This window comes from Tigheibacillus halophilus (assembly GCF_042683165.1).
GTDB classification, from domain to species: Bacteria; Bacillota; Bacilli; order Bacillales; family Amphibacillaceae; genus Tigheibacillus; species Tigheibacillus halophilus.
Genome location: NZ_JBHUIZ010000016.1, coordinates 57,672 through 115,342 on the forward strand (window position 1 = coordinate 57,672; position 57,671 = coordinate 115,342).

At 42.8% G+C, this 57,671-nt stretch carries 52 protein-coding genes, 2 pseudogenes and 5 riboswitches (2 of these 59 cut by a window edge); of the genes and pseudogenes, 34 read left to right on the plus strand and 20 right to left on the minus strand.

Annotation, left to right across the window (positions count from 1 at the left end; translation table 11 throughout):
• Window positions 1-543 carry the 3' portion of a TetR/AcrR family transcriptional regulator gene (locus tag ACFSMW_RS18190; RefSeq protein WP_390357729.1) on the plus strand. 42 nt of this gene lie to the left of the window's left edge, so only the last 543 of its 585 coding nucleotides appear in the window; its start codon lies beyond the left edge, outside the window; its stop codon occupies window positions 541-543.
• Window positions 544-1,402: 859 nt separating this feature from the next.
• On the plus strand, window positions 1,403-2,482 hold the full coding sequence (locus ACFSMW_RS18195; RefSeq protein ID WP_390357730.1) for an AI-2E family transporter: 1,080 nt from the start codon (window positions 1,403-1,405) through the stop codon (window positions 2,480-2,482).
• A 434-nt stretch (window positions 2,483-2,916) separates the two neighbouring features.
• On the opposite strand, the gene ACFSMW_RS18200 is transcribed toward ACFSMW_RS18195, so the two are convergent.
• Entirely contained in the window at window positions 2,917-4,449 is a 1,533-nt protein-coding gene (locus ACFSMW_RS18200; protein ID WP_390357731.1) for a BCCT family transporter, read from the minus strand.
• An 811-nt stretch (window positions 4,450-5,260) separates the two neighbouring features.
• Here ACFSMW_RS18200 and ACFSMW_RS18205 point away from each other — a divergent pair.
• The 3 genes from ACFSMW_RS18205 (at window position 5,261) to ACFSMW_RS18215 (ending at window position 8,584) form a co-directional block, all read left to right on the plus strand.
• Window positions 5,261-5,422 (plus strand): hypothetical protein, encoded by a 162-nt coding sequence (locus ACFSMW_RS18205; RefSeq protein ID WP_390357732.1) that lies wholly within the window; start codon window positions 5,261-5,263, stop codon window positions 5,420-5,422.
• A gap of 513 nt (window positions 5,423-5,935) precedes the next feature.
• The gene (locus tag ACFSMW_RS18210; RefSeq protein ID WP_390357733.1) at window positions 5,936-7,024 is read left to right on the plus strand and encodes a DUF917 domain-containing protein; all 1,089 of its coding nucleotides are present in this window, start codon (window positions 5,936-5,938) and stop codon (window positions 7,022-7,024) included.
• Between the two features lie 3 nt (window positions 7,025-7,027).
• Window positions 7,028-8,584: a hydantoinase/oxoprolinase N-terminal domain-containing protein gene (locus ACFSMW_RS18215; protein ID WP_390357787.1), complete on the plus strand. Its 1,557-nt coding sequence runs from the start codon at window positions 7,028-7,030 to the stop codon at window positions 8,582-8,584.
• A gap of 104 nt (window positions 8,585-8,688) precedes the next feature.
• Here ACFSMW_RS18215 and ACFSMW_RS18220 read toward each other — a convergent pair whose 3' ends face one another.
• Both ACFSMW_RS18220 and ACFSMW_RS18225 read right to left on the minus strand, forming a co-directional pair.
• Window positions 8,689-9,930: a CynX/NimT family MFS transporter gene (locus tag ACFSMW_RS18220; protein ID WP_390357734.1), complete on the minus strand. Its 1,242-nt coding sequence runs from the start codon at window positions 9,928-9,930 to the stop codon at window positions 8,689-8,691.
• 155 nt (window positions 9,931-10,085) lie between these two features.
• Window positions 10,086-10,763, minus strand: a complete 678-nt coding sequence (locus ACFSMW_RS18225) for a FadR/GntR family transcriptional regulator (RefSeq protein WP_390357788.1) — start codon at window positions 10,761-10,763, stop codon at window positions 10,086-10,088.
• Window positions 10,764-11,248: 485 nt separating this feature from the next.
• Here ACFSMW_RS18225 and ACFSMW_RS18230 point away from each other — a divergent pair, with 485 nt between their 5' ends.
• From ACFSMW_RS18230 to ACFSMW_RS18245, 4 genes and pseudogenes are all read left to right on the plus strand, one after another.
• Window positions 11,249-11,788, plus strand: a complete 540-nt coding sequence (locus tag ACFSMW_RS18230; protein ID WP_390357735.1) for a GNAT family N-acetyltransferase — start codon at window positions 11,249-11,251, stop codon at window positions 11,786-11,788.
• A gap of 93 nt (window positions 11,789-11,881) precedes the next feature.
• Window positions 11,882-12,391: a helicase gene (locus ACFSMW_RS18235; RefSeq protein ID WP_390357789.1), complete on the plus strand. Its 510-nt coding sequence runs from the start codon at window positions 11,882-11,884 to the stop codon at window positions 12,389-12,391.
• 104 nt (window positions 12,392-12,495) lie between these two features.
• Window positions 12,496-13,087: pseudogene (locus ACFSMW_RS18240) on the plus strand (LysE/ArgO family amino acid transporter).
• Window positions 13,088-13,114: 27 nt separating this feature from the next.
• A complete protein-coding gene (locus ACFSMW_RS18245) occupies window positions 13,115-13,522 on the plus strand; it encodes a VOC family protein (RefSeq protein ID WP_390357736.1) in 408 nt (135 codons plus the stop codon).
• A 98-nt stretch (window positions 13,523-13,620) separates the two neighbouring features.
• Here ACFSMW_RS18245 and ACFSMW_RS18250 read toward each other — a convergent pair whose 3' ends face one another.
• From ACFSMW_RS18250 to ACFSMW_RS18275, 6 genes are all read right to left on the minus strand, one after another.
• A complete protein-coding gene (locus ACFSMW_RS18250; protein ID WP_390357737.1) occupies window positions 13,621-14,385 on the minus strand; it encodes an energy-coupling factor transporter transmembrane component T family protein in 765 nt (254 codons plus the stop codon).
• The gene (locus ACFSMW_RS18255) at window positions 14,366-16,036 is read right to left on the minus strand and encodes an ABC transporter ATP-binding protein (protein WP_390357738.1); all 1,671 of its coding nucleotides are present in this window, start codon (window positions 16,034-16,036) and stop codon (window positions 14,366-14,368) included. The genes ACFSMW_RS18250 and ACFSMW_RS18255 overlap by 20 nt, the downstream gene beginning before the upstream one ends.
• Window positions 16,033-16,611, minus strand: coding sequence for an ECF transporter S component (locus tag ACFSMW_RS18260; RefSeq protein WP_390357739.1), 579 nt, complete (start codon window positions 16,609-16,611; stop codon window positions 16,033-16,035). The genes ACFSMW_RS18255 and ACFSMW_RS18260 overlap by 4 nt, the downstream gene beginning before the upstream one ends.
• Window positions 16,592-17,212, minus strand: a complete 621-nt coding sequence (locus ACFSMW_RS18265; protein ID WP_390357740.1) for a YkoF family thiamine/hydroxymethylpyrimidine-binding protein — start codon at window positions 17,210-17,212, stop codon at window positions 16,592-16,594. Before ACFSMW_RS18265 ends, ACFSMW_RS18260 begins: the two co-directional genes overlap by 20 nt.
• A gap of 105 nt (window positions 17,213-17,317) precedes the next feature.
• Window positions 17,318-17,425, minus strand: a riboswitch (TPP riboswitch).
• A gap of 30 nt (window positions 17,426-17,455) precedes the next feature.
• Window positions 17,456-18,409: a lipoyl synthase gene (gene lipA, locus ACFSMW_RS18270; RefSeq protein WP_390357790.1), complete on the minus strand. Its 954-nt coding sequence runs from the start codon at window positions 18,407-18,409 to the stop codon at window positions 17,456-17,458.
• Between the two features lie 10 nt (window positions 18,410-18,419).
• On the minus strand, window positions 18,420-19,235 hold the full coding sequence (locus tag ACFSMW_RS18275) for a lipoate--protein ligase family protein (RefSeq protein WP_390357741.1): 816 nt from the start codon (window positions 19,233-19,235) through the stop codon (window positions 18,420-18,422).
• 108 nt (window positions 19,236-19,343) lie between these two features.
• Window positions 19,344-19,451, minus strand: a riboswitch (TPP riboswitch).
• A 423-nt stretch (window positions 19,452-19,874) separates the two neighbouring features.
• On the opposite strand from ACFSMW_RS18275, the gene ACFSMW_RS18280 reads away from it, so the two are divergent.
• From ACFSMW_RS18280 to ACFSMW_RS18315, 8 genes are all read left to right on the plus strand, one after another.
• The gene (locus ACFSMW_RS18280) at window positions 19,875-20,546 is read left to right on the plus strand and encodes a response regulator transcription factor (protein WP_390357742.1); all 672 of its coding nucleotides are present in this window, start codon (window positions 19,875-19,877) and stop codon (window positions 20,544-20,546) included.
• A complete protein-coding gene (locus ACFSMW_RS18285) occupies window positions 20,543-21,625 on the plus strand; it encodes a sensor histidine kinase (RefSeq protein WP_390357743.1) in 1,083 nt (360 codons plus the stop codon). Before ACFSMW_RS18280 ends, ACFSMW_RS18285 begins: the two co-directional genes overlap by 4 nt.
• Window positions 21,626-21,670: 45 nt before the next feature.
• The gene (locus tag ACFSMW_RS18290) at window positions 21,671-23,431 is read left to right on the plus strand and encodes an ABC transporter ATP-binding protein (RefSeq protein ID WP_390357744.1); all 1,761 of its coding nucleotides are present in this window, start codon (window positions 21,671-21,673) and stop codon (window positions 23,429-23,431) included.
• A gap of 178 nt (window positions 23,432-23,609) precedes the next feature.
• Window positions 23,610-24,455, plus strand: a complete 846-nt coding sequence (locus tag ACFSMW_RS18295) for a class I SAM-dependent methyltransferase (protein WP_390357745.1) — start codon at window positions 23,610-23,612, stop codon at window positions 24,453-24,455.
• Window positions 24,456-24,777: 322 nt separating this feature from the next.
• A complete protein-coding gene (locus ACFSMW_RS18300; protein ID WP_390357791.1) occupies window positions 24,778-25,380 on the plus strand; it encodes a trimeric intracellular cation channel family protein in 603 nt (200 codons plus the stop codon).
• A gap of 272 nt (window positions 25,381-25,652) precedes the next feature.
• Complete coding sequence (locus tag ACFSMW_RS18305; RefSeq protein ID WP_390357746.1) at window positions 25,653-26,063, plus strand: hypothetical protein; 411 nt, start codon at window positions 25,653-25,655, stop codon at window positions 26,061-26,063.
• Window positions 26,064-26,073: 10 nt separating this feature from the next.
• Window positions 26,074-26,832 (plus strand): hypothetical protein, encoded by a 759-nt coding sequence (locus tag ACFSMW_RS18310; protein WP_390357747.1) that lies wholly within the window; start codon window positions 26,074-26,076, stop codon window positions 26,830-26,832.
• Window positions 26,833-26,950: 118 nt separating this feature from the next.
• Window positions 26,951-28,996 (plus strand): catalase, encoded by a 2,046-nt coding sequence (locus ACFSMW_RS18315; RefSeq protein WP_390357748.1) that lies wholly within the window; start codon window positions 26,951-26,953, stop codon window positions 28,994-28,996.
• Between the two features lie 154 nt (window positions 28,997-29,150).
• On the opposite strand, the gene ACFSMW_RS18320 is transcribed toward ACFSMW_RS18315, so the two are convergent.
• The 4 genes from ACFSMW_RS18320 to ACFSMW_RS18335 all read right to left on the minus strand — a co-directional run bounded on the left by ACFSMW_RS18320 (window position 29,151) and on the right by ACFSMW_RS18335 (window position 31,019).
• Window positions 29,151-29,465, minus strand: a complete 315-nt coding sequence (locus ACFSMW_RS18320; protein ID WP_390357749.1) for a DMT family transporter — start codon at window positions 29,463-29,465, stop codon at window positions 29,151-29,153.
• Window positions 29,465-29,806, minus strand: a complete 342-nt coding sequence (locus ACFSMW_RS18325; RefSeq protein ID WP_390357750.1) for a DMT family transporter — start codon at window positions 29,804-29,806, stop codon at window positions 29,465-29,467. Before ACFSMW_RS18325 ends, ACFSMW_RS18320 begins: the two co-directional genes overlap by 1 nt.
• 57 nt (window positions 29,807-29,863) lie before the next feature.
• Window positions 29,864-29,965, minus strand: a riboswitch (guanidine-I (ykkC/yxkD leader).
• A gap of 63 nt (window positions 29,966-30,028) precedes the next feature.
• A complete protein-coding gene (paiA, locus tag ACFSMW_RS18330) occupies window positions 30,029-30,547 on the minus strand; it encodes a spermidine/spermine N(1)-acetyltransferase (protein ID WP_390357751.1) in 519 nt (172 codons plus the stop codon).
• A 19-nt stretch (window positions 30,548-30,566) separates the two neighbouring features.
• Window positions 30,567-31,019, minus strand: coding sequence for a MarR family winged helix-turn-helix transcriptional regulator (locus ACFSMW_RS18335; protein WP_390357792.1), 453 nt, complete (start codon window positions 31,017-31,019; stop codon window positions 30,567-30,569).
• 115 nt (window positions 31,020-31,134) lie between these two features.
• On the opposite strand from ACFSMW_RS18335, the gene ACFSMW_RS18340 reads away from it, so the two are divergent.
• Window positions 31,135-31,779: a YczE/YyaS/YitT family protein gene (locus ACFSMW_RS18340; RefSeq protein ID WP_390357752.1), complete on the plus strand. Its 645-nt coding sequence runs from the start codon at window positions 31,135-31,137 to the stop codon at window positions 31,777-31,779.
• Between the two features lie 255 nt (window positions 31,780-32,034).
• Window positions 32,035-32,294 (plus strand): annotated as a pseudogene (locus tag ACFSMW_RS18345) (transposase); the annotation flags it as partial.
• 115 nt (window positions 32,295-32,409) lie between these two features.
• Here the strand turns inward: ACFSMW_RS18345 and ACFSMW_RS18350 are convergent.
• Window positions 32,410-33,522 (minus strand): 5-methyltetrahydropteroyltriglutamate--homocysteine S-methyltransferase, encoded by a 1,113-nt coding sequence (locus ACFSMW_RS18350; RefSeq protein WP_390357753.1) that lies wholly within the window; start codon window positions 33,520-33,522, stop codon window positions 32,410-32,412.
• Window positions 33,523-33,688: 166 nt separating this feature from the next.
• Window positions 33,689-33,789: riboswitch (SAM riboswitch) on the minus strand.
• A 251-nt stretch (window positions 33,790-34,040) separates the two neighbouring features.
• A riboswitch (SAM riboswitch) is annotated at window positions 34,041-34,147 on the plus strand.
• 138 nt (window positions 34,148-34,285) lie between these two features.
• Here ACFSMW_RS18350 and ssuE point away from each other — a divergent pair.
• From ssuE to ACFSMW_RS18390, 8 genes are all read left to right on the plus strand, one after another.
• Window positions 34,286-34,840 (plus strand): NADPH-dependent FMN reductase, encoded by a 555-nt coding sequence (ssuE, locus tag ACFSMW_RS18355; protein WP_390357754.1) that lies wholly within the window; start codon window positions 34,286-34,288, stop codon window positions 34,838-34,840.
• Window positions 34,841-34,864: 24 nt separating this feature from the next.
• A complete protein-coding gene (locus tag ACFSMW_RS18360; RefSeq protein WP_390357755.1) occupies window positions 34,865-36,250 on the plus strand; it encodes an LLM class flavin-dependent oxidoreductase in 1,386 nt (461 codons plus the stop codon).
• Between the two features lie 33 nt (window positions 36,251-36,283).
• On the plus strand, window positions 36,284-37,345 hold the full coding sequence (locus tag ACFSMW_RS18365; protein WP_390357756.1) for an LLM class flavin-dependent oxidoreductase: 1,062 nt from the start codon (window positions 36,284-36,286) through the stop codon (window positions 37,343-37,345).
• Window positions 37,342-38,295 (plus strand): ATP-grasp domain-containing protein, encoded by a 954-nt coding sequence (locus ACFSMW_RS18370; RefSeq protein ID WP_390357757.1) that lies wholly within the window; start codon window positions 37,342-37,344, stop codon window positions 38,293-38,295. Before ACFSMW_RS18365 ends, ACFSMW_RS18370 begins: the two co-directional genes overlap by 4 nt.
• Window positions 38,296-38,566: 271 nt before the next feature.
• Window positions 38,567-39,247 carry a PspA/IM30 family protein gene (locus ACFSMW_RS18375; RefSeq protein WP_390357758.1) on the plus strand — a complete coding sequence of 227 codons (681 nt, stop codon included), beginning with the start codon at window positions 38,567-38,569 and terminating at the stop codon, window positions 39,245-39,247.
• A gap of 130 nt (window positions 39,248-39,377) precedes the next feature.
• Window positions 39,378-40,409: a TFIIB-type zinc ribbon-containing protein gene (locus ACFSMW_RS18380; RefSeq protein WP_390357759.1), complete on the plus strand. Its 1,032-nt coding sequence runs from the start codon at window positions 39,378-39,380 to the stop codon at window positions 40,407-40,409.
• Window positions 40,403-41,200: a TPM domain-containing protein gene (locus ACFSMW_RS18385; protein ID WP_390357760.1), complete on the plus strand. Its 798-nt coding sequence runs from the start codon at window positions 40,403-40,405 to the stop codon at window positions 41,198-41,200. Before ACFSMW_RS18380 ends, ACFSMW_RS18385 begins: the two co-directional genes overlap by 7 nt.
• A gap of 33 nt (window positions 41,201-41,233) precedes the next feature.
• On the plus strand, window positions 41,234-42,271 hold the full coding sequence (locus ACFSMW_RS18390; protein ID WP_390357761.1) for an SPFH domain-containing protein: 1,038 nt from the start codon (window positions 41,234-41,236) through the stop codon (window positions 42,269-42,271).
• A gap of 88 nt (window positions 42,272-42,359) precedes the next feature.
• Here ACFSMW_RS18390 and ACFSMW_RS18395 read toward each other — a convergent pair whose 3' ends face one another.
• Window positions 42,360-43,715, minus strand: coding sequence for a uracil/xanthine transporter (locus tag ACFSMW_RS18395; RefSeq protein WP_390357762.1), 1,356 nt, complete (start codon window positions 43,713-43,715; stop codon window positions 42,360-42,362).
• 216 nt (window positions 43,716-43,931) lie between these two features.
• Here ACFSMW_RS18395 and ACFSMW_RS18400 point away from each other — a divergent pair, with 216 nt between their 5' ends.
• Window positions 43,932-45,578 (plus strand): PucR family transcriptional regulator, encoded by a 1,647-nt coding sequence (locus ACFSMW_RS18400; RefSeq protein ID WP_390357763.1) that lies wholly within the window; start codon window positions 43,932-43,934, stop codon window positions 45,576-45,578.
• A gap of 106 nt (window positions 45,579-45,684) precedes the next feature.
• On the opposite strand, the gene allD is transcribed toward ACFSMW_RS18400, so the two are convergent.
• Window positions 45,685-46,734: an ureidoglycolate dehydrogenase gene (gene allD / locus ACFSMW_RS18405; RefSeq protein WP_390357764.1), complete on the minus strand. Its 1,050-nt coding sequence runs from the start codon at window positions 46,732-46,734 to the stop codon at window positions 45,685-45,687.
• Between the two features lie 265 nt (window positions 46,735-46,999).
• Between allD and ACFSMW_RS18410 the strand changes: the two genes are divergently transcribed.
• Together ACFSMW_RS18410 and ACFSMW_RS18415 are read left to right on the plus strand one after the other, a co-directional pair.
• Entirely contained in the window at window positions 47,000-47,269 is a 270-nt protein-coding gene (locus tag ACFSMW_RS18410; protein WP_390357765.1) for a hypothetical protein, read from the plus strand.
• A 5-nt stretch (window positions 47,270-47,274) separates the two neighbouring features.
• On the plus strand, window positions 47,275-48,021 hold the full coding sequence (locus ACFSMW_RS18415) for an N-acetylmuramoyl-L-alanine amidase (protein ID WP_390357793.1): 747 nt from the start codon (window positions 47,275-47,277) through the stop codon (window positions 48,019-48,021).
• Window positions 48,022-48,238: 217 nt separating this feature from the next.
• On the opposite strand, the gene ACFSMW_RS18420 is transcribed toward ACFSMW_RS18415, so the two are convergent.
• The 4 genes from ACFSMW_RS18420 to ACFSMW_RS18435 form a co-directional block, all read right to left on the minus strand.
• Window positions 48,239-49,987, minus strand: a complete 1,749-nt coding sequence (locus tag ACFSMW_RS18420) for an ABC transporter substrate-binding protein (protein WP_390357766.1) — start codon at window positions 49,985-49,987, stop codon at window positions 48,239-48,241.
• A 218-nt stretch (window positions 49,988-50,205) separates the two neighbouring features.
• On the minus strand, window positions 50,206-50,685 hold the full coding sequence (locus tag ACFSMW_RS18425; protein WP_390357767.1) for a hypothetical protein: 480 nt from the start codon (window positions 50,683-50,685) through the stop codon (window positions 50,206-50,208).
• A 12-nt stretch (window positions 50,686-50,697) separates the two neighbouring features.
• Entirely contained in the window at window positions 50,698-51,015 is a 318-nt protein-coding gene (locus tag ACFSMW_RS18430) for a hypothetical protein (RefSeq protein WP_390357768.1), read from the minus strand.
• Between the two features lie 103 nt (window positions 51,016-51,118).
• Window positions 51,119-52,129, minus strand: a complete 1,011-nt coding sequence (locus ACFSMW_RS18435; protein ID WP_390357769.1) for a DUF3231 family protein — start codon at window positions 52,127-52,129, stop codon at window positions 51,119-51,121.
• Between the two features lie 223 nt (window positions 52,130-52,352).
• Between ACFSMW_RS18435 and ACFSMW_RS18440 the strand changes: the two genes are divergently transcribed.
• The 4 genes from ACFSMW_RS18440 to ACFSMW_RS18455 form a co-directional block, all read left to right on the plus strand.
• Window positions 52,353-53,891: a spore germination protein gene (locus ACFSMW_RS18440; RefSeq protein ID WP_390357770.1), complete on the plus strand. Its 1,539-nt coding sequence runs from the start codon at window positions 52,353-52,355 to the stop codon at window positions 53,889-53,891.
• 7 nt (window positions 53,892-53,898) lie between these two features.
• Entirely contained in the window at window positions 53,899-55,005 is a 1,107-nt protein-coding gene (locus ACFSMW_RS18445) for a GerAB/ArcD/ProY family transporter (RefSeq protein WP_390357771.1), read from the plus strand.
• Window positions 54,998-56,200 (plus strand): Ger(x)C family spore germination protein, encoded by a 1,203-nt coding sequence (locus ACFSMW_RS18450; RefSeq protein WP_390357772.1) that lies wholly within the window; start codon window positions 54,998-55,000, stop codon window positions 56,198-56,200. Before ACFSMW_RS18445 ends, ACFSMW_RS18450 begins: the two co-directional genes overlap by 8 nt.
• 395 nt (window positions 56,201-56,595) lie before the next feature.
• A protein-coding gene (locus ACFSMW_RS18455) for an amidase (RefSeq protein ID WP_390357773.1) crosses the window boundary here: on the plus strand, window positions 56,596-57,671 show its 5' portion. Its footprint extends 424 nt past the window's final position; the window shows 1,076 of its 1,500 coding nt (coding positions 1-1,076); the start codon lies at window positions 56,596-56,598; its stop codon lies off the right edge, out of view.

Here is a 57,671-nt window from a genome sequence, read left to right on the forward strand (position 1 = left end):
GCTGCTTATGGTTATCAAGGTGCGACAATGAGCAGGATTGCGAAAGACGTCGGGATAAAACCGGCATCCATTTATTATTTTTTTGCGAATAAGGAGGCGCTTTTTCAAGAAGCAGTCCATCTTATACTCTCCCATCATTTCTCCATGATGAAAAAGACTTTTGAACAATACAGAGAAGGGGAGGTTCATCAACTTTTTTCTGAGTTATTGCGCAGTATCGTGGCTTACCATACTGGCTATATGGATGAGACAAAAGCTTATATCACGATGGTCAACTCTCCCATCCCCAATATTAAGAAAGATGTCGGCGATTATTTGCAAGAGTATAATCAGTGGTTAGTAGAACAACTAATGCTGACCATCCAAGAAAAATATCCGGGGTTGGAGGAGCAGGCTGTCAACAGGCTGATAGAATACTTTATCTTTATTGGCAATGGATTGTTTTGGGCGGTGGTCATTTATGAAGCAGAGACGTTGCAAAATAATTTGGAAATGGCAATGGAGTTAATGGACCAATGTTTGTATCAAATAATGGGGGAGTGAAAAATGTCCCCCATTTAGCATATTTCCTTAGACAACGTATGGAATCATTTCACATGGAGGAAGTATACATTTTATATTGTAACTCAGCCTCCAATATAAAATGTATATAACAAAAGTAAGTTTCACTATATTGGAAATAACCCCCAAAACGTTCCTTAAAAAGTCCAGTCTTCACATATTAGAAGAATGACCAACGCGAATAGTGATGCCATCACCAATTGGCCATCACGTATAGCACAGCTTCTCGCCAGAGTGTACAACACCACTTGCAGTATGTACCATTCCCCTTAAGGTCGCCTTGAAGGAATTTCTCATTAGAATGCAGCAGAGCGGCAGTTATCTTTTATAAATCATACTGCAGCGGTTTTGGTGATACCACATTGGAGCACTGTTATTTTCGACTATCAACAAAAATTATTGTATCCTTATAAAAAACCTCCTAAGAATACGTGTTAGAAAGACCTGCGGTGATATGTCAAGAGAAAAATGATTGGATATTTGATTGTCGAGGTTCCGTTTGTTTAGACTAGTAAGTAAGTGGAAAATCCTGAGGGTCCTAAGACCATTATCTAGGAACATCACGAAACGTCCAATTGATTGACATATGATGCAGATGATAAACTCATTGATGAAAAATGCACAAACCGAGTTACTTGGAACGAAAGGCGGCGACTCCTGAAGGAAAAGCATGAGCCTTGAGACACACAGTGAACGTTTTTTCTGAGCGAGGAGGCTTAAGCCATGCCCACAGAAAAATCCGCTTGTAAGTGAAAGATAACGGAGATACAACAGCTTGTATATATCAGAATGGATAGGCTGAAAATCAATGCCTAAATATACTATACGAGGAGTATGGCATGTGACAAAAAAAGTATGGTTTCAAGCAGGTGTGGGGATCTTGCTTGTATTGGTTATCGTTAAATTTTTCATGGAAATCAAAGGCGTATTTGCTCCTTTTTTCATCATTGCTAAAACAATTCTTGTACCATTATTACTCGGTGTGGTGCTTTTTTATATCACTGAACCGATGCAGCGATTTTTGGAAAAAAGAAAAATGCCGCGTTGGGGAAGTATCTTAACCATTCTCCTCAGTGTGGTGGCGTTGGTATGGATTTTCGTTGCGATTGTTGGACCGCCAGTGATGAAGCAAGTGGACAACCTGGTAAAGAATGCGCCGTACTTTGCAAAGGAAACGCAGAATACTGTCGCGTATCTACTACAGCATCGGGATGCAGTTCCGCAGCAATTGGATGATGCGATAGAAAAAGCGATCAATTCAGTCCAAACTATTGCTGTCGTTTTCGGGAAACTGATTATTCAATTTTTCCAATCTGCTGTACAGACAGCGTTCATACTCATTCTTGTACCTTTTTTCTTCATTTACTTGCTGAAGGATCATGAGAAGCTGGCTCCGTTTATTCTTAAATTCTTTTCGGGAAAAAAGAAAACCTGGCTGCAGAAGACATTGCATGATATCAACACCGTGTTACGTTCTTACATACAAGGACAGCTGTTAATCAGTTTTCTTTTGGCTCTCATCATGTACATCGGCTATTTGATTATCGGGTTGGATTATGCATTGTTGCTCGTCATTTTTGCGTTTTTCATGAACGTTATTCCTTTCATCGGGCCCTGGATCGCTTTCACGCCGGCACTGATCATTGGGTTCTTGCAGGATCCGCAGCTGGCCATTTGGGTGAGTGTGGTGACATTGATTGCCCAACAAACCGATAGTAATTTCATTACGCCAAATGTCATGGGAAAAACATTGGATATTCATCCGTTGACGGTTATCACGCTTATCCTTGCTGCTGGAAACATCGCCGGTTTTCTTGGTATTTTGCTTGCTATTCCTGCTTATGCGGTTGGCAAAGCGATTGTCAGCAATATTTATGAGGTGCGCAGGGAAATCAAACGAACTGCTATGAAGGATGCGTAGTCATCCTTTTCCGAAGGCTGCATGATCGGTCATTTTTGACAAAGAGGGCATTGACTAAATGATTCAAAAAAGGCTGTCTGACAGTGTAGCAGACGATATGATAGCGATATTACAATAGAAATCGTTTCGGTTATCGAGCGAAAACGCATGTTCAAAGATACAAAAAGGGTGGGACAAAACCCCAGGAAATGTAAAAAGTTGAGCGGTACCATCTTGATATGGGACCGCCCAACTTTTTATCTAGCTTAGCAATTTCGTTGATTTGCACGCCAGACGACCGCTTTTTAGCGGAAGAAGCATCGTCATCCTGCTGTCGAAAGAAGAAGTTTATATCTTGAAGTCCAATGAAAATTAGAAAAAGAAATCAGTAGCTCATCATAAACAAGATGATACTACATGATTTCTTTTTCCATTTATAAGGTATGGCAACGCCATTAAAGCAAGTCTTTTTGTTCTTCATATAAATCTTTACATACCTTTGGTGCTGTCCAAAAAGTAGTTAATAACAGTAAGACCACAGGGACAGCAGTGACGACAATGAAGGATTGTAATGCATTGACGCTTCCTTCCCCAACTGAAACCAAGACGATGGCCACTAAGCCCATGACTAATGCATAAAAAGCTCTTAACCATCTTGGTGGGTGGCCATTTCCAGAAATGGCCATGGAAATTGTTAATGACATCGAATCTGTTGTTGTTAACACGAAAATAATTGTTGCCAGCAAAAACAAGAATCCAAATGCCATGCCAAATGGCAGATGCTCTGTGATTGCCATCATCGCTGCAGGGGGACCAGCTTCAGCCAATGCAGCAGAGACTGAGCCAGGAAGCTTTAATTCCTGGGAAATGCCTGTTCCACCTATGACAGTGAACCAAAAGGTCGTAATCACCGGTGCAATGATTGCCACGGTAATGACAAGTTCACGAATCGTCCGTCCTCGGGAAATTCTGCTTGCAAATACTGCCATCATAGGACCATACCCGACAAACCAGGCAAAGAAAAATACTGTCCATAAGCCCAGCCATGCTTCATCACCCCGATAAGTGTTGAATGAGATGAATTTATTCATATACAGGCCTAACGCTTCAAAATAATTGTTGAAGATGAATTGTGCAGGGCCGAGTAATAATACCCCAATAATTAAAGCAACCGCCAACACAACATTAAAACTGCTTAAAATTTGGATGCCTTTATGAATCCCTGTCACAGCAGAGATAGCTGCAGCAATGACTAATAGAATGATAATGGTGATATGAACTGTTAAAGTATTAGGTGTTCCTGTCAAAGAGCTTAATCCATAACCTGCTTGTAATCCCAAAAATCCGATCGGTCCAATTGTTCCAGCGGCAACAGCTATGATGGAAAATGAATCCACGATTGTACCGAATACACTTTTTTTCATGATCTTTTCGCCTAAGATCGGATACAATAATGCTCTTGGTTTCAGTGGCATTCCTTTATGATAATGCGCGTACATCAATACGATTGTTCCTAATGTTCCTAAAATTGCCCATGAGAGGAAGCCCCAATCGACAAAACTCATAGCCAATGCAGGTACTACTGCCTCTTGCGTACCGCCCTTTATTCCGGAAAAATGGGGCGGTACAGTTATAAAGTGGCTTAATGGCTCGGCAGCTGCCCAAAATACGCCTCCGCCAGCCAGTAATGTACACATGATAATGGAGATCCATTTAAAAGTGCTCATTTCAGGTTTATCTATGTTCCCTAAGCGAATTTTTCCAAATTTGGAAAACGCTAATACCAGCGCAATGATAAATGTTCCTAGTAAAGTGATTTGATAAATAATACCAAAATAAGTAGCAGATAATCCAAATAAATAATCAACTGTATTCGCAACAAAATCGGCATTAATTAATGCAACGATCACAAATAGCAACAGTACACTCCCACTTAAAATAAATGAGGGTAAATCCAAAGAAGCTTTGTTTCTTTTTGAACTTTCCATTATTTCTTTTCCTCCAATTTTTTGGTGATGGGGAATGAATCCCACAATCCTAACTTCTCATCTAGTAAGATAACCCTTCAGTTATCCCTAAAATTCCATCGGGATTTCCATGACAACAAAAAAGGAATGATACTTCAGCACCCGAAGCACCATCCCAATACTAGTTACACATCCTAAACCAGATTGTTGTGTTTGTAAACCAATCTGAGATATGATCTATTGTTGTCATTTTTCTTATAATAATAAAAAATAGCCACCACATATGAATAAGCTAGTGTTTTAATCTGGAGTGTCTGGAATATTTTATATATGTTTCGAATAGTATGTCTATTTCTGATTCGGTATTATTGACGTAAAAAATAAATAAATCGTTGACTTTTAATTCCGAAAATAATATACTTTATGAGTAAACAAAATTGAAATTTGAAGGAGGTCGTTACCATGGAAAACAAAAACATATTTACTTCAGGCAATTTCATATTTCCGGTGACCTCTGACAATCATAGACATGTTTAATCTGCTTATTGAATTGTTTTGCGATGATGAAGGTCACAATTGTTTGTGACCTTTTTTATTTGTAAATGACAGGTTTATTTATGTACTTTACAAAAAGCATGCGTCATAGACGTATGCTTTTTTGCGTGCTCATTTTGTATTGGTAAGGGCATATAAAACCTGTTGAAGCCGGCAAAACAATTCAAACAGCAGAACAAACGAAATGATGGTCAAAGGTCGGTACCAAAAATTAATTTGTTCATAAGCTTTGAGAGTGTGCTTGTAGAAAGCGAAATCGTACGAGGAGGACAAATGTTTGGATTTTAACGAATACGCGTTTGAATATGAGTATAAAGAAAAAATGAGGCAGCTGGAAGCATTTTTGGAAGCTGAAGCGATGAAGAAGAATCGACATAAAGGTTTATCGAAAAAAAGAAAAGTATTTCGTTTGTTTTTTAACAGAAAAAAAACGAATTAATATCGGAACGCAGACCATTGCAAAGGAAATTGGCATTTTTACTTGTGAGTAAGGAAAGTATACAATTTTACGTTCTATTTTTTCCTTGGCAGAGGCAGCCATGTCTGATTCCAGCGCCCAGCCACTAGGGGCGATTAATCGTAATTCCAGAAAGCTCATCAGTTTGTCTGTTATGCGCTTTTCTTAGTAAACACTGCTTAACAGAATGGTTATTAAGCAGTGTTTACTTACATAACTCGTAATAGTTCATAGAAAAATACTGTTCAGAAAATATTGACTCACCGAAAATTTGGTGTTATCATTACCTAACAACTATTAGTTAGGCTAGAATACATGGCACAGACCAATTTATTTCACCATTTATGAAGAACTTCGCATCTTGAATAAAAATGTATTGCTAAAGGTACATGTGGTCAAGCGAGTATTTTATCAAACAGAAAATAGGAAATATCCGTTACCTGTTTTCTGAATTATTGAATATATTATGTTCTAATGTCCGAGGAGGAATGACCGATGAGGTTGATTGGCAAAGAAGAGGTAGAAAATATAGCAATTGGCGCTGCATTACTGGGAACAGGGGGCGGCGGTGATCCATACATCGGAAAAATGATGGCATTGCAAGCAATTGAAGAATTCGGTCCAATTAAATTATTGGATATAACGGAATTAGAGGACGACGATGTGATTGTCCCTTCGGCTATGATGGGTGCCCCAACAGTAATGGTTGAAAAAATCCCGAGTGGGGAAGAAGCCCTTGTTTCATTCCAAGAACTTGAGAAAGTATTGCAAAAGAAAATCAAAGCGACGATGCCAATCGAGGCAGGTGGCGTAAACTCTCTATTGCCGTTAGCATTAGCTGCGAGTATTGGTTTGCCTGTGGTAGATGGAGATGGCATGGGCAGAGCTTTTCCAGAGCTGCAAATGGTTACTTTTTACTTAAATGATGTCAGTACGACACCGATGGTATTGGCTGACGAAAAAGGCAACAGTATGGTGTTGAATACAGTTAACGGTGTTTGGGCAGAAAAAATCGCCCGCTCAGCGACAATGGTCATGGGCGGATCAGTCATGAATGCTATTTACCCGATGACTGGGAAACAAGTAAAGGATTCGTCTGTCTATCGAACGCTAACATTAGAAGAAAAAATTGGAAGAATCATTAAGGAAGCAAAAGCGAACAAACAAAATCCTATTCATGCGGTGTTGGACTTGCTTGGTGGATACCAATTGTTTACAGGCAAAATAACGGATATTGATCGTAGAACAGACGGTGGTTTCGTTCGAGGCACTGCAACCATTGAAGGCTTGGGCGAAGATAAGGGCCAACATTGCTATCTTGAATTCCAAAATGAGAACCTTCTGGCCAGGACGGATTCACAGGTGCTGTGTATGACACCGGATTTAATCACCATGCTCGACACAGAGACTGCGCTGCCAATTACGACAGAAGGTTTAAGATATGGGGCAAGAGGAACTGTAATCGGCATTCCTTCAGATGAAAAGTGGCGCACGCAAAGAGGAATCGAAGTGGCTGGTCCGCGCTATTTTGGATACGAACATGATTTTACACCAGTGGAAGAATTGCAGAAGGGGAGGGCATAAATGATGAAATACCGTTTGGGAATTGATGTAGGTGGAACAAATACGGATGGCGTGCTGCTGGATAGGAATATGCAAGTAGTCCATGCGTTGAAAACACCAACAACACTTGATGTGGAGACGGGAATTTATAATACCATCCAAAAACTGGTAGAAGAGAGCCACGTCGAAGTTACAGATATTGAATTCGCAATGCTTGGCACGACGCAATGCACGAATGCGATTGTTGAAAGGAAAAACCTGAATAAAGTTGCAGTGATTCGTATCGGTGCCCCGGCTGGTATGGCAATCAAACCTTTGACAGGCGTACCAGATGATATCAAATCGATTTTGAATAACCATACGTACATGATAGCAGGTGGTCATGAGTTCAATGGAGATGAAATCGGACCGCTGGATGAGAAAAAAATACGCACGATTGCTGAAGATCTACGCGACCAAGTAGACTCCATAGCCATTACGTCGATTTTCTCCCCAGTGAATAAAAACCATGAAAACAGAACGGAGGAAATCCTTCGGGAAATCATGGGAGAAGATGTTGCAACCTCCCTATCCAGTGAAGTAGGAAGTATTGGATTACTGGAAAGAGAGAATGCGACCATCCTGAATGCTTCTATTATTGATGTTGCTAAAAGAACTGCGGAAGGATTTGAAAAAGCGTTGCAAAGCAATGGTATTGATGCCAAAGTGTTCTTCTGTCAAAATGATGGCACATTGATGTCGAAAGCATATACATTGAAATACCCAATACTTACGGTCGCCTGCGGACCAACAAACAGCCTGCGGGGCGCTTCATTTTTAACGAATAATAAAGACGCGGTGATTGTGGACGTGGGCGGCACAACTACCGATATCGGTGTACTTGTTAAAGGATTTCCGCGCCAGTCTTCCATTGCGGTGGAATTGGGCGGTGTGCGTACCAATTTCCGTATGCCTGACATTAATTCAATCGGTCTTGGTGGTGGAACCATTATCCGCATAGACGGGGACTGTTTCACTGTAGGACCAGATAGTGTCGGCCACCGTCTGCACGAAGAGGCATTAATATTTGGCGGAGAGACATTGACTGCGACAGATGTAGTCGTGGGACTTGGGAAGGCACAGTTGGGTAATCCGGAAAAAGTCAGCCATTTGGATAAAGATTTGCTGCAGGCTATATACAACCAAATGGTGAATATGGTGGAAGAAGCGATTGACAAAATAAAAACAAGTGCTGCAGAAACGCCGGTAGTTTTGGTGGGTGGCGGAAGTATATTATTGCCAGATCAAATTAAAGGGGCTTCCGATGTACGTCATCCCGAAAATGGGGGGGTTGCAAACGCAATTGGTTCAGCAATATCGCAAATCAGCGGCGAAATTGAAAAAATTTACGCACTGAGTAAGGATAACCGGCAAGAAATACTGGATGGGGCAAAGCAGTTAGCCATCGAGGAAACTGTTGCTGCAGGAGCGGACCGTGAAAAAGTAGAAATCGTCGACATGGAAAGTGTGCCGTTGGCGTATTTACCAGGAGATGCTACACGAGTGAAAGTGAAAGCTGCAGGCGATTTGGCACTGGCTTAAAAAACGGATACCAGCTATTTAAATGGCTGGCATCCGTTTTTTTTGTGGTTTTTTGTTAGCTTTATTCGGATTGCATTTTCCAAAACGATTGTAGCACTTCTGTTTTAACTGGCATGTTCATCAGATACTGGTTCATGAACGGTGGAAATAACTCTCTTTTTACCTGCTTCGTAACCTGAGAGGAGCATGACTGCCGATACGACGAGTAACAATACTAATGACATTGTCCATCCGCCAGTCCAGTCATGCAGTGCCCCCAGTAGAACAGGACCGACAGCAGCTAACAAATATCCCAGGGATTGGGCCATCCCTGACATTTCCGCGGCCTGTTGGCCATCGGAAGTGCGGAGCGTGAAGAACATCATTGACAAACTGAATGCACTGCCCCCTGCAATACCAATGAGAATGACAGCGACGAATAGCAATGGTTTGATCCCTGCCATCAATAAGCTCACACCTATGATGAAAAATATCGCAGTGATGAGGGATAGGGTCTTCTGGCTTTCCATTCTCTCAGCGATAACCGGTACAATGAAAGTTATTGGAATAAGCGAGAACTGCATGAGAAACAGCATCCAACCGGCAGCATTGGAGCTGAACCCTTGGGATTGAAGTATTGCAGGCAGCCAAGTGATCAGCGTATAGAACATTAAAGATTGTAATCCCATGAATAAAGTGATGTGCCAGGCCAATGAGGACCGCAAAAGGCTGGTTTTACCCTGCACTGGTGTGCTGGTTGTCTTTACAGGATTTTCGGGTTTTCTCAGCTGTGGGATCCAAACCAATAGGGAAAGAAAAGTAAGTGCGGCCCAAATAACCAGAGAACCTTGCCATCCCCAGCCTTGAATAGAAGAAATAGGGACACTTAAACCTGATCCTAAGGCACCGAAAATATTCATGAATATGGCGTACATTCCTGTCATTATTCCAATTTTCAAAGGGAAGTTCATTTTAATGAAGCCTGGTAATAATACATTTCCCATGGCTATTGCAATACCAATAATAACTGTTCCTCCAAACAAGGCAGCTGTGCCAAAAGAGGAGCGAAGCACGATCCCTGCTATCAATACAACTAATGCAAAGAAGATGGTCCATTCCATCCCGATTTTTTTCGCAATTTTTGGAGCGAAGGGGGAAAGCAACGCAAATGCAAGCAAAGGTAAGGTGGTAATCGAACCGGCTAATGTGTTGCTTATATCTAAATCATCACGTATCGCAGCGATGAGTGCGCCAACTGACGTGAGCGGTGCCCGCAAATTGGTAGCAATAAGGATAATCCCTGTTATAAACAGCCATTTGGCACCTTTTCTTGTTGTTTCTTTCAATGGTGTAGATGCATTTTCCACTATAATACCTCCTAAAAAATCTACATAATAAACAAATGAATGCGTTGAAGCGTACAATATTCATGTTTTTCTTCTGTGCACGCCTGACACACTTGAATTGATCAATTATTCACAAGGTGTATCGCTTAAGTAATCGCAACGAATCAAGTTAACGCTCATTGCAAATTATTTTTAAAGTGCTCAATATATTCATTAACATATTTGACAGCATTCTGAGGATCCTGCAAGCGGATAGCCTCTAATAATTCACTATGTATTTCTTTGTCATAGTCGAATTCGGCATCAGCTGCCATCATGTTTTGAATGGATGAATATAATGAATCTGTCATATGATCGTATAAATCCAGAAGCAACTGGTTATGAGCTGCTTTGACCATTGATTTGTGAAAGGCGATATCAGCCTTGATAAATACCTCTATTTCTTTTTGTTCAGCGGCGTTTCGGCATTCAGTAATAAAAGATTGCATTGCCGCCACTTCTTTGTCCGTCCTGCGTAAAGCCGCTAATTGTGCTGCTTCTCTTTCCAATGCCAAGCGGACTTCTAATGTTTCAATCAGATCAGAATGTTTCACACGCCGTTCTACTGCGGCTCCCAGCATACTGGAAGAGCGCACTGTCGTCCCGCTGCCTTGTTTTGTTTCTAATAAACCCGCATGTACTAACGCGCGAATTGCTTCGCGCAGTGTGTTGCGGCTGACTCCGAATTCTTCCATCAGTTCCATCTCAGGTGGAAGCTTCTTGCCAATGGACCAATGGCCGCTTTCGATCAGATCCTCCATTTGCGCAGCAACTTGCTCGACCAAAGAGATACGATTAGTCTTCTGTAACATGATCCACACTCCAAGAATTTGTAGGATGATTGGTACATAGGATATATTAGCATGCTTATCCGCTTATGTAAATGAGAATTATTTTCAATCCGGCAAAAAAAGAGTGGTTATGAGCGGTAAACGTAAATTGAAAGCCGGTACCAATCTATAATTTCATTAATAAACAATATTTATCCTAAAGATGTTATAATAATTTCACTAATTTGATTTTTATTGCATACGAGAAAAAGTGGTTCGTAGGGTGAGATGGGATGAACCACTGGGTTAGATCGAAATGTGAGAAAATAGTGGTTCATAAGCCCGATGACCCACCGAATTAGGCTGGAAAGCAAGAAGAAAGTGGTTCATCATCGAAATGACCCACAGAAGTAGGAGCAAAAAAACAAGGAAATAGGTTCATCACGAGCAAAGTGAACGACCGAATTATCTTATAACAGCGGATTCCCTAAAATAGAGAAACAAATTATTTAAAAGGGGGGAAGAATCAGATGAAGGATGCTATTGTGCTGCATGAAATAGATATTAATAACGCTGAGGATTTATTGTTTGTAAGCAAGTCGGCACAGCTATTACAAGGCCTTGTCTCAGATGGTGCAGCAATTGGATGGGTTGATCCACCCTCCACCAAAGAGATTGCTGACTTACTTCAGGAATTGGCCGTGGAAAGTAAAAATAATAATGCGTGTGTCATTGCAATTTGGGTAGGGAAACATCTTGCTGGGATTGGGTATTGGAGACGTTATAGCCGGCCGACTCACCATCCTCACGCCGACATAGAAAAGGTTGCGATTGACCTGAAATATCAAGGTCGTGGGTTGGGGCGCCGACTCATGAAGCAGTTGATTTCCACTGCCGCCGATGTTGGGATTGAGGTGTTGACTCTTGATATCCGCGGGGATAATAATCGGGCTGCCAAACTGTACGAATCGCTGGGATTCACTCTATACGGTCGTTTGCCAAATTTTGTAGCTGTAGGTACTGCCCGATTCGACACCATCCTCTATGCGCTTGATTTACGTTTGTGCTAATTGTAAATAACAGTATAAGTATACAAAACCCATCGTAAGGAGGGAAGTCAAGTGAGTGTTGAAAAAGTTAAAATATACCCCGACTGCCCAACCATGAATAGAACGATAGCGGTTGGTGGTCTGACGAAATCGCAGCTGCTTCAGAAATTACAACAGCATTCTATTTTGATGAACAAGTATGGAGAGAGGTTATTTGATGACGAACATTTCGTCGTGTCGGATACGGTGTACAGTGTGAAGGCTGTTGCGCTCAAAGTTCGTGATCTTGGTTTTTCGGAAGGAGCGACCATCCCCCAACTTTTTAAAAAGGCGTCCCAGGTTGGGTTAAAATTATGCCCGCTTGAGCTTGGCCCGCACCTGAGATTGGAGTATGTGGATCAGCCGGAAGGTCATTTAGGGAAGCCTTCCTGGCGGCATCGAGCTCCTTATGGCTCCCTCACAATTGCATCGAAGATATTATCAGATGATGTTCACTTTCCGAAGGGATTTTATCTGAGACGAATCGATGGCGTACTATGGCTTCGGGGATACATTGCTGATCACTTGCATGTCTTGCAGCCTGATGATCATTTTGTCTTCTGTCAAAACAATGTCTTGATTTAAACACGTTGCTTTCAACCAGTGGTACGGATACATAAAAAGAACGCTACTCTAAAATAAAAACCGCTGCAAAAACAAAAAGAAAGAATATCACTACAGGAGGTTAGATGGTGCTGGAAGCATTTTTTCATGGCGTTATATTAGCCTTTGGCCTTAGCCTTATTTTGCCTTTAGGACCACAAAATGTATTTGTGTTTAATCAAGGTGCATCACAGCCGGGATTCCGAAAGGCTCTTCCTGTCATCTTCACAGCCGGTTTTTGTGATACAATTCTTATCACTTGCCTGGCCTCAAACTATCATTTACGGCATCGGTTTTATTTTCCTGGTTTACATGGGTTGGTCCATCTGGCGGACTGTTTTCGCGAAAGATGAAGCAATGCAAAATAGGATGTCTGCCAGACAGCAAATAACATTCGCTCTGTCCGTTTCCTTATTCAATCCACATGCTATATTAGACACGATTGGTGTAATTGGAACCAATTCGGTCAGCTATACGGGGGTGGATAAACTGATATTCGCAGTATCCTGTATGGTTGTTTCGTGGACATGGTTTTTCAGTTTGGCGATAGCCGGCAGGGTGCAGGGCAGGGTAGATACAACCGGTAAATGGACTGGCAGGCTAAATAAATTATCCGCTTTGATTATTTGGTTGGCCGCTATTTTCATTGGAAAGGAATTTTTCGCTTCTTTATCTTAACGGGTCAGATTATAAGGGGGAGATATCTTGAGCAAAGGGTTACTTCATCATATGGAGATATACGTTTCAGATTTAAAAAGGTCGGCAGATTTTTGGGGATGGTTTCTTGAAGACCTTGGATACAGCGTTTTTCAGAAATGGAAGGGTGGACAAAGCTGGAAGTTAGGAGATACGTACATTGTCTTTGTACAAGCGGAAGAAAGGTTTCTGGACGTTCCCTATCATAGATGCCGAGTGGGCTTAAATCATGTAGCATTTCAAGCAGATTCCCGTAAACACGTGGATGATATGACGAATAAATTGAAAAATAAAGGGATTACGTTGCTATATGCAAAGCAGCATCCATTTGCTGGCGGTGGTGACCACTATGCTGTTTACTTTGAAGATCCGGACAGAATAAAAGTGGAACTTGTTGCACCTGAACGTTTCTCCTAAAGACTGTGGCTACGCAAATAATTAAAATAAATGCTGATCGCGGCCCCAGTATGGCCTGACTCCTCCTTTTTTAGCGAGGAATCAGGCTTTTTTATTTTTTACCAGGTAAAATAGCCGAGCCGCCAAGATAAAAATGCAGAGACAACAAACAGTGCCGGTATAAGCAAAGATAGCAGCCAATCTGTCGTGCTAACATGAAAAGTCCTGTAAAAGGTTCTATTTTTACTTCCGGTAAATCCCTTTGACTCCATGGCAATGGCAGTTCTTTCGGCTTTACGGATGGCACTTGCCAACAGGGGAATAGCCAGACGCTTATATTGCAGCCATTTTCCCCGCAGCGAACGGTCTTGATTGACTCCACGGATACGCTGAGCTACATGGATGACTTTCAACTCATCCTTCATCATCGGCAAAATGCGGCAGCCTGCTAATACGCCGTAAGCAATTTTGGGAGATAATTTGCACTGCTGCATCAAGCTTAAAATAAAATGGATAATATTGGTTGTGAAAATAAATAGCAGCGATAAAGCTGCGATACTTAAAATTCTTAAGGCCAACGCACAAGCTGTTTGAAAGGATTCTTTGGAAAACTGTAAGCCGAATAAACGAACCACTTCACTGGGGTTTTCCGGCCCCTTTGCAAACATGATTGTGGTCCAAAGCATACCGAATGCAAAGAGAGTGAACGGCAAAAAGAATAGCAGATATTTTTTCCATGAAATGTTTCCGCCAACGAAAGTCAGCAGGATCGTGCTTAACAAGAAAAATAATGGTGTATACGGATCAAAAATGAAAGCCAGCATAAAAATAGTGATGATGATCGTTAATGCTTTGATACTTGGATTAAGACGATGTAGGAACATAGTCGTATTTCCTTTCCTGGAGCTGCTGTAATTTCAGAGAGACAGGCGTGCTTAAGTGCCACTCCTGTAAATTGCCTGCATATTTCTTCCACAATGTATCTGGCGTGCAATCGGCAGCAATTTTTCCATCCTGCATTACGATCACTCTTGTGGCATATTGCGCAACAAGCTCCATATCATGTGTAATCATCACGATAGCAGTGTTTTCCAGATACCTTTCATATAAAAGCCTCATTAATTCTTGATTGGAATGTGCGTCCTGACCAAATGTCGGCTCATCTAAAATCAGCATTCGCTGATCATCCACCAGCATGGTTGCAACGCTCAGTCTCCTTTTTTGTCCTTGGCTCAGCCGGAAGGGATGTTCATTTTGATAAGCAGATAAGCCACAGATATCCAACATGGTGCGCACTTTTTTTACGATCTCCGTTTCTTGAAGTTCCCTTAGACGCAGACTAAAAGCCACTTCTTCAAAAACAGTTGCAGCGATGAACTGGTGTTCAGGATTTTGAAAAACATAGCCGATATGTTCCCGAAGATTTGTTGTTTTCCAGTTTTTTAACGCTTTTCCCCCAACGAATATTTCGCCTGATGATGGTTTCTGGATACCAGCAATGATCCGGGAAAGTGAGGTTTTTCCACTGCCATTGGCTCCGATGACAGCGATAAACTCCCCCTCACGTATAGATAGGGAAGCATGCTGGACAATCTGTTTTTGTTTAACAGACCAGGATAGATCCTTCGCTGAAAGAAGGACTTCCGATGCCATATGGTGTTGTACCATATTAATTTCCGGCAATGGCAGCTGAATGGGAGCTGCCTGTGCTGCAAAATCCTCCAGTGTGAAGGGGAGGCAATCCAAATGTTCTTGAGCATGCTGGATGAAATATTGTGTTATCTTTGGCAGCCAGATACCTTCTTCCTTTAATTGTCGATGGTGTGTCAGGACTGCATCCTTCAGATTGCCATCAAAGAAGATAGTTCCTGATTTATTTAACAGCACACATCGGGAAGCGATATCTGTCCAGCCATCGAGGTGATGTTCAATGACGATAAGGGAACAATTCGTTTTCTGTTGTAATTTTTTAATGATCTGAAGCACTTCATTGGTTGCGACTGGGTCTAGATTGGCAGTCGGTTCATCAAGTACTAGCAGGGCAGGTTCCATTGCCAGAATACAAGCCAATGCAAGTTTTTGCTTTTGGCCGCCGGATAAGCTTGCGATCGTAGATGTTTTGTAAGCTGACATGTCCACAAGTGCTAAGGCATGATCTATTTTTTGACCGATTTCTGCTGGAGGTGTGCCGATGTTTTCCAATCCAAATGCAATCTCATCATCAACTTGCATCATGCAAAATTGTGTTTCTGGATCTTGGAAAACGACACCGACCAATTGAGAAAGCTCGCCAGGAAAGAAAGCTGCTGCGTGTTTTCCGTCAAATAGAATTTCACCAGCCATTTGACCGTCCAACTCTCTTGGGAATAGACCGTTCAAACATAGTGTCAAAGTACTTTTTCCAGAGCCGCTCGGCCCAAGCAGAAGCAGCGTTTCGCCATGTGCCACCTCAAAGCTTATGTTGGATAATGTCTTATGATTTGTGTGATTTTCAAACTGCAACTGGAGCTGGTTAATCTTTACTAATGGGTTCATGCTGCATTTTTCCTCCGATATACTTTTCCTAAAGCGAAACTGTCCAGTACGCCGGTTTTAGCCAAATTGTCACTGATAGCTTTACCGATCAAGCCGGCAATCAACGCGCCGCTGATCATGCGGGTAGCCAGCATAGCCATGACATACCCTGTTTCAAGGACAGCATATCCGCTGACAAAGTAACCGTAGACAAAACTGGTCAGGGCGGAGCCGACTCCGGCGGACATTAATACCCATATGTTATAGCTGCGCCATCTCGTGATGGCGAAAGCTGCCTCTGCACCGATGCCTTGGACCATGCCAGTAATGATTAACATCGGTCCGGTTGCATTACCTATCAGCATTTCGACCATGGCTGCAATCGTTTCTGATAAAAAAGCAGCGCCGGGTTTTCGAATGATATAAGCCGCTATGGTGGAAACAATGAACCAAATACCAAAAATGAAGTCATAGCCAATGGGCCCGAAAAAACCTACCAATAACTTCCCTAAAGGTAAAAAGGCAAGATAAACAACTGCGAAAACAACAGACAATGCAGCCATGACGACAATTTCTTTAAAGCGCCATTGTTTCATCTGCGGACCCCCCTTTTAAAGATGGGCTGTTGGCTGAAATAGTCACTGTCATGACAGTATGGCTGGACCCCGATGCAACTGTCTGGTTGAAAACTTTTTCCAGACCATCAAATATGTGTAAAGCACTCCCCCTCAGATATGTAGAGTAATGAGCAGGAGATACATGGACGTATGCTTTCATCGCGTCAATCTGCTTATAAATCATGTCCATATAATGCACCCCTCCAAGTGGATACAAGGAAAATTTGGCAGATACCTCTTGCTGGATATTTTGAATGGCTTGCAAGTTTGCAGGTTCATCATCTTCAGCAAGGTAAACATCCCCGGCAGCATCCCCCGGGCAGCCGATAGAGTAGGTTGCCTGATAAGCGATATGTTCGCCTGTTTGTGCCGCGATTATGAAAATGGCTTTGGATACATCAAATACGTGAACTGCTTTGCCGCGGATGGTGGTCGTCACATCGTCCGTTCGCATCCACACTTTTGTGGAATCCACCTTCTCAAGTGTTCCTAAAATGATATCGATAAATTGGTTGCACATCGGGTGTAATGAAAAACTTACTCCCACGATTTCGCCGGAATGACATGCTTCGTTTGACATATTATATACCTCCTGTTTTTTGCAGAAGAGAACTGTACACGTAAAAAAATGCATTCGCGAGGAATGCAGTAGTTTAGTAGATGGGTATAAGTGATAGATTTATGCCCATGATTGACTACGCTTCCCCACGCTGGTATTATCCAGATCGGGTGCAAAGGGTCGGAACAAAATGATTGTCCTTCTCAGCCGTGTACAGCTCCCCTGGTGTCATTGAATAGATTTTTTTAAAAGAAAAAGTTTTTGTCAGAACGTAAAATCAATTGTTTCATCGGTTTGTTTTTCATAGCCCTTCATATATTGGATCCGACGTTGCGCTGACCCGCGATTGACTTGTTCATCAGCATGATAAGAAGATCGGACAAGCGGGCCGGACTCACAATGACGGAATCCCTTTTTCAAGGCGATCTCCTTCAGTTCAGCGAATTCATCCGGATGATAGTACTTTTCCACAAATAAATGCTTTCTGGTAGGCTGCAAGTACTGGCCAATCGTCATAATGTCAACACCATGAGCCAGCAAGTCATCCATAGCCTGGACAATCTCTTCTTTTGTTTCACCCAGGCCAAGCATGATGCTGGATTTCGTTGGTGTGTGCGGTGCAATCAATTTGACACGCTGCAAGAGTTGAAGTGAACGATCATACTGTGCCTTTGCGCGTACGCGTTTTGTCAAACGACGTACTGTTTCGATATTGTGGTTGAAAATATCCGGCTTGCTGTTCATTAGCGTATATAAACTTTCATAATCACCTTTCATATCTGAAGGTAAAACCTCGATAGTGCAACCTGGATTCTTCTGTCGGATGGCGTTGACCGTTTCAGCAAATACGGCTGCGCCTCCATCATTCAAGTCATCCCGGGCCACAGCTGTGACTACCACATGTTTGAGCCCCATGATGGCGACAGAGTCTGCCACTCTGTCAGGCTCGCCCCAGTCCAATTCATTGGGCAACCCTGTTTTGACCGCACAAAAGCGGCAACCGCGTGTACATGTATCACCAAGGATCATGAATGTTGCAGTTTGCCGTTCACTCCAGCATTCATGGATATTAGGACATTTCGCTTCCTCGCAAACCGTATGCAATCTTTTTTCACGCATTAATTTTTTTAAGCCAGTATAGGATTTGTTCGTATTTAATTTAATTTTTAACCATTCCGGTTTGCGAATGTATTCCTTTTGCTGCACCATGATGTTCACCTCTGATTTTTTATTTGGCGTCCATGAGCGTTCCGAGAAGATAGTTAGATTTTGCAAGAGAGTGCACTTCCTCCCATTGCGAATTTGTTAATACGATGGGGCGAAGAGATATATCCAGGCCATGTTGGAAACCGGTATAAAACGCTTGCTTCACTTCGCCGTAAGAATGCTTTTTTAGCTTGATTTGATCCATCGTGATCGCTTTTTGAATGAACTGGCTTTTCTTCTTTTGCCGTACTGCTTCAGATGGAAAAGCAAACAAATCAAATAGCATATGTGCATTGATGCTCATAGGAATGGATCCATGCTGGAGCAATGTGCCTTGCTTGCGGGTTTGTGCATTTCCAGATATCTTTTTACCTTCAAAAACCATTTCATAGTAAGCGGTCTTTTCAAAACATATAGCAGTAATGTTTTTATCACGTTCTCTCCCAGGTGTTGCATAGCAAGCTGCTATTCCTAAGTTTCTGTAGCCCTGAAGCACTCCTTTTGATAACACATGATAAGCTTCTGTAATTGACGTTGGGATGGCATGATGGTTTTCAGAGATGACAATGCTGTATGTAAGCTCATTGTCGTGCAGAACAGCACTTCCGCCAGTCAGACGCCTAACAAGCTGGCAGCCATGTTTTTGCAATCCATCGAAATCGATATATTCCATTTTTTGAAAGTGTCCAATGGACAGGCTTGGACGAGACCAGCCATATAGCCGCAATGTCGGGGGAATGCGTCCCTGGCTGTGCCATCTTAATAAAGCTTCGTCCAGAGCCATATTGGTAGCTGCGTCGTGTAATCCACTATCCAAAAAACCCCATGTTTCTGTCACTGTTCCTCACCTCCCTATTTGATAAGCTGCATGTTGGATTTATGTGTTAATAAAAAAACTGCATTTCTTGGAAGAAATGCAGTCATGTCAGTTAATCACTGGTTTAATAAATACAAGACTGCACTTCCCCACGCTGGTATTATCCAGATCGGGTGCAAAGGGTCAGAACGTAATTGTTCTTCTCAGCTAATCATACAAGCTCCCCTAGTGCGAATTTTACCGTATGCAGTTTTCTAAATTTATCATAACGAGATTTGAATGGAATGTAAAGGAAAAGATTGAAAAATATACTATCTTCAGAGGAATTGAATGTCAGGCTGCACCATATAAAAATCAAATGTGAAAATGATGAAACCAAATGGTAAAAGGGAAAGTATATAAGGGGAGGAAGGCAGGTTTGGAAAAAGCAAAGTGACAGGATAATAAATTTGGTATGACACTATAATGAGCTTGGCTCCCCATATCTTCGTCCGTGTTTATGTGCTTGTCAGCCTGTATTATAATAAATAGGGAGTTCATATTCAGTTCATAAATTGATTGTAAGATACTATCAGTCACACAGGAAATGGACTTAGATTCGGTTACTATAACAAAGTACGTTTGAATCGTTCGGTATTTTGGATAAAGGAATGGATGCATATGGCGAAAATTTTAATCGTTGACGATGATGTGCATATAAGAGAATTGATAAAGCTGTTGTTGCGCGATGAAGGGTTTGACGTATACGAAGCGAGTGATGGCGTCGAGGCTTTGGCAATGCTGGAATCTATTAAGGCTGATATGGTCATATTGGATATCATGATGCCGAATATGGATGGCTGGGAGCTATGCCAGGAGCTGCGGGTTTTTTATGATTTCCCATTGCTTATGCTTACAGCCAAAAGAGAGACTTCCCAAAAGCTGAAGGGATTCGATATGGGCACGGATGATTATTTGGTCAAGCCATTTGAACCACTTGAGCTTGTGGCCCGGGTGAAAGCACTGCTTAAACGCTACCAGATCACCATGTCACAGCAGGTTAAACTAGGTGATATCGTATTGAAACGGAGAACTTTCGAGGCGATATGCAAGAATCAGCCCGTCGATTTGCCCTTAAAGGAATTCGAACTATTATTTCTGCTTGCAAATTATCCAGGAAAAACGTTCACAAGAGAGCAGCTCATCGAGACGATATGGGGCTATGACTATGAAGGTGATGAAAGAACGGTTGATGTTCATATTAAACGGCTGCGGGACAGGTTTTCTGACAAGCATGGCTTTCAAATCAGTACTGTGCGAGGTCTTGGTTACCGATTGGAGCTGAAGAAATGAAGAAAGAACGTTTTTTCTTTCCGTTTGTCGTTCTCTTCTGCTTATCCTTGTGCTGGATTGCCGCTTTTTATCTGATTGGCTATATTTTCAGCCTATTAAATGTCAGCTTCAATCCACTTACCACACAACTCATTATTTCTTTGGCTGGTTTTTTGATGTTTGGATCTATACTTTTTTTGGTGACGCGCTTTTTTTCAGGATGGAAAGAAAAACAAACACGTTATTTTCAAACTATTATTGATGCGATGAGACAAATTGCCAGCGGGAATTATGATGTGAACATAAGTAAACTGCCTGGTCATGACCATTCGGGTGATCCATTCTCAAAAATAATTGACAATATCAATTATATGTCTAAAGAGTTGGGACAGATTGAACAAATGAGACAGGAGTTCGTTTCAAACGTATCCCATGAAATACAATCACCGCTAACTTCCATCAGTGGATTCGCACGTGCATTGAAAAATGAAAATATCTCTGCTGAGGAGAGAGTGCACTACTTATCTATTATTGAAACAGAGAGTGAACGGTTGTCCAAAATCAGCGATAATCTGCTGAAGCTGACTGCACTGGAATCATCGCAACATCCCTTTGAATTACAGGAATATCGCTTGGATAAACAATTACAGCAAATCGTTCTGCGCTGTGAACCGCAATGGACTGCAAAACAAATCGATATGAATCTTGCATTGTCCAAGGCGGTCGTTACCGCAGATAAGGATTTATTGGATCAAGTCTGGATGAATTTGTTAAACAATGCAATTAAATTCACTCCGGATCATGGTACCATTGGCATTGCTATCCATGTGGACGAAGAAAAACTGGAAGTCGCTGTTTCGGATACAGGTATTGGGGTAGCTGAAGAAGAACAGCTGCATTTGTTTGAGAGATTTTATAAAGCTGATAAATCAAGGAATCGCAATCAAGGAGGGAGCGGGCTTGGCTTATCCATTGTCAAAAAAATCATCGACATGCACGGTGGAACCGTAAGCGTCATAAGCCAGCCAAATCTGGGAACAACGTTTACAGTCGCATTATGTGCGGGGACAGTCCCTCGCTCTAATAAAACGTTAAAGTGAAAAGCGATGGGGGAATGTCCCTGAGCAAAGAAGGAGTCATATTTGATGAAGAAACAACAGAATCGGAAGAAGCAGGAGAACCAGGCTGGGCTGAAGCCCTTTATTTCGTTGATATTATCAACGAACATACCTAAGCTCGCATTGACGGTCGGCTTGATTGCCAGTGTGCTGACAACATTGGCAGGATTGGTCGTCCCATTGCTCACCAAAAATCTGGTAGATGGTTTTTCAGTTTCATCGCTAAGTAAAACACTTATTCTAGCCATCGTGGCAGCATTTATCATTCAAGCACTTGTCAATGGATTATCGATATATCTACTGACTGCCGTGGGGCAAAGAATAGTCGCCAGGCTGCGCGAGAAGATGTGGCTGAAGCTGATCCGGCTGCCAATCAGCTATTTTGACCGGACAGCCAGCGGCCAAACAGTCAGCAGGGTTGTCAACGATACGAGCATCGTAAAGGATTTGATTTCTGACCATTTTCCACAGTTTATCACTGGAATTATTTCGATTATTGGTGCAATAACCATACTTCTCGTGATGGATTGGAAAATGACATTGATCATGCTGTTGGCAGTTCCCATGATTTTGATTGTCATGCTGCCGCTTGGACGTCAAATGATGAAAATTTCAAGAGGGCTGCAGGATCAAACCGCGGAATTTACGGGAGATATTCAGCAAACACTGGGCGAGATGCGCTTAATGAAGTCATCGAATGCCGAAAAAAGTGAGGAAGCGAAAGGGCTGACCGGTATTAAAAAACTGCTCGGCTTTGGGTTAAAAGAAGCACGTATCAATGCATTGATTGCGCCGACAATGTACCTTGCCATGATGGTAGTCATGGTGACGATCATTGGCTATGGCGGTGTACGTGTTGCTTCAGGCTCGCTTTCGACAGGCACATTGGTGGCATTCTTGCTATATTTATTTCAAATTATCATGCCTGTGACGACATTTGCTATGTTTTTCACCCAACTGCAAAAAGCCAAGGGAGCAACAGAAAGGATCATTGACATTCTGGAGCTGCCGTTGGAGGAAGGGCAGGAAGGAAAAAATGTCGATATTAGGGAGAAAGCAGTCCACGTACAGCATGTATCTTTTGCATATGCGGAAGGTGAACCAGTCTTGACCGATATTTCTTTTGATGCCCGTCCTGGAGAAATGATTGCTTTTGCCGGACCGAGCGGAGGAGGAAAAACCACAATGTTCGGCTTGTTAGAGCGATTCTATGAACCGACTGACGGCCAAATCTTTATTGGAGAAACACCGATCAAAGCGTTGTCGATGGAATCGTGGCGTAGCCAAATCGGCTATGTTTCACAGGAAAGCGCCATGATGGCGGGGACGATTCGCGAAAATTTATGTTACGGATTGGAGCAGCAGACAGATGGTATCACAGATGAGCGCCTGTGGGAAGTTGCGGAAATGGCCTATGCGGACCAGTTTATCGCTTCTTTTCCAAACAAGCTTGATACAGAAGTGGGAGAGCGCGGTGTGAAACTTTCCGGAGGGCAAAGACAACGTATTGCCATTGCCAGAGCATTTTTGCGTGATCCTAAAATATTGATGATGGATGAGGCGACTGCCAGTCTGGACAGCCAATCAGAACAAGTAGTACAGCAGGCGTTGACGAGATTGATGGAAGGGCGGACGACATTCGTCATCGCGCACAGGCTTTCTACAATAGTAGATGCGGATAAAATCATTTTTATTGAAAATGGTCAAGTGACTGGCAGCGGAACCCATCAGGAATTGACTGAAACACATGCGTTATATCGCGAATTCGCAAAACAACAATTAAGATAAAAATAATACTGCCTATGTAAACAGGACACCAACACAACTGGTGTCCTTTCGCATTTGGGAAATAGAGATGTTCATAGACAGTTGAAGAAGGGGAGCGTATACTTTGCAGTAAATATGCCGGGCCAGTAATAAGGGAAAAGTCAGATGAACCGGTTTGTTTAAAAAAGGGGGTAAAAATATGGGTGAGAACATGGTGGATACGATACTGGACTGCATGGCAAGCGGACGTGAAAATCGTTCAATCCAGCGTGCCCAAACTGCTCATCGTTTGAAACTCGCATCTTATTGGGAGATTGGACAAGGGGACCGCATTCTGGAAATCGGCTGCGGACAAGGAGATACTACGGCCGTTCTAGCATACCTCGCTGGAAAAAACGGTTTTGTACATGGTGTAGATGTGGCAGCTCCAGACTATGGCGCACCAATCACATTAGGAGATTCCATTGCATACTTGCAAAATTCTTTCCTGGGTGAACGTATCCAAGTTCATTTTGAGACGGACATATTGGAGGATGCAAACAATTTTCCAACTGGATATTATGACTGTGCGGTATTATCACATTGTTCCTGGTATTTTAATTCCATTGCCAAATTGGAAGCTCTCCTGTACAAATTGCGTGGATTTGCAAAAAAACTCTGTTTTGCGGAGTGGGACGCTAATGCCCAAAGGGCGGACCAGATTGCTCATTTTCTCGCAGTCTTGATCCAAGCGCAATATGAATCATATAAGCGCGACAGCTCATCCAATATACGAACATTGCTTACATCGTCAGATATAAAAGAAATAGTGGAGCGGACCGGCTGGCAAATTGAAAAAGAAGCATCGTTTTTGTCGCCTGATTTGCAAGATGGAAAATGGGAAACAGATTTTGTGCTGGAAGCCTTTGAAGAAGAATTGCAGGCAATCGAAGGGGTACCTGACAAATTTAAAGCATTATTGCAATCACAAATGAAATTACTAGAAACTGCTGTTCGAAAGCATCCTGTCAAACCATTGCCAGTCTTCACATTGACTGCCAAATGAAAGCTGTTATCGAAGTAATACGTGGAACGTGCTGTTTATCATAACCATATAAGTTACGAAGGCAGGGAGAGCAAGCTAATTTTTGAGGGTGAATTACTACAGCTTTGCCTTGCCAGTAGTAACAATTTGATGGAACGATAACGCTTGAAATAAGTAATTTACTGCTATCTATCCACACTTCAAAATTTTTACATTCTGCTCGCGTTTTCTATTTTGTCTCGTGCTTCCTCCATTAATTCATCAAAGCCTAGCCTAAAATATTTGAATAGATATACCTTATCGAACTAAAATAAAAATAAAAGTTGTAAAAGGAAGTGGCATGTTGACGTTTGATGTGCTGAATGTGATTGGTACTATTGCATTTGCAATCAGTGGGGCGATTATAGCGATGAAAGAGGATTTTGATATCCTGGGTGTTCAAGTTTTGGGATTCACGACCGCATTCGGAGGCGGCACAGTGCGGAATTTATTGATTGGGATTCCGATTGAAAACATTTGGGCCCAAGGGAATCTATTTGTTGTCGTATTCTTGACGATTATCGTTATTTTTTTAGTGCCGGATCGATGGTGGATACAATACTGGAATAAATGGGGAATCTTTTTTGATGCGCTTGGATTGGCATCTTTTGCTATACAAGGGGCTTTCACAGCTGTTCAATTTGGCGCTCCATTAAGTGCCGTGCTTGTTGCTGCAACATTGACGGGCTCTGGCGGTGGGATGATCCGGGATATTTTCGCCGGCAGAAAACCGATGATTTTCCGCGAGGAGATTTATGCCCTTTGGGCGACCCTGGGCGGTTTAATGATTGGACTTGGCCTCATCAGGGGACCTTGGATGACGGCTGCATTATTTGTGGCGATTGTTGCGTTAAGAATGCTGTCGGTGCATTTTAAATGGAGATTGCCCCGCCATGCCATATCGTGAGGCGAATGATTCAATTAATTTTCCAATGATGGAACGAAAATGAAGAGTGGTACATATCAGCTATGTATCGCTCTTTATTTTTATGGACTTTGTGATCAGCATTTCAACGGACAAGAATCTTCTTGCTTCCATATGTGAGATAGTCATGTTTCAAAGATTGTCCGTCATAGCATCAAGGAATTTGTTTGATAAATACCAAATCGGGTAAAAACAAACAAAAATGATTCCGTGATTCCGTTGGAATATAATGGATTGAATGTTGGAGGACGATGATGGAAGAAGTAGTGGTTGGCGTTGTGCCTGCTCCTGAACTGCCGGCAACGATCGCCCGTAAGCTGAGTTTAAGCCTGGAGAAGAAGCTCACAGAATATATTGATGATGAAGTTTGTTGGAAAGTTGAAATCGAGATAGATTCGTTGACTGGCGCAGCGGAAAAAGTAAAAGAAATCATGGATGAAGCCAAGAAATTAAAGGAGAAAAATGATTGGAACTATGTTATTTGCTTAACTGACTTGCCTATATTCAACGGTAAGTTCATTGTCCTGGCAGATGCGGATGTGGAAGCGAAAATCGCCCAGATTTCTCTCCCTGCATTTGGAACATTGCCTACACCGAAAAGAGTGAGGAAGACACTGGTGCATATGGTGAAAAAAATTATATTTTCGCCATATCAACACGGATGATAATATTCAATTGCTGCAGAAAGGAATCGGCTTCAGAGAACATAAGCAGCAGAACGGATTTTTCGGAAAGCTGAAAGAGGCATTTTATTTTTCAACTATTCAGCGACAAGAGTTTTCCAAGAAATTTGACGGCGTATCTGTCCGCTTTATGGTTGTTCCAAAATGGAATGGATTAATGAAGATCCTATCAGGGATGACAGTTGCCAATCGTCCGTGGGCAATTATGCCGTCATTCAAGGGCGTTACCGGTGTAGCTTTTGCAACCGGTGCGTACATGCTCATTTTCACTACTTTGTGGCAGCTAAGTGCATTGTATGGACTGGATCGATTTGTGGGACTCATGCTGGCAGCCATGTTCGGCATGGTGTCCTGGATTATTTTTGCGCATGATCTGTGGGAAAAGGCGGGCGGCAATAATTCCAAGAGATTAAGACTGCTTTATAATGCCACAACCGTGTTGACACTCAGCACGTCCGTGATCGTTTTTTATGTTTCCCTTTTTATGCTGTTTTTGATTGCCGTTTCCGTTTTTGTTCCACCGGACATCTTTCAAGAGACCATCGGCCATCAGGTAGGGTTATTTGATTATGTCAAGCTGGCTTGGCTGGCCACTTCTGCCGCGACAGCTGCTGGAGCAATTGGAGCTGGATTGGAAAAGGCAGAAACAGTCCGGACAAGCACGTATAGCTACAGACAATATATCCGCTCCGAAAAAATACGGAAACAGCGGGAAAAAGAACAAGCAGAGGAACAAGGCGAGAAGAAGTGACCGCATTGTTCTTTTTTTCTGACAGAGGGTGCTAGGCTATCCTTTATATGTTTGGGTATTTTATGAGCAGGGAAACGCATAGGTAGTGAACCATTTCGTTGAAGGAGGATAAAATCCAATGAGTGAAGAAAACAAGGTGAACGGCAACAGCAAGAATGAACAGCTCGATCAATTTCGCAGTGATGAGCGTGATAAGCATTTAACGACCAACCAGGGGCTGAAGGTGTCTGAAGATGAATTTTCATTGAAAGCGGGAAGCCGTGGCCCTACTTTGATGGAGGATTTTCATTTCCGGGAGAAAATGACCCATTTTGACCATGAGCGGATACCGGAAAGGATTGTCCATGCCAGGGGGTATGGCGCGCATGGAGAATTTGAATTATATGAATCAATGCAGCCGTATACCAAAGCGAAGTTCTTGCAGGAACCCGGAGCCAAGGTGCCGGTATTTGTAAGATTTTCGACAGTTGCAGGTTCGAAAGGGTCCTTCGATATCCCGCGTGATGTCCGTGGTTTTGCGACAAAATTCTATACAGAAGAGGGAAACTTCGATTTGGTTGGAAACAATATGCCCGTCTTTTTCATTCAGGATGCGATCAAATTCCCTGATTTTGTACATGCTGTGAAACCTGAGCCCGATACAGGTTATCCGCAAGCGGCTTCCGCGCATGATACGTTCTGGGATTTTATTGCCAACAATCAGGAATCTGCACATATGGTCATGTGGCTTATGTCAGATCGTGCTATTCCTAGAAGCTTGCGAATGATGGAAGGTTTCGGGGTGCATACATTCCGTTTCATTAACGAGGAAGGCAAATCCCATTTTGTGAAGTTCCACTGGAAGCCGAAACTTGGTGTTCATTCCACTGTTTGGGATGAAGCGCAGAAAGTGAATGGTAAAAATCCCGATTTTAATCGCCAGGATATACACGAATCCATTGAAAACGGCGATTATCCAGAATGGGAACTAGGTGTGCAAATTGTGCCGGAGGAAGATGAATTCAAATTCGATTTCGATGTTTTGGATCCTACGAAACTGTGGCCGGAAGAGGATGTTCCGGTAAAAATCATCGGTAAAATGACGCTAAATAGAAATGTGGACAATGTGTTTGCCGAAACGGAACAGGTTGCGTTCCACCCAGGGAGTGTCGTGCCGGGAATTGATTTTTCAAATGACCCGCTGCTTCAAGGCAGATTGTTCTCCTATACGGATACCCAGCTTATAAGGCTTGGCGGCCCGAACTTCCATGAGCTGCCAATCAATCGTCCTGTATGCCCATTCCATAATAACCAGCGTGACGGCTATGGACGCCAAACAATCAATATAGGTAAAGCAAGCTATCACAATAATTCCATTGCAGGTAACTCTCCTTCTACAGCAACAGTGGAAGAGGGCGGCTATGAGCACTATCAGGAGAAAGTGGAAGGCCGGAAAATTCAGGCTCGAAGTGAGAGCTTCAAGGATCACTTCTCCCAGGCTACAATGTTTTGGAACAGTATGTCTGAGGTGGAAAAAGCCCACATCGAAGAGGCTTTCAGTTTTGAACTCAGTATGGTAAATGACAAGGCTATCCGCCAGCAGGTGGTGGATATGATCGCTTATATCGATTTGGAGCTTTCCAAAGAAGTGGCGGCAAATGTCGGTGTACAGGAGCCAATCGATGGCGGATCTGACGTGACCAAGTCTTCCCCCGCACTCAGCCAGATGAATACTGTCCATAAACCGGATACCATGAAAATCGCTGTAGTACTCCATGAAGGCTATAATGACACGGAGGTACAAACAGTGCTTGAAGGGTTGAAGAAAAACAATACCTATCCAACTGTCATCAGCTCGAAACTTGGCAGGGTAAAAGGACAAAATGGCTTGGAAGTGGAAGCCGAAGCAACGTTTGATACAGGAGACCCCGTGTTATTTGATGCTTTATATGTAGCTGGGGGAAAAGATTCAGATAGTGATTTCACCAAAAAGGCAAATTACATGATCAAGGAAACCTTCAAACATTTCAAGCCTATTGGAGCTACTGGAGAAGGAATTGCCATATTGCATGAAAATGATATAGCAGATGAACCGGGTGTTGTAACAGGTAAGGGGACAGATGATTTCCTATCCGGGTTTATCAATGCAGTGTCTGCGCACCGTCATTGGAACCGCAATCTATAAACGCAGTAAGGGAAAATAGTGAGTGCACCTCCAAATCTTAGACACGGTCTACCATTTGGAGGTGTCTTTCTTTCTGTATATTTACGAAGGAAGAATCTGCATTTTGAACATTATCGCCTGCAGCTATTGCTGCAATTATTTCGATTTGCTCATCTTATGTGACTAGCTTAAGACCGATTGCCGAGAATAAAACCATTGCAATAAAGACGATTCTCTTCCAATCTTTTGATTCACCATAACATATCATGCCAATTATTGCGCCGCCAACAACACCAATTCCTGTCCAAATGGCATACCCTGTTCCCATAGGTATGGATTGCAATGAATAACTGAGTAATGCCAGACTCAAACCGAATCCTGCAATTAATAAAATGACTGTCCGCCAGCTTTTCTTTACAGAGAGTTGATTGATCATTGTTACACCGAATGTTTCCAATAATCCTGCTAAGATTAAAGTAAACCAAGCCATCAGGATGCAGCTCCTTCCCCAGCCTTATCAGATGTGACTAATTTCAAGCCAATGACACCGATTAATAGTGTTGCTATCAGAATGATTTTCCCCCATCTGAATGGTTCTCCAAATAAAAGAATCCCAGCAATCACAGTACCCGCTGTGCCCACCCCCACAAAAACAGCATAGACCGTTCCAGCTGGAAGGACTTGTGCAGCTGTAATCATCAAATAATTACTAACGACAAGAATGATAATTGTTCCTGTCCATGTCCAAAAATCATACGCGTGGGTTAACCCGATCACCCAGAAGATTTCTAAAATAGCCGCAATAAATACTTTGATCCAATTTGTGTTCACTAAAAACACCTCCAACTTTATTCAAAAAAAGCCCTGAGAGGCAACTGTCCATACAGTTTCTCCCGGGCTTTTATCCCTCCGTGACACAGCAGTTCACTGTGCGTTTTCTCTCGGACCAGACCAACATGATAGATGTGCGGAACCCTAGAAAACATTTCGGCTATATAATTAATTACCATTTTACACAAGTATTCTTCCCAAGTACAGCCCTTTCATACAAGATCATCTAAGTGTTTTCACCATGATGAGGTCGATTTGTTCTTCATCCCCCATATAGAAAGAATGGGCTCCAGTTTGGATAAAAGCGTTTTTCTTATAAAAAGCAATCGCATTTTCATTTTTTTCCCATACGCCTAGCCAAATTTTCTTTTTATGATGTTCCATGGCGATTTCTATAGCGCTATTTAGCAAATATTTACCAAGTCCATTTTTTTGAAATGGATGCTGTATATAAATTCTTTCAATCTCAAGTGATCCTTCTCCCATTTCTTCGGATTGGGCATCATCCATATTGACCTTTAAATAGCCGGCAAGTTCATGATTGAAACAGACAAAAAAGAACTGTGAAGCAGTATTGGATAACTCTTTTTCTAACTGTTTTAAGTTAAACGCTTTTTCCAAATAGGCATCCATGTTTTCAGGTGCATTCTGGTGCTTGAATGTATCATGGAATGTATTATAGCTAATTTCTTGCAGTTTGTGTAAATCTCGCAGGGTACACTTTTTGATATGAATAGTCATTCCTATGTATCGCTCCTTATTAATAGTTTCTTTTGTTACCTTTTTTAACAAATTCCCAGTCTTTTTCTATATTTTTTCTTACCCTTTGCAGGAGCTTGGAAATAGTCTCAACTTCTGTTTTCGAAAATCCGGCTAACGCGACGGTATTGGAGTGGTCATTTTCTCTTATTATAAAAGGATAAACATTTCCTCCTTTTTCTGTAGGAAAGAGTTTTTTAATTTTTTTGTTGCGTGCATCATCTTTCTTTTCTATAAACCCATTCATCTCAAGTTTTTTAATAGCACGGGCAGCTGTTGTGCGATCCACTTTTGTCATTTCAGCAAGCTTCTCTTGAATTATTCCAGGGTTTTCACATATTCGAACAAGATATAAATATTGCCCTTTTGTAAGGTCATATTCTTTAAATTCTATATTACTTATAGAGTCCAATGCCCTTGCGATCATGCCGATTTCACGGAGAATTTCCATTATAATGAACTCCTTCCATATTATCTTTGTTGCAAGTGCAATAAAAATGACATATAGTAAGTTTAACTTCGCTTTGTTGTATTTGCAACAAAAAATAATGGCAAAGAGGTGACAGTGAATGAAATATATCTATTTTGTATTGGGCATTTTTATATTAACGCTGGGTATTTCTTTCACTATACAATCAAACCTTGGAACTTCGCCCTTTGATGCACTCTTGGTAGGGTTAGCTGAAAATGTGGGGCTTACGGTGGGCAGCTGGGAAGTAATCATAGCTTTATTATTGATATGCTGCAATGCCCTTTTGGGAAGACAGAAATTAGAAATATCGGGTTTGTTAACGGCATGTATAACGGGTATCGGCATTGATATGTGGCTCTTTTTATTGCATAATTTCTTGACACCTGAACTATGGTACAGCAAAGTAGTTTGTTTTGGAGTTGGCTTAGTAATTATAGGACTCGGAACAGCGATTTATTTACACACAAATTTCGCACCTATTCCAGTGGACCGATTAACATTAATCATACAAGCATTAATGAAAACAAATATAGTTTTTTCCAGAACATGTATTTACCTCGTGTTCTTGATAGCAGCGGCGGCTTTAAATGGACCAATTGGCATCGGCACTATACTGACGGTTTGTTTAGGAGGGTTAATACTTCATTGCTTTATGCCATTTACTGGGAAAATAATCAATCGCAAACTAGCAGACGCCAGTACATGGCCAATTCATGATAAAGCAAAAAAATCTTCAGTCTAAGAAAGATTGCTGAAAAAGTCTAAAAAGGCAAACCAGATTCTTTATAACGCTCTAGTTTGTTTTTTTGTATTAAACAATAAAATCCAAATAATCAACGGCTAATATAACTTATATGGCGGGAAGCACCGTTGATTTTCACTTCAGGTGGACGCTTTCTGCGAGATTTTCGGCTGTTGCCTTTCCGCGGGAGTCGCTACCTTCCGTGGCAATCAACGGGATACGCGATTTCTTAAACAAATGTAGGTGGTGTCTCGGATAATCTCAAACCAGCAATCTCTATCGCTTAGTCCTTTTACACAAATTTATAAGCTTGTCGTGCCAAAGGATAATATGTTGCGCCAGATCAAAAAGCTTGTAGATTTTGTACGCCATGAATAAAATGAACATATTGTTATGGCAACGGACGTAATGCAGTCCCGCCCATTCGCATGTTCAAATACCTTCTGCTTAAATCCATTTTTGACTTATCCGATGTGGATGTCGTGAAACGTTCCCAATATGAAACCCCCACTAAAAATCCAAAAAGGAATTTTAGGGGGGATTTTGTGTACAGAAAACCTGTATCATAAAATAACCTTAGATTTTCAGTGGCCTCGTCTAAGAAGTTTTTTTGCTTTTCTTGCATACTGTCTATATTTCCCCCCAGATTTCTTTCGCGGTTTCTACAATAAATCGTAATTTTTCCCATTGTTGTTCTTCTGATAAAATATTTCCATGATGCGTAGAAGCGAAACCGCACTGTGTGCTCAAGCATAATTGCTCCAGCGGAACATATTTGGCAGCCTCCTGGATCCGTGCCTTAATGAATTCTTTCTCCTCCAGCTCACCGAATTTGGAAGTGACTACACCGAGCACCACTTGTGGCCCGCCAGCAGGAATCTGAGCCAGCGGTTTGAAATCTCCCGAACGTTCGTCGTCATATTCCAGGAAAAACCCATCCACTTTCTCCTTAGCGAACAGTGTCGGAGCGATATGGGCATAACTCCCTTCGAAAGCCCATTTGCTTCGATAATTACCTCGGCAAAGATGTGTAGTCACATATAAATCCTCGGGCTTGTTCTCCAAGACGCCATTGCTGACACGCAGGGCAAGCTCGATCAGTTGTTCTCTGGTGTAACCCGCTTCACATGTTTGCAGCACTTCAGTGTTCAATCCCGCAATATACACATCATCCAATTGCAGATAGCGTACGCCTGCCTCGTAAAATGCCCGCAAAGCATCCTGATACGTTTTGATTACGTCATTGGCATATTCCTCCAGGTCCGGATAAATCTCTGAATTGCGGATGCCGCGATGAAAGAGTTGGTTTGGGCTGGGAATCGTCTGTTTGGCAATGGCGCGTCCATTTACAATTTTCTTGAACGCTTTAAAGTCTTTAATAAAAGGGTGCTCTGGATTAAAAGAGATTTTTCCATGATTACGGATATTGTAGCGCTCTGTTTCTTCTCCTTTGAAAGCATATCCTGATTCTGGCACATACCCTTCGAAGCCGTTGAGATGCTCTAAAAAATCAAGATGCCACCACGTTCTGCGGAATTCTCCGTCTGTCACGGCTTTTAAGCCGACTTCAATTTGTTTGTTCACGACCCGTCGGATTTCATTTGTCTCCACTTCCCGAAGTGCTTTGGCTGAAATAGCTCCTTCTTTATATTGCTGACGCGCATCATGTAATTTCTGGGGACGCAGCAAACTCCCCACCTGATCTGCTTTGAATGGCACTTTGATTAATGTTTCTGTTGTCATTACAACCTCTCCTTTTTTTCAGGAAGTTAAAAGCTGACATTATCTGCCTCTTCAATCTGACTGACATTGTCATTTGGTGAAGCCTGCTGAAGAGATGGGTGTAAAATAAAAAATCTCTTCTATTAAGAAAGAAGAGATTTAAATGACAGTACGACCCGTGCAACTCTTCTTATCTTCAGCTTGAATGCTTCTGGAATTGGCACAGTACCGATTCGGTCTGCTGCCGAGGCTTCAAAGGGCCAGTCCCTCCACCTCTCTGGATAAGAAAAAACGTATTTTATTTTGATTAATATAAATAATACATATATTTTTGTGTTAAGTCAATGAGAAAATAAAAAATTCTAATTATTGGTTGAGGAGATACAAAGCAAGGTGTATTGCACATTTCGGGCATTTTGTTTTTTCATAGAGGATAAAATAGATCTCCAAAGTTTCATGGTGGAACGGAATTTTAATATTAATCAAAAAAGTATTGACTTATTATTATTCCAGTGATAACATCACATTTAATTCAATAATTCTTATCAAGAGAAGCTGAGGGAAGTGGCCCAGTGAAGCTTCAGCAACCTCTGGCAATGCCAGAAAGGTGCTAATTCCACCAAGTGTCATTCTTGGGAGATAAGAGCGCATAAGGACGTTATGACCCTCTTTTCTTATCCGGGAAAAGAGGGTTTTATTATTTGTCAACGTACAATGAGCATAAGCGCTATATAAACCCGAGTTTGGTTATAAGAATAATGTGGATATAGGAGGAATCGGCCGTATGCAAGAAGTTGTGATCCTGTCAGGTAGCCCATCCGCTATTTCCGGGACTGAAAAAGTGTTGGAGCATTTAGGAACAATATTGACGGAAAAACATTTTTCTGTGAAGCACATTTCGGTTCGCGACGTTCCCAAAGAAGACTTGTTTCAAGGTGATTTTGAAAGCCAGTCTGTCATCGAGCTGGGAAGATCTTTGCAAAGAGCCGATGGTGTGATTATCGGGTCGCCGGTTTACAAAGCTGCATATTCAGGAGTTTTAAAAGCGTTGCTGGATATTTTACCACAGGATATTTTGCAGCATAAACCAGTATTGCCACTGATGACGGGAGGAAGCCCCTCCCACATGCTAGCGTTGGAATACACGTTGAAGCCGTTACTGGCAACATTGAAAGGGCAAAGTTTAAAAGGTGTTTATATGCTAAACAGCCAAATCGCCAAGCATTCACCTATTCCAATCACGGATGAGGATGTGCTGAATCGTATGAAAAAGCAATTGCATTATTTTATCGAGCTGCTGAAAAGGCAAAAGACATTTGCCGTAGCATCGCCATTCTGAATAAGCAGGAGGAGGCAATACTTCATGACCAAGAAAAGGATTTATTTAAATGCATTTGAAATGAATTGTGCAGGCCATCAATCACCTGGACTGTGGACTCATCCTAAAGATCAGTCCCACCGTTATAAAGATAGCGAATACTGGATCGCTCTGGCAAAAACATTGGAAAAGGGACGTTTTGATGCTGTATTTCTCGCTGATGTTTTGGGGACTTATGATGTCTACAAAGGTTCAAGGGATGCTGCAGTCCGCCAGGGAGCCCAGTCACCGGTGAATGATCCTTTGCTTGTAGTGCCGCTTATGTCGGCGGTCACGAAACATCTCGGCTTCGGGGTGACAGCATCGGTAACACATGAACATCCCTATACATTTGCCCGCAGGATATCCACATTGGACCACCTGACGAAGGGAAGGGTTGGGTGGAACATTGTTACTTCTTATTTAAAGAGTGCCGCCGTCAATATGGGGCTGGATGACCAAGTAAAGCATGATGAGCGTTATGATATCGCCGATGAGTATTTGGAAGTTTGCTACAAACTGTGGGAAGGCAGCTGGGAAGATGATGCTGTCAAAGTGGATAAGGAAAACGGTATATTTGCGGATCCTGCAAAAGTGCATGACATTGCGCATGAAGGAAAATACTTCAAAGTTCCTGGCGCACATTTATGCGAACCGTCTCCGCAACGTACCCCAGTAATTTTTCAGGCTGGGGCATCAAGCAGAGGGCGCGCCTTCGCAGCTGGTAATGCTGAATTGGTATTCATCGGAGCTCCCACAGTCGAAATAGCAAAAAATACTGTTCAGAAGTTGCGGAAAGATATAAGGAAAACCGGGAGAGAACCAGAAGAAGTCAAAGTTCTGACTATGCTTGTCCCCATAGTCGGCAGAACAGAAGCAGAAGCAAATGCAAAATATGAGGATTATAAAAAACATATTAGCTATGAAGGGGCATGTGCATTACTTGGCGGCTGGACAGGAATAGATTTTTCCCAATTCGATCCGGACGAAAACCTTCACTATGTAGAAAACGATGCTATCCAGTCAGCGGTTGAAAATTTTACGAGAATAGATCCTGATAAGCAATGGACAGTTGGAGAAATTATTGAAACCGTCGGAATAGGGGGGATGGGAGCATCCGCTGTTGGAACCCCTGAACAAATCGCCGATGTGATGGAGACATGGGTCACTGATGCTGACGTGGACGGATTCAATATCGCATATGCTGTTTCCCCTGGTACGTTTGAGGATTTTGTAGAACTAGTCGTCCCGGTTTTGCAGGAAAGGGGACTTGTACCAAAGGGATATGAAGGAGACACCTTACGGGACAATCTGTTTGGAAATGGCAATCATTTGCCAAGTCATCACCAAGGAAAAAAATATGCTTTTCAACCTGTCACGTTAACAGAATGAACTATCTTGAAATTTACTGAAGGAGGGGCAAGAATGAAATACGGTTTTTGGCTGCCCGTTTTCGGCGGGTGGCTCCGCAATATTAAGAATGAAGGGATGTCTCCGACTTTCGAATATGTCAAGAAAGTCGTAACATCCGCAGAAAAATGGGGATATGATACCACGTTGGTTGCTGAGTTATATTTAAATGACATCAAGGGAGCAGAAGAAGAAGTGCTGGAGGCCTGGTCAACTGCAGCTGCACTGGCAGCGGTAACAGAAAAAATGGAAATTTTGGCGGCGGTTCGGCCTGCGTTCCATAACCCGGCTGTTACGGCTAAAATGGCTGCGACAATTGACCATATTAGTAATGGACGTTTTACATTGAATGTTGTTTCCGGTTGGTGGGCTGAGGAAGCAAAACAATACGGAGCAGCGTTTACAGGACATGACGAAAGATACGATCGCACGGGGGAATTCCTGGAAATTTTGAAAGGATTGTGGACGGAAGAATCTTTCTCTTATGATGGAAGGTTCTATCAAATAGAAAACACAAAGCTATCACCGAAACCGATACAACGTCCAAATCCTATTTTATATGCGGGTGGAGAAAGTGAGAAAGGAAAGCAAGTGATTGCATCCCTTTGTGACGCTTATGTCCTCCATGGGCATACGGTAGAAGAAGCAAGGACGAAGATTTCCGATATGAAAATGCGTCGGGAAGCAGCCGGGCGCAAACCATTACAATCCATCGGGATGGCAGCATATGTGATTTGCAGGAATTCTGAGGAAGAAGCCATCAAAGAATTGGAGAAGATCACCACTGTGAATGAATCAGATGCTTATGCCAGCTTTAAAGACTTCACTACCAAATCCGAGCTTGAACAGCAAATCCAGCTGCAGGATTACTCTGTATCGAATCGGGGGCTGCGGCCGAATCTTGTCGGTACTCCGGAACATATCGCTAAACAGATTTTGGCATTTGAAGAAGCCGGAGTGGACCTATTGTTATTACAATGTTCTCCACAATTGGAGGAGATGGAAAGCTTTTCAAAAAAGGTCATGCCGAAAGTGGAAGAATTGCGCGCACAGATGATGAGAGGAAGTGGAGTATGAGTAAGGTATATGTGCTACATGAAAATAATGAATGGACTGCCCATTTACTGAAACGATTGGAAGAATTGAATCTTCCATTTGAAGATTGGTTGATTGATAGTGGGAAGGTTGATTTAGCCTCTGTGCCGCCAGAAGGTGTCTTTTACAACAGAATGAGTGCTTCTTCCCATACCCGGGGCCACCGGTATGCACCGGAATTGACAAATGCGATATTGGCCTGGCTGGAGCATCATGGCAGGACGGTGATTAACGGAAGCAGAGCATTGCAGTTGGAAGTAAGCAAAGTACTGCAATACTTAGAACTTGAAAAGTATGGAATCAAGACACCAAAAACGATTGCTGCCGTCGGCAAGGAAGCACTGCTGGAAGCAGCGAAAAGCTTTGAAGGAAAGCCGTTCATCACAAAGCATAATCGGGCGGGCAAAGGACTTGGTGTACAGCTGTTTCATACGTCTGCAGCACTGGAAAGATATGTAGGTGGAGAATCATTCGAGGAACCAGTGGATGGGGTCACATTAATTCAGGAATATATCGTTTCACCTGAATCCTATATTACACGCTGTGAATTTATTGGGGGTAAATTTTTCTACGCTGTGCAGGTGGACACATCACAAGGTTTTGAACTATGTCCAGCCGATGCATGTACTGTTGATGATTTATTCTGCGCGGCGGACGGAACGGAATCTACTCCAGAAAAATTTCGTATTTTGGATGGTTTTGATCATCCAATTATCAAAAAATATGAAGAGGTCCTTGCTGCAAATCATATTCAGATTGCTGGCATCGAGTTTATTCAGGACCAGGAAGGTACCATTTATACGTACGATATCAACACAAACACGAATTATAATAGGGAAGCCGAGACAAAGAGCGGAAAATATGGCATGCTGCAGGTTGCTAAGTTTCTAGGAAACACACTGACCAAGTCAGAGGGAAGTTTGCAAAATTGAAGGAAGGTTAGAGTGATATCTGCTTTAAGATGGGCTGCCTCATAAGCATTGGCTTATGGGGCAGCCTTTTTTTATTATCCGGATTATTTTAAAATGCGCCGGCATGACTTCGAGTATAAACAGATGATTACAGCTGTTGTATGGTAAAAATCTGAAAAATAAGACCTTTTCCCTATTGAAGCAGGATAGATAAAACCTTATAATGATGCTAACTGGTTAAAATGTGATTCGTATCATTATTATCATAAAATAGATGGAATGAGGTTGGGAAATGGGGATATTACGCAGATTCAAAGATATCATGTCCAGCAACATCAATGCACTTTTAGATAAGGCCGAAGACCCGGAAAAAATGATTGACCAGTACATGCGCAATGCCAGCAGCGACTTAGGAAAGGTCAAAGCGGAAACAGCTTCTATCATGGCTGAGGAGCAGCGCGCCAAACGTGCACTGAATGAATGTCAAACTGATATAGAAAAAATGCAGAAATATGCGCTTAAAGCTTTGGAAGCCGAAAATGAAGGAGATGCCCGCATCTTTCTGGAAAAAAAAGCTACGCTTACGGCCAAACAAACCGAGCTGCAGCAGGCATATGATTTGGCGGCGGCGAATACAGATCAAATGAGAAAAATGCATGACAAACTGGTGGAAGATATCAGCAAACTGGAAGCACGTCGTTCGATGATCAAAGGCAAGGCTGCAGTGGCCAAGACAAAGGAACGTATGAATAAAATGGCTTCATCTGTCAATAGTGCATCCTATTCGTTGTCCAGCTTTGATAAAATGGAAGAAAAAGTAAATCGAGCGCTCGATGAAGCGAATGCAATGGAAGAATTAAATAAAGGTCCGGAGGATAACATTGATAATCTGACAGCCAAATATGAATCCAGTGTCGATGTGGATGATGAACTGGCTGCTTTGAGGGAGCAACTGAAACAGAATCAAGCGTGATCCCCCGTATAGAGCTGTAGCTGGTGCTGCAGCTCTTTTTACATATGGGATATAAAAAATAGGTGCTGCCAGTCCACAGCGGGGCCATTCAGAAGTTGTTGATTAATTGCCATGACAAGGAGGACGATTGATGGTCATTCAGTATAAATGCCCTAACTGCGGGGATGATATGACTTTTGACAGTCATACAGGAATGCTGTCGTGCACAAGCTGCGGCAGACAAGACAACATTCAGGAATTGCCTGATGATTATATTACCAATCGCTTTGATGAAGAAGAGGCGAAGCAATATCACTGTGAAAATTGCGGAGCGATCGTGATTACTGATGCGGACACTACCGCCACGACGTGCAGTTTTTGTGGTGCCGGTGTCGTCTTAGGTGACAGGCTGACGGGTGATTTGGCACCAGTGAAAGTCCTGCCATTTAAAATCAGCAGAGATGAGGCGCGGGCTGCTTTTAAAAAATGGTGCAAAAATGGCATCCTCACTCCGAAAGGTTTCATGACTGCAAACCGCATCAAAGAGATTACCGGATTGTACGTGCCTTTCTGGCTTTATGATTTGAATACCCAGGCAGAGGTGCAAGCTATCGGGGTAAGATCACGGGAATATACAAGAGGAAATTACATTTACACCGAAAAGAAATACTATGATGTATATAGGGATATGAATATGGATTATGTCAGAGTACCAGTGGATGCATCAGAAAAAATGCATGATGAGCTGATGGATAAACTGGAGCCATTCCACTATCAGGATTTGGAAAGGTTCAAAGCACCATATCTTGCAGGATATATCGCTGAGAAATACAATTATGATGATAAGCAGCTTTTTCCAAGAGTAAAAGATAAGATTGCAAGTTACATAGACGAACAAATCAGATCCACCATCCGAGGATATTCCTACGTCAATTACAAACATAAACATATCGACACTTCCCAAAGATATGCCGCGTACGTTTTGCTGCCGGTATGGATGGTCTATTATGATTACGACAAGCACGTGCATACCTTTGCGATGAATGGGCAGACGGGCAAAGTCGTCGGTAAACCGCCAATCAGCAAGAAGAAAGTCACCTACTGGTTCACCGGGATTGCTGGAACGGCTTTTGTCGGAATTAAAATTGCTGCATTGATTATGGGTGGTGGGTTGTTATGGTAGAAAACAAATACAGCCGTATCCTTCTACTTGCAGTTGTTGTGATCTTGTTTTTCTCGCCATTAACGACTGTATTCGCAAAAGGCGACGGAACCATTGATAAACGAGTCTATGATGATGCGAAGCTTCTTTCCAAAGACGAAGCAAGCCAGTTGGAGACAATGGCGAAGAAATATAGTGACAAGCGGGAAACAAATTTCATCATTGTAACAACCAAACATCCAAAACCTGATGATGTGCAGTTGTATACGGAGGAATTTTACGATAAAAAACTTCCGGGATACGATAAGCCAGCCGGCAATGCGGCAATCTTAACTGTGGATATGAAAAATAGAGAAGTGTACTTGGCTGGATTTTATAAAGGCGAAAAATATTTGGATGATCACAGACTTGATTTAATCCGTGATAAGATTTCCTCATATATCACCAGCGAGGAGTATCAAAAGGCGTTTCAAAAATTTATTGTCATGGCTGATGATTATATGGGGTATTGGCCGGGTATCGACCCAGACAGCTTCTTTTTTTCCTTCTGGTTTCAAGTAGGTGCTCCTATCGGATTGGCTTTGCTCGTCCTATCGGGGATGCTGCGCAATACAGGTGGGAAAGTGACAGTAAATGCTCGAACGTATATGAATAGAGATAGCTTCAAACTGCGTAAGCATAGGGATGTCTACTTACGTAAAACGGTAGACAGGCGGCGCAAGCCATCTAATAATAATAAAAGCAGCGGTGGCGGTGGAGGCGGCGTCACACGGGGCGGACATTCACATAGCGGAAGCAGAGGAAGTTTTTAATTTTCATAGAAATCTTGAAAGGGTTGAGAATAGATGGGTTTTTTCAGTAATCAGTTTTCGAGTGTCGTAGAGTGGGATGAATTCAGAGATGATATGATATTTTGGAAATGGGGAGACGATGAGATCAAGAAGGGCAGCCGCCTGATCATCGAACCAGGACAGGATGCAATCTTTTTCCAGCAGGGACGTATTGAAGGGATTTTCAAAGAAGAAGGGGATTATGATATTGAATCACAGATCATCCCTTTTCTTTCTACATTAAAAGGCTTCAAATTTGGCTTCAACACAGGGATGCGCGTAAAAGTACTGTTTGTGAACACGAAAGAATTCACGATCAAATGGGGCACAAAAGGTCCTATTAACATTCCTACACCGCAGCTGCCAGGCGGTATGCCAATCAGAGCCAACGGCACACTCACTTTTAAGGTGGATGATTATGTCTCTTTGATTGATAAGGTTGCCGGGGTAAAGGATAGTTATTTGACCCAGGATATTCGTATCCGCATCATTTCCGTACTTGACCAGCTGCTGATGAAGTGGATTGTCAGGGAAGGCAAGGATATGTTCAATTTACAGGCCAACGCATTTGATATAAGCAGCGGGATCAAGGAAGATTTGGACATGGAAATGGTTAAAATCGGTATGACGATCACCGATTTTAATATTATGAGCTTCAATTATCCAAAAGAAGTGCAAGATATGGTAACCAAAGCCGCGTCGCAAGGAATGGTCGGTGATGTGGATCGTTATCAGCGAATGGAAATGACTGATGGCATTGCGTCTGGCAAAATCAAAAGCGGTGGTACGGCCTCGGATATGGCTGGTATGATGATGGGAATGAATGTTGCCAACCAGATGATGAATACGATGAATATGAACCCAAACCAGAATAATAACCAAGGCCAGGGAGCCCAGGGACAAAACCAGCAAGACCAGCCAAATCAGCAGTCTGGCCAAGCAGGCCCTCCAAACGAAAATGGTTCCGGTAAAAAGCCGAACTTCTGCCCGAATTGCGGACATAAAAATGAGGGAGCCAATTTCTGCCCGAACTGCGGACAAAAGCTGGGCTGATGATCGAACGAAATAGGAAGAATTTCCGAATCAAAAAGCAACGCATTCAAAGGAATGCGTTGCTTTTCTGCAAGACCGATTATGCGGATCACTTGGCAATGTGATGGGTTTGACCTTGCTGATCACTTTTATTTTCCGCCACTTGTTTATGGCTGGATGATGGCCGATGAAATACATTTTCCATCATTAGTGATAAAACGATGCCGACCAACAGACCATTGCTGACTAGTGGACGAACAGGGCTTGGCAAGGACTGAAAATAGTCGGCTGGCATTGTCATAATGATGATACCGACAAAAAGCGGAATGGCCAATCGATAAACTGCTGTTGTGCTGAATTCCACGTCCTGGAAAAATGAGCGTGTAGACCCTAGGAGCTGCAAATAGGAAACAAAGAGAACTGCACTGCCAACACTGAGCGGAAGCATGGAGAAGAAATGGCCAATTGGCGGGAGCAAGCCCATTAGAAGGAACATGGCACCTCCCAGCAGAAATGGCAGCCTTCTGATAATGCCGGTTTGTTTCAGGAAACCGACCGTAGATACATATGGTGCGTATGGGACGAGACCTAAAACGCCAGAAAGCATCGTGAAACAGCCAGTAATCATAAATGAGAAACGATATTTTTGCCTGCTGACCTTTTTTAGGTACATCTCGTCTGTCCCCTTGATTGCACCAAAAGTATTTGCCGTATTTAACAGTCCCGTCAGTACAGCAGTAATGATAATTCCGACATGCCATGATGGTTTACCCAGTGGAAAGCTTTCAAAAGAAAGGGATCCTGTACTCATTCCTTCATTGGATTGGAAAAGCAGCTCATATACCATCCATCCTAGCAAAATGCCGATAAGCAAGCTATAACGCCGCATACCTGGTGGAGATTTGACGCTCAACACAATCACGAGGACAACGATTCCTAAAGAAAGCAGGGAAACGTTCACCTGGATGTGTGCCTGCCCGGCTTGTGTGCCAAAAGGGATACCCAGCATCCCTTTCATGAAAATGCCAATCAGCTGGCAGCCGAATAAAAACATGAATACACCCATCACTGCTGAATTGAACATTTTGGCTATTACCGGACCTAAACCGGCCGCGCCAATCAAAATAGTTAAAAATCCTGATATGATGATGCCTGTTGCTAAGCTTCCGCCAAGTTCGCTGAGAGAACTTCCTTGTGCTGCAGCACTTGCAGCCAACGTCAGGATGACTCCCCACCATAACCCGGACTGTCCTTCCATAATCGCCCTCTGATGACCGATGACACCTTGCAAAATACAGGCGATACCCGTCAGGATGAAGGACAGTTGAATCAAGGTGACAACTTTTCCCTGACTCAGACCGAAAGCGGCTCCGATTGTAATTGGAATGACAATGATATTCGTGAAAATGAAAAAAAGCCATTGCAAGCCTGCAATCCAATTGCCAGATTTACGCAATCCATCCATGTCATTCACCTCTTGCTTTCTAAACCAGTCTGCGTACCCGGCAGTTTTGATCTCCGATATTGTTATGTGGATGCTATCATGTAACCAATTTATCAGATGATGTGTCTTTCATCATGGGTCAATACAGATAAAAATTTTTAGCTGTATTGTGCAAAGTGTATAATATGTTCCAAAACCGATAAGCAGGCAAATGCAGGGAAATGGAGGAAACAGAAGATGGAATCATTGGAGCATTTATTAACCTTGGACATTTTGCATAATGCCCGGATCATTGCCGGGGAAGAAGGGACCAGTCGGATGGTGGAGACGGTGGAAACATTGGATACCCCTGATATGGCTCATTTTTTAACGGAGAATGCTTTATTGCTCACCACTGGTTTCTCTTTACAGAGAGAACCTGATCGCTTTCGGCAGCTCATCATTGAATTGAATGCAGCCAATTGCTCAGGGCTGGCTATCAAAGTAGAGAGGTTCATGCAGGAAATTCCTGAAGATGCTTTGGAAGTAGCAAATATACTGGATTTCCCGGTTATCAGCTTGCCTGTGGAAGACAGACTGACCGATATCAGCCATGTGTTGCTCCGCTATTTGTGGGGAAACAAAATGGACGATATGTTTGAAGCCTTCAAAGTGCAAAAGAAATTTGCAGCCATGATGGTCAAAGGTGCTTCCACAAAGCGCCTCGTTGAACAGCTGGGTTACTTACTTGAGACGGCGGTTTTTCTATACAATCCGTTCGGATACCTTGTTGCTTCTATCGATCATGTTTGTCTGGAGATGCCCGGCCTGCAGAAAAAACTGCAATCCCACTTCCGGCATCATATTCCCTTTTACAATGATGACAGCCATCCGATTTTTAAAGAGCTGGAATTTCAAGGGAAATCAATCCCTTTGTTGATATTCCCGGTTGGTACATCACATGCCTATCCACATATACTTGTTATCGCAGGAATGGATGTGAAGGCAGTTTCTGTTCCCGTAGTTGAACAGGCTGCAAGTGTCATTTCTTCTACCTTGCTGAAATTTGAAGCGATCAAAGAAAACGAAAGGGTAGCCAAAAACAACTTTTTTCATGCATTCACAGATGGCAATATCTTATCTGAAGAAGAAGCTATTCACCGTGGCGCCCATTTTGGGCTTCAGAAAGGTTATAAGTACCTTTGCGCTGTTTGCTGCCTTGATGAGGAAGAACAGATGACAACCTTCGATCAGGAACGTAAAACAAACAGCTTATCCCAATTCATATTTGAGTTATTGCCAGATTTATTGAAAGAGCGTTTTATGGAACCGGTAACGTTTATGAAAAATCGGTATTTCGGTGTCGTTTACCAATTTCCCCAAAAGTATGATAAGCATTTGAAACATGCCGTATATGAGGCGCTGCGTCTATTTCAATTGCGGATGGAGACGGACTATCAATTGTCCATCTCCATCGGCATCAGCAATTTCACAAACGATTTCATGGCGATACCACATGTGTACATGGAAGCAATCGATGCTTTACAAACAGCGGTTACAGCAGGGGAAAGCCGCGTGATCCGCTTTTATAAAACGAAGGATGTCCGGTCTTTACTTCGAATGATTCCTGAAGACAATGTGCGCGACTTTTATGAGGAAACGATGCGTTCATTGGCATATGCGGCCACGAAGGAAGAGAAGGATTTAATTGCGACACTGGCTGCTTTTTTGGATAACCAATGCGAAATTACCGCGACTGCAGGTAAATTGTACATCCATCGTAACACTGTCAAATATAGAATTGAAAAATGTGAAAAACGTCTGCAATGCAAGATTAATCTTCCGGAGCATTCTCTCAGACTGCGGATGGCACTGGCCTGCAGAGACATATTGGAACTGGATTGAAATTGGCAGCTTTGTTGGATAGCTGAATGGTTGATGGATTCAGATTGCTTGTGATTGAGATAAAACACTGAATAACAATAATGCAGTGGGGAAGCCCCCGCTGCATTTATTCTGCAAATGGATTTTTTTGATCGTAGGCATTGCGGTGGATGGTGTCTGCAACCAAGTAGTCGTAAATGTCATCGACCAGTTCGATGCCATCCTTTTCGTACGCTTGTTGCTGGATCTCATTTGGCTGTCCGGGGTAGAGAACATGTTCAAAACCTGGAGCCGGTTTGATTTGGTTCAAATCATTCATTGTCTGTGTAATCGATTGCAAAAACGTCTCCACATTGGTGAAGAATGCCGGGTTGATCACGATATGTAATTGCCCAAGCTTGCGGTAAGCAGTCATATCCTCATACATCGAGGTGACGTTTTTACCAAATGGCAGTCCAAGGAGAATGTCTGACAACACGTCGACCATCATCATCAACCCGTATCCTTTAGGCCCTGAAATAGGCAAAAGTGCATTTACTTTAAAAGGATCCGTAGTTGGTTCACCATTTGAGTCAACCGCCCAGTTATCTGGTATCGCTTCATTTTTTGATCTGGCATGCAGAATTTTCCCCCAAGCCTGTACAGTCGTTGCCATGTCGAATATCATGCTTTTTCCTTTTTCTCCCGGAGCCCCGAATGCGATCGGGTTTGTTCCGTAGTAAGGCTCTGTACCGCCAAAAGGGACAACCATCGGGTCGGATTGGCAGACAGAGATCCCAATCATTTGCTCCTTGACTGCTTGGTCGACGAAATAGGATAACGCCCCGCTGTGGCTGATATTTTTCACACCGACAATCGCCGCGCCTTGTTCTTTCGCCATCGCAATTGCTTCCTTCATGGCTTCCTTCGCCATGTAGTGCCCTGCGCCATTATCCCCATCATATATTGCTGTGCTGGGACCGGTTTGTTCAAAGCTGGTTTTCGGTTGGACATTGATTCCGCCTTTGGCTATTCGCTCTGCATAATATTCCGTTCGCATCGCACCATGTGAATGAATTCCCCGCAAATCGGCATACGCCAGCACATCTGCAGTCACTTCAGCATGCTCGCTTTGCAATCCCGCTTTTTGCAGCTTGTCTTTTACAAGATATTTTAATCTATCTTTATCTATTCTCATATTCTTTCCTCCAATAGTCATATCATTTCTTTTATTCTATCATCTATTGATCCTCCTTGCTATGCTGCGGGTAATAGAATTGAAGACTATCATCCGTTAAGAGAAAAGGAAGGAATGCAGCTTTCTATAAAATTTTCTATAAAATAAAGAATGTTGTGTGAGCCCCCCCCCGCCGTTGACGGGGTGTTTCAATTTTCAGCGCATCATATGCCGTTTCACGCAAGGGATTGTCTGCATATTTTACTAGCAGAAGGGAGGTGTAATCATGATAGAGGTGCAGCCATATGCAGTGATGCTGATACCGATCATACTGGGATTGATAGAAGTGGCAAAAGTGCTGCGGATGCCAAAGAGATTTGCACCTTTACTAGCAGTCATATTAGGGATTCTTGCGGGAATCTTCTATGTGGAATCCGAAAGTCTCCCTCATTCTATCTTGATTGGTATCGCTTTGGGCCTGTCATCAGTCGGATTGTACAGCAGCACGAAGAATATCATTCCGGAGGAAAGGAAAAAACAAAAGGAGGAGGAATAGTTTTGGTGAAACTATTCATTGACCCTGGACATGGAGGTTCTGATGCTGGCGCACAGGGATATGGTCTGAAGGAAAAGGACTTGACTCTGGCAATCAGTAAGAAATTAGCAGCTATATTAGAAAAGGAATACGATTGTCTTGTGAAGCTGTCTCGTACCAAAGATGAATATCTATCTTTGGATGAACGTACGAACATGGCCAATAGCTGGAAAGCGGACTATTTATTGTCCGTTCATATTAACGCTGGTGGCGGAAGCGGTTTTGAATCGTATATCTATAACGGCAGTTATGCAGGGAAAGCTCAGACGGAAAAGTTGCGCAGTATCATTCACGAAGAAGTGGTCAAGCAAACTGGCTTTAGTAACCGTGGAAAAAAAGAGGATAATTTTCATATGGTCAGGGAGTCGGCGATGCCTGCAGTCTTGACTGAAAATGGTTTTATTGATTTTGCCGATGACGCGAACAAATTGAAGTCTGCTGCATTCCAGGAGAAAATTGCAAGAGGACATGCGGCAGGTCTCGCAAAGGCCTTCAATTTGAAAAAAAAAGAGGTGACGAAGTATATTGAGATATTGGCGGATTCCTTGTGGACATACCACACGGCTAATTGGGATGATAAAGCAGTTATCGTCCATAAAGGGGAGGTTTTCACCATCATAAAAGACAAGTTCCCAGTAGGTGATGGCCACATGTATCAAATCAAGAGCGGACTGTTTATCACGGCTAACCCGACTTACGTCAAAGAACGCTGAAAAACGAATCCGCCGTTTTCTCGAAGGAAATGATTATGTAATATCATTTAGCGAATGAATGAATCTTCCTATTGGGCAAATGTGAAATAGTCTAAGGCATTTCTTGCTGCAAAATAGGGCTTCCTTTTCAAGGCAGCCCGTTTGCAGCATGTTTTCATGTCGTTTAGTTTTTCATTCTCCCGGCTTTTGGTTTGATAATATCATCTGCCACGTCTCTTCAGCCGTCAATCCACCATTTATGGGGGCTGTCGTACATGGTGAATGGCAGTACCTTGATCCCGTGCAGACGAGTGTGATGCACCCATAGGTGGTGTTGCGTGTAAAGCGGGAGCACTGGCAAATCCTTCATGAACAAGTTTTGCCATTTGGCATATATTTTTTTTCGGTACGCTTGTTTGAATGCTTCGGGAGCCGAGACGCCCTTTTTTAACAAGCTATCCGACACCTCATTGTGCCAGCGGGAGAAATTATAGCTGGAACGGCTTGCCCAGAAATTGCTCGGGTCTGGATCAGACTGCTCCATCTGCCAGCCAAGCAGAAATAAATCCCAGCTGGGGTCGTCATTTACCATGGTGTCTACGTATACAGACATATCTTTTGTTTCGCGAAGTTTTACCCTGATGCCGACATTTTTTAGCATGTGTTTGATTTCTTGGGCAGATTGTGCACGCAATGGATCTCCAGCTGGATAATCCAGATGCAACATCCATTCTTCTCCAGACATATCCTCTCTGAATCCATCGTTATCGCGGTCTTGATAGCCTAGACCATCAAGCAGTTTCCGGGATTTTTCAGGGTGAAAATCATAAGGATCACTTTCTTTGCCATAATATGCCCAGCTCTGTGAAGGAATAGGCGAGTGGGCAATTTCTCCATGGTTATCGAGTAATGTTTTCACTAACTTATTTCTATCTATTGCATACGCTATCGCCTGTCTCATCTGAGTATCCCGTACATTTGTATTTGCAATCCAGTGTGAGGGGTTGAGCACTTGTTTTTCGATATCGGTTTTCGTCCGGTAATGATGCTTGAAAGCAAGCATTTGGTAGCTTAGATCTGGCTGTTCCATCATTTTCAAATGCTCGAATTCCGTCATCAACGCGTAATCTGCAGGCTGAATACTGTCAGGATTAGCCAATATATCTATTTTTCCCGCCTGTAATTGGGTCACAACGGACGACTGACTAATTACCTTCCAGGTGATTTTATCAAGATGAGGCTTGCCTTGCCAATAGTTGGAAAAGCGTTTGAGGACATAGCTTTTACCTTCAAGAATTTTATCTAATTGAAACGGGCCGGTCCCGATAATGTTCTGTCTTTCCATAGAGACATCAGGCATGTCTTTCACAGGAATGTCTTTGAAAATATGCTTTGGGATGATAGGAGAACTGGCGATAAACATCGGATTGACTGCGGGCTTTTCAAAATGAAAGGTCACTGTATGATTATCATCGGCCGTGACCCCCTTGAAATTGGCTGATTTGCCGCCGGAAAATGCTTCATAGCCAAGCAATGATACTACATAAGAAGCATGAACACCGCTGGTTTTCATATAATCGGGATCAGCCATAGATGCATAGGTGAAAACAACGTCGTCCGCTGTGAATGCTTCACCATCCTGCCAAGTGATATGTTTGTTCAAATGAAAAGTGATGGTTGTGCGGTCTTTGTTCATCTGCCATGATTTCGCAAGTTGGCCGGTGTACGATAAGTCTTTATCTTGTTTGACCAGTCCTTCGTAGACGAAATCAATAATATTTGCTTCATAGACATCTTCGTAAAAGAGCGGGTTGAACATTCCTTCTGGTGCCGAAAACATGCCACCTGTGATGCTGCCGCCATCTTTCGGATTTGCGTGAGATTTCCCCCCGGATTGTTCATCGTGGCGATTTGCTGCACTGCTGCAAGCTGCCAGCAGAAGACACGTTAAGATGATTATCAAATAAGAAGTGCGGTGACAGTTCAATCTATTTTCCTCCCTTGGATGATTCCATACATCATATGAACGGGCTTTGTTGTTCATACATTTCTGAGGGAAATAGAAAACATGGCATTTGCCATGTCTGTTGTAATGAGACCTCATGAAAATGACTGTACTGTAAGTAAACGGATGATTTATCCAACGAAAAGGGGAAATCGAACCATACAAGCGCGCAGGCAAGTGGAAAACTTGTTTTTGTGCCATCAGTTTTCAGAAAAACGTAAAATGATCCATCTGGTTAAAATGCCAAAGAATAAACCGATGGGTACAAATATAATCGCCAGCCAAACTGGCCCGATAAAGACGTCGCCAAACGAAAAGGTGGTAGAGAAAACGACGCCAAGGGTCATCCAATATGCTCCAGATACAAAGGGCAGATAGGCAAATGGTTTTTCTCCCCCGCCAGCATCTCTATAAGCATCCCAAATAGCAAAGAAATATACGCAGGGATAAAACATCAACCATAAATAGTTTGCTTCTGTCATCGACTGATGAGTCTGTCCATGAAAACCATATATAATCACTTGATTCAGATGCCCTTTGACATTGATCATGAACTCAAGCGCAATGAAAACAATGCCTTTTATATATTTCTTATTTAAAAATTGTCCAAACCCAGGGAACGCAATACTCCATAAAATAGCTTCCAGCCGTTTGCTTTTGCCGGTTAGTTTTTCATTCATGGGATTTGCAGCCTACCTCACAGAAAGGTCGCAATCAGCTGCAATGGGGGTTTGTTCCATCCAGCCATTTTCAATTAAACCCTTTTTTCCTTCACGAAGAAAGCTCGTTATTTTGGCAGTTAACCGGTTATATTGCAAACTAGGGCGTGACCACGGCGTTGCTATTGTCATACCAGTATTCTCTTTACACATGTGCTGTTTTGCTTCCAGGTTTTTCAAGTGAAAAGAAATGTTGATATTTCTTTTTGTACTGAATGAAATGAAGGCATTCAAGCGTCTGGCATTTTCGGATGAAGTCAGTTCAAGCGGCGGGTTCTTTAATCCAGTCATTACATATTCCTCCATTCAGATAGATATAAATATTCCGCTTAACATCTCTTTGGGATTCGTATCTATCCTTAAAAATCTAATCAGTAAGGGATACAAAGCCTAGCTAATCTTTTGCCAATTTTTTACGATCCGCAGCAATAGGAGGCTGCTCCATCCAGCCATTTTCAATCATGATTTTCGCACCATCATTGGAGTAGTTGGCCAGTTCAGCCATCAGCCTGGTATAGTGTACCCCTAAGTCATGTCTTGGACTTGCTGCCATAGCGGCGCCGTATTGTCCTAGCCCTGAAGCAATCAATGTTGTTACTAATGCCATCATAGCTTTATCCGAGAATGGGGGGTCCTTCGATTCTGTTACACCGGACGTTGTCAGCAGGGAGCCTTCTGATAAGTAATCCTCATGCAAAATGGAAATGAAAACCTCCATGTGTTTCTGGGCGATTTCCCGGCCGCGCTCAAAATATTTTCTTACCTCTTTTGACTGGGCAACCTGGCTGAATCCCGTGATGATGGATTGACCAAGGGCGTTGCGTTTCGCATTGAATACCAAGTTAGTGATTTCCGTACCGATGAGCGTTCTGCGATTTAACCAGCCTGATAAGAAGCTTTCCTTGTTGACAAAAGTAACTTGCTTCGGTATGGGAATTTGTGGGGTCCGTATATAAACCCCTTTTTCTTTGGCAAGACACTTAGCCTCTTTATGTGTATCCTGGGCAGTTTTCAAGTTTTCGGAGTAAAAAGCGATCACATCATCCCGTTCCGCACTGGCCAAAGCCGCAGAATAGGTGACTAGTGAGATAACCGTCGCGTTCAACAGATAATCTAAACAAAGCTTATCGGTAAAAAGCTTTGGGGTATTCAAATTGACATCTTTTTCGGTAAAACCTTGAGGTATCGGATGACCAGCCTTCTTAAAAAACATTTCAAGCTGCTGCACATTTTGCTCTTCTATGGCCAAGGACTTTTCAAACATTTTGCGAATATCCGGGTCTTCGATATGTGTTAGAAAGTATTTGCTGCCTATAATTGCCAATGTGTCACTTTGGTATTCAGTCCAAATCGTTGAAATTTCGGCTGCGGTCAAGTCGATATGTTCATGATTTATTTCTGCCATCTGCCTCTTCCTCCTTTAGCACATTAAAAATAGTATGCCCGGTACTTATTCCTCTATGCGGTTACAACAGGCTGCTTTTGTATAAAATTGGCTGGTTTGGGAAAATAAAATACAAGTGGTATTTTTTAGTCAGACAGTTTTAAATGACCATGAACGATAACCTGTCATTTGGAAAAGTTTTATATCGTTGAGATGAATGCAGTTTACATAAAGGGATGAAAAAATGGGATTTTTCAATAAGAAACAAAAATCACAAGCCAAGCAGCAAAGTAAACAACAAGAACTGTATATCAGCGATAAACTCGATGAGAACTTATCTAGAGTCAAGGAGATCCTCGGAAATCCAACTGATTTAGTCATTCGAAAGTTCACGGTACGTTCCACAAACATGCAGTGTGCCATTATTTATATAGATGGTTTGGTCAATGATGATCTTATACAGAGTAACGTGGTGAAAAATGTGCAGCTTGTTACGGAGCGCAAGCAATTGCCAGAAAAACCAAAACAACTGCTACGTGTCATTTATGAGAATATCATTTCTGCCACCATTGTAAAAACGGTGAAAACATTGGATGAATTGTTCAATGGTCTGCTCTATGGCGATACTATTTTTTTACTCGATGGTGTCGATTTTGTATTGGACATTGGCACAAAAGGATGGGAAGGGCGTCAAATTGAAGAACCAGTTTCAGAAGGCGTCATCCGCGGACCGCGTGAAGGATTCGTTGAAAATCTGCAAACAAACATCATGCTTGTACGACGCAATATCCGTGATCCGAATCTTCGCTTTGATGAATACCAAATCGGCAGGCGGTCAAAAAGTAATTTAGTTGTCTCTTATGTAGCGGGTATTATACACCCTGAATTGCTGCAGGAGATAAACCGCCGTTTGCAAACCATTGACATGGATGATGCACCTGACACGGGGTTTATCGAGGAATGGCTGCAGGACAGCTTTCTTTCACCATTCCCACAAATTACCAGTACAGAAAGGCCGGATAAAGTGGCAGCAGCTCTATTGCAAGGCAAGGTGGCAATCCTGCTTGATGGTACGCCATTTGTTTTGATTGCCCCAACAACATTGGGGAATGCCCTGCAGTCACCTGAAGATTATTATGAGCGGTGGACCATTGCAACGCTTACCCGTTTATTGCGTTATTTGGCAGCGTTCATCGCCATTTTCATGCCGGCTTTATATATCGCCCTTCTGTCTTATCAGCCTGGAATGCTCCCGACGAAGCTGACCTTTTCTATTGCGGCTTCCAGAGAAGGGGTTCCGTTCCCGCCATTTGTCGAGGCATTGATGATGGTCATTACGATGGAATTATTGCGAGAGGCAGGCGCCCGCTTGCCAAAAACGATCGGACAGACCATTGGCATCGTTGGGGGTCTCGTCATTGGGGATGCTGCTGTATCGGCAGGAATCGTCAGCCCGGTCATGGTCGTGATCATCGCATTGAATGCGGTTGCTTCCTTCTCGATACCGGAATACAGTCTGGGAATTTCATTTCGCATCATTTTACTTGGCTTCATGATAGCTGCGGGGGTTCTTGGGCTCTATGGCATCATTCTCGCTTATATCATGGTAAATATCCATATTGTTAATTTAAGAAGTGTAGGTGTTCCGTATTCGGCGCCATTCGGACCTTTCTTTCCAAAAGATTGGAAGGACCTGGTTGTGCGAGCACCGATTCCGACAATCAATCAACGACCGGTCTATATGCAAACAAAAGACAAAAAATCAGGAAACAAGGGAGGGTAAGGCATGTATGAGGGCTTTTGAATATAGTGATGAAAAAATCAGCCAAAGAGAGCTGCTTATAGCCTTGCCGTCCATGCTTATCGCTTCAGGCGTACTTTCGCTGCCAAAAGCATTGGCATCACGGACGATTGCCGCTGATGGCTGGATACCACTTCTGTTTGGCGGTATCATCGCGATGGTGATTGCTGTATGTATCACAAAAGTGACAACCCGTTTTGTTGGGGAAACGTTTTATTCTTATGCAGCGAAACTTGTTACCAAGCCGGTTGCCTGGATGTTTACCATCATGTTTTGCTTTATTTCGATAGCGATTAGCGCCTTGGAGGTGCGCGAAATCGCCGACATTTCCCAAAACTATTTATTTAACCGGACACCGCTTGAAGTTGTCGGGCTTTCCTTTCTCCTGGTAGTGTCTTATGCGGTGGCAGGCTCCAGAGCAGGGATATTGCGTTTGAATATCATGTTTTTGCCGATCATCCTCATCATATTCATTTTTTTGCTCGCCCTTGACATCAAACGGGTGGAAATCAATAATCTGCTGCCGGTGTTTCAAACAGATTGGCAAGATTATATAAAGGCAATGCCGTCTGGGATCACCTCTTACATAGGGTTCGGTATTATCTGGTTTTATATTTCTCTTGTCCAAAAACCACAAAAGTTGGGACGCAAAGTAGCCAAAGTAATGTGCATCCCAATCGGGGTGTATTTATTGGTTTATCTTGCCTGTGTCGGTGTATTCGGGAATATGGTAACATCCAATTTGGTTTATCCGGTTGTAGAATTAGCCAAAGAAGCGGAACTGCCCGGGGGTATCTTTGAGCGTTTCGAGTCTCTCTTCTTTGTTGTTTGGGTTATGGCTATTTTCAATACGACTGCCATGGCCTTCGATATTGCGGTATATGCATTGAACATGCTGTTTAAAAAAGTGGACAAACATAAATTCGTATTTGCGTTGGCACCCATCATTTTCATTATTTCCATGACACCGCATAATACGGAAAGTGTCCGTCTATTTGCCACGGGACTAAGCTATTTCGCATTTTCTTTTTCCTTATTGACACTTATTTTGTTTGCAATAGCCATCAAAGTCAAAGGAGTGAAAGGGAATGGTTAAAAAAACCTGTCTCTGTTTGGTTTGTGGTATCTGTCTGCTTCTGCTTGGCGGCTGCTGGGATTCCACGAACATTGAAGATCGGGGGTTCATTATCGGAGTAGCCATTGATATGGCTGATGGATCAGAAAGAACATCCAAAGGGAATTTTGAAGTGTCCCTGACCAACCAGCTTGTCATTCCGGCAGGAGATTCCCCAGCCCAGCAAGAAGGTACAGGTTCGAAGCAAGAAGCTTATAAAAACATCACAGGGACAGGTGACAGTATCTTCACCATTTCTCACCAGCTGGATACGAGAACGAGCAAGCAACCATATTATGAACATATCAAGGTCGTGCTCGTTTCAGAAGAAGTGGTAAAACATAAGCAATTATTTTCCAGCATCATGGATATATTTTTGCGTGATCCGGAAATGCGACGAAATATTAAAGTGGTCATCACAAAAGGTAAAGCGAAAAAGTATCTATCTTTCAACGCAGGTGAAGGGAATCAGCTTCCTGCTATCTATATCAATCAAATACTGGAAAACACATTGCAGAGCAAACGAACCATAAAGCCTGTCAGACTTGGAAAAGTACATGAATTTTTATTGGGGAACGACAGCTTTGCAATTCCCGTCGCTTCCATGGCCGAAAACAGCATTGATTTCAGCGGCGTGGCAGTTTTTCATGGTTATAACAATACATTTGTCGGGATGCTTGATCCTGCCGAAACAATGGGTCTAAACCTGACGACAGGAAGTGTAGAAGGCGGCGGTGTAGAATTTAAGATATCTGATCGATTGATGAGTTTTGAGATTCAAGATTCCAGAGGAAAGGTGAAGGTCGACACCTCTAATTCGGATAAAGTCAAGCTGCAAGTGAAAATAACGGTGGAAGGAAGAATCGATGAGATGTTCGGTGATAAAAGATTGCTGCGTGAAGGTTACATAGATGCTATGGAAAAAAGAATATCGGAAAAGATTAAAACACTTGTGGAAAGGTCTATCACAAAGAGCCAAAAAGAATTGAATGCTGACGTTTTCGGTTTTGGCACTTATCTTTACAATCATGACTATCATCATTGGGAAAAACATTTAAAGCCCAACTGGGAACAAGGCAGGAAGCTTTTTGCCAATGGTCAAGTCGACGTTTCGGTGAAGACGATTTTGCGTTCCTTTGGCACTACGGATCGTACGAAAGTACTGCATAAAAATTAACGGAAACACCGCCAGTTTTCCATAACCTGAACAAATATAAAAGGCCAGTGGTAAGGTGTCAGCAAACAAGTATCAATTCATCTGAAAAGCTTGCATATACGTTTATACGAAAAGAGTGGTCATATGTGGAAAAGCATTCTTGGCCTGATGCCAGACATGTCGGTTCTGGTCTGTGCTGCTGCTTCATTTGTCATTCCCTATTTGATATATAAGGTGAATCAAAAGTTACATCGCATAATTGATCCTCCTTGGAAAAATAGTGATGATAGCGGCCGGCAGCCCCCGCAGCCTCCTCAGCAAAAATAATGCCTGGTGCAAAAAAACAGACGGACAGCTTGCCCCTTGGGTTGCTACCAGTTCGATGATACAATCTTGGTAGTAAGGGAGGAGACGAGATGGAACTAGATACATATTTAAAATGGGACGCGACAGAGATGGCGCAGCAAATACGTGCCAAGCAGGTTACATCTGCTGAATTGCTCTCGTGCAGCTTCGAGCAGCTAAAAAAAGTAAACCCGCGACTCAATGCGGTGGTCCATGAAAGAATGGAAAAGGCCTTGGATGAGGCACATCATATTGCGGTGGATCATCAAGGACCGTTCGCGGGAGTGCCGCTTTTGCTGAAAAATATATCACAGGCATTGGAAGGAGAGCTGCTCACATCCGGTTCGCGTTTATTGGAGCAGTCCAAAGCCAGTCGTGATTCAAACTTCGTGAAAAGACTGCGAACTGCGGGTTTTGTTTTTATGGGGCACACCAATGCACCTGAATTCGGATTGAAAAATATAACGGAGCCTAGATTATATGGACCAAGCAGAAATCCGTGGGACCCAGCATTTTCTCCAGGCGGTTCCAGCGGTGGAACCGCAGCTGCGATCGCTTCTGGCATTGTTCCACTCGCTGGAGCGAGCGATGGGGGAGGATCAATACGAATTCCCGCATCGTTTACAAGTCTTTTCGGACTGAAGCCAACAAGGGGACGGACCCCTGTAGGTCCTGGTGCCGGCCGTCAGTGGCAAGGTGCTTCGATCGACTTTGCATTAAGCAGGAGTGTCAGGGACAGTGCGGCCATGTTGGATGTTTTGCAGGTGATTCAGCCTGAGGCAGCATTTCAAACCCCTTTATTTGCGGAAAGTTACAAAGCTGCCATGGAAAAACCTTTTAAGCAAAAATTGCGCATCGCTTTTTCTACAGTTTCGCCAGTCGGCACCCCGGTCAGTGCGGATGCAAGGGAAGCAGTCATGAAGACCGTAAACTGGCTTGAAAGCCAAGGCCATATTGTAGAAGAAAAAGAAAACGGTGTGGACGGGCATCAATTGATGCGAAATTATTTTTTGATGAACAGTGGTGAAATGGCTTCCCTTGTTCAAGACCTGCAGCAAGCTTTCGGCAGACCATTGACTGCGGAAGATATGGAAATCGAGTCATGGCTGCTAAATCGGGCAGGTGAAGCGGTGAATGCCGCTGCATT

Bases quoted from the DNA above. Each gene is read 5' to 3' on its own strand.
- paiA (WP_390357751.1), bottom strand. From the start codon at position 30,547: ATGACTATTCATATCAAAAAGTGTACCCTGCGAGATTTACACAAACTG.
- ACFSMW_RS18315 (WP_390357748.1), top strand. From the start codon at position 26,951: ATGAGTGAAGAAAACAAGGTGAACGGCAACAGCAAGAATGAACAGCTC.
- ACFSMW_RS18230 (WP_390357735.1), top strand. From the start codon at position 11,249: ATGAAGGATGCTATTGTGCTGCATGAAATAGATATTAATAACGCTGAG.
- ACFSMW_RS18440 (WP_390357770.1), top strand. From the start codon at position 52,353: ATGGGATTTTTCAATAAGAAACAAAAATCACAAGCCAAGCAGCAAAGT.
- ACFSMW_RS18265 (WP_390357740.1), bottom strand. From the start codon at position 17,212: ATGTCAAACGAAGCATGTCATTCCGGCGAAATCGTGGGAGTAAGTTTT.
- ACFSMW_RS18425 (WP_390357767.1), bottom strand. From the start codon at position 50,685: ATGAATGAAAAACTAACCGGCAAAAGCAAACGGCTGGAAGCTATTTTA.
- ACFSMW_RS18370 (WP_390357757.1), top strand. From the start codon at position 37,342: ATGAGTAAGGTATATGTGCTACATGAAAATAATGAATGGACTGCCCAT.
- ACFSMW_RS18200 (WP_390357731.1), bottom strand. From the start codon at position 4,449: ATGGAAAGTTCAAAAAGAAACAAAGCTTCTTTGGATTTACCCTCATTT.
- ACFSMW_RS18290 (WP_390357744.1), top strand. From the start codon at position 21,671: ATGAAGAAACAACAGAATCGGAAGAAGCAGGAGAACCAGGCTGGGCTG.
- ACFSMW_RS18320 (WP_390357749.1), bottom strand. From the start codon at position 29,465: ATGGCTTGGTTTACTTTAATCTTAGCAGGATTATTGGAAACATTCGGT.
- ACFSMW_RS18380 (WP_390357759.1), top strand. From the start codon at position 39,378: ATGGTCATTCAGTATAAATGCCCTAACTGCGGGGATGATATGACTTTT.
- ACFSMW_RS18260 (WP_390357739.1), bottom strand. From the start codon at position 16,611: ATGAAACAATGGCGCTTTAAAGAAATTGTCGTCATGGCTGCATTGTCT.
- ACFSMW_RS18365 (WP_390357756.1), top strand. From the start codon at position 36,284: ATGAAATACGGTTTTTGGCTGCCCGTTTTCGGCGGGTGGCTCCGCAAT.
- ACFSMW_RS18350 (WP_390357753.1), bottom strand. From the start codon at position 33,522: ATGACAACAGAAACATTAATCAAAGTGCCATTCAAAGCAGATCAGGTG.
- ACFSMW_RS18375 (WP_390357758.1), top strand. From the start codon at position 38,567: ATGGGGATATTACGCAGATTCAAAGATATCATGTCCAGCAACATCAAT.
- ACFSMW_RS18215 (WP_390357787.1), top strand. From the start codon at position 7,028: ATGAAATACCGTTTGGGAATTGATGTAGGTGGAACAAATACGGATGGC.
- ACFSMW_RS18210 (WP_390357733.1), top strand. From the start codon at position 5,936: ATGAGGTTGATTGGCAAAGAAGAGGTAGAAAATATAGCAATTGGCGCT.
- ACFSMW_RS18280 (WP_390357742.1), top strand. From the start codon at position 19,875: ATGGCGAAAATTTTAATCGTTGACGATGATGTGCATATAAGAGAATTG.
- ACFSMW_RS18385 (WP_390357760.1), top strand. From the start codon at position 40,403: ATGGTAGAAAACAAATACAGCCGTATCCTTCTACTTGCAGTTGTTGTG.
- ACFSMW_RS18450 (WP_390357772.1), top strand. From the start codon at position 54,998: ATGGTTAAAAAAACCTGTCTCTGTTTGGTTTGTGGTATCTGTCTGCTT.
- ssuE (WP_390357754.1), top strand. From the start codon at position 34,286: ATGCAAGAAGTTGTGATCCTGTCAGGTAGCCCATCCGCTATTTCCGGG.
- ACFSMW_RS18410 (WP_390357765.1), top strand. From the start codon at position 47,000: ATGATAGAGGTGCAGCCATATGCAGTGATGCTGATACCGATCATACTG.
- ACFSMW_RS18255 (WP_390357738.1), bottom strand. From the start codon at position 16,036: ATGAACCCATTAGTAAAGATTAACCAGCTCCAGTTGCAGTTTGAAAAT.
- ACFSMW_RS18430 (WP_390357768.1), bottom strand. From the start codon at position 51,015: ATGACTGGATTAAAGAACCCGCCGCTTGAACTGACTTCATCCGAAAAT.
- ACFSMW_RS18305 (WP_390357746.1), top strand. From the start codon at position 25,653: ATGGAAGAAGTAGTGGTTGGCGTTGTGCCTGCTCCTGAACTGCCGGCA.
- ACFSMW_RS18400 (WP_390357763.1), top strand. From the start codon at position 43,932: ATGGAATCATTGGAGCATTTATTAACCTTGGACATTTTGCATAATGCC.
- ACFSMW_RS18445 (WP_390357771.1), top strand. From the start codon at position 53,899: ATGAGGGCTTTTGAATATAGTGATGAAAAAATCAGCCAAAGAGAGCTG.
- ACFSMW_RS18395 (WP_390357762.1), bottom strand. From the start codon at position 43,715: ATGGATGGATTGCGTAAATCTGGCAATTGGATTGCAGGCTTGCAATGG.
- ACFSMW_RS18360 (WP_390357755.1), top strand. From the start codon at position 34,865: ATGACCAAGAAAAGGATTTATTTAAATGCATTTGAAATGAATTGTGCA.
- ACFSMW_RS18390 (WP_390357761.1), top strand. From the start codon at position 41,234: ATGGGTTTTTTCAGTAATCAGTTTTCGAGTGTCGTAGAGTGGGATGAA.
- ACFSMW_RS18340 (WP_390357752.1), top strand. From the start codon at position 31,135: ATGAAATATATCTATTTTGTATTGGGCATTTTTATATTAACGCTGGGT.
- ACFSMW_RS18295 (WP_390357745.1), top strand. From the start codon at position 23,610: ATGGGTGAGAACATGGTGGATACGATACTGGACTGCATGGCAAGCGGA.
- ACFSMW_RS18285 (WP_390357743.1), top strand. From the start codon at position 20,543: ATGAAGAAAGAACGTTTTTTCTTTCCGTTTGTCGTTCTCTTCTGCTTA.
- allD (WP_390357764.1), bottom strand. From the start codon at position 46,734: ATGAGAATAGATAAAGATAGATTAAAATATCTTGTAAAAGACAAGCTG.
- ACFSMW_RS18435 (WP_390357769.1), bottom strand. From the start codon at position 52,129: ATGGCAGAAATAAATCATGAACATATCGACTTGACCGCAGCCGAAATT.
- ACFSMW_RS18235 (WP_390357789.1), top strand. From the start codon at position 11,882: ATGAATAGAACGATAGCGGTTGGTGGTCTGACGAAATCGCAGCTGCTT.
- ACFSMW_RS18250 (WP_390357737.1), bottom strand. From the start codon at position 14,385: ATGTTCCTACATCGTCTTAATCCAAGTATCAAAGCATTAACGATCATC.